Below are 54399 nucleotides of genomic sequence, written 5' to 3' on the forward strand. Positions count from 1 at the left end.
GTCTCCTGGGTTGGATGGAAGGTCACTGGCACGAAACGCCCGTTCGCACTGCGCTTGTCGAAGTGCTTGCGCAGGGCTTCGACAGGCTCAGCCCGAACGGTTTTGGGTCACTCATCGCCGGCCCCTTTGCAGGAAGGCCACCACGATGATCACGAAGCCCTGCACCGCCGCGTTGAGGTACACGCTGATGATGCTGGTGAGGTTGAGGATGTTGCTGATGACCGAGAGCAGGATGGCGCCTACCACCGTGCCGGCGATGCTGCCCGCGCCGCCCTTGAGCGCGGTGCCGCCGACGATCACGGCCGCGATGGCCTCCAGCTCCCACAGCAGGCCGGTGGTCGGCGAGGCCGAGCCCAGCCGGGGCACGTACAGCAGCGTGGCGATGCCCACGCACACGCCCAGCAGCATGTAGGTGAGGATCTTCACGCGGTCCACGTCCACCGCCGCATAGCGCGCCACCTGCTCGTTGGAGCCGATGGCCTGCACATAGCGGCCGTAGGCCGTGCGGTTGAGGATCACGCCGCCCACCGCCGCCACCGCCACGAACACCCACACCGGCACCGGAATGCCCAGCAGGCTGGCGTAGTAGACCGGCGCGTACAGGTCCGACAGCTCGTTGTCGAGCGTGAGCGCCCCGCCGTCGGCGAAGTAGGTGAGGTAGGCGCGGAAGATGCCCAGCGTGCCGAGCGTGACGATGAAGGGCTCGATGCGGCCCTTGGTGATGAGCAGCCCGTGCGCCAGGCCGAACATCGCGCCCAGCACCACCGCCAGCGCGGCCCCGAGCACCACGGCCATCAACGGCGAGCCGGTGGCCGGCCCGGCCCAGTTGATGAACATGATCACGCTGCCCGCGATCAGCGCCGCCATCGAGCCCACCGACAGGTCGATGCCGCCCGAGATGATCACGAAGCACATGCCCACCGCGATGATGCCGATGAAGGCCGTGCGCGTGAGCACGTTCATGGCGTTGTCCACGGTGGCGAAGTCGCTGTTGAGCGCGGCACCGGCGATGCACAGCAGCACCAGGCCGATGACGGGGCCCAGGCCATGCAGGCGCTCGGCCCAGCCCAGCCTGGCGGCGGCGCGATGCTGTGCGCCTTCGGCCGCGGCGGTGGAGGAAGAGGTGTCAGGCGTCGGCATGGGCTGTTCCCGTGGCATGGGCGATGAGCTGTTCTTCGGTGAGGCCGTCGGCCGGCAGCGTGGCGACGATGCGGCCCGCGCGCATGACGGCCACGCGGTGCGCGAGGCCGATGAGTTCCATCAGCTCCGACGAGATGACGATGACGGCCAGACCCTCGCGCGCCAGGCGCTGCACGAGGAAGTAGATGTCGCGCTTGGCGCCCACGTCCACGCCCCGCGTGGGCTCGTCGAGCACCACCACCTTCGGATGCGGCTGCAGCACCTTGGCCAGCGCCAGCTTCTGCTGGTTGCCGCCGGAGAGCGACGAGGCGCGCACATCCAGCGAACCGGTGCGGATGCCGTAGTCCTTGACGGCCGTGTCGAGCGCGGCGCGCTCGGCCTCGGGCCGCAGCCAGGGCCGGGCGTATTGGTCCAGTGCCATCAGCGTGAGGTTCTGCCGCAGCCCGAAGGCCACGTGCAGGCCCTTGCCCTTGCGGTCTTCGCTGAGGTAGGTGAGGCCGTGGCGGGCGGCATCGCGCGGCGAGCGCAGCTGCACCGCGTGGCCCGCCAGCTCGACCTGGCCACGCCTGGGGCGCAGGCCCAGCAGGCCTTCGAAGAGCTCGGTGCGGCCCGCCCCGACCAGGCCGGCGAAGCCGAGGATCTCGCCTGGCCGCACCTCGAAGCTGGCCTGCTGCGCCCAGCCGGGCACGTCGAAGCCCTGCACGCGCAGCGCGGGTGCGCGGCCGGCCGGCACCGGCTCGCGCGGCGGATAGAGGTCGGCGAGCTCGCGGCCGACCATCAGGTTGGCCATCTGGTGCCGCGTGACCTCGGCCGTGGCCGCGCGGGTGACGAAGCGGCCGTCGCGCATCACGACCACCTCGTCGGTCACGCGTGCCACCTCATCGAGCTTGTGCGAGATGTAGACGATGGTCACGCCGTCGGCCCGCAACTGCGCGATGAGACGGAACAGGCGCTCCGTCTCGCCCGGCGTGAGCGTGGCCGTGGGCTCGTCCATGATCAGCAGCCGGGCGCGCCGCGCGATGGCCTTGGCGATCTCGACCAGCTGCTTCTCGGCCACGATGAGGCGCCGCACCTTGGTGGCCGGGTCGATCGGCAGGCCCACCTGGGCCAGCGCGGCGGCGGCCTCGGCCTGTATGGCGCGCTCGTCCAGGAACAGGCCCTTCTTCTTCTCGTGCCCCAGGAAGATGTTGTCGGCCACGCTGAGGTCTTCGGCCAGGTTGAATTCCTGGTGGATCAGCACGATGCCCAGCGCCTCGGCATCGCGCGAGCTGCGCAAGTCCTGTGGCTGGCCGTTGATGCGCAGCACGCCGCCGCTGGGACGCTCGTAGCCGGCCAGGATCTTCATCAGCGTGGACTTGCCGGCGCCGTTCTCGCCCAGCAGGCCGACCACCTTGCCCGGCGGCAGCGAAAAGCTCACGCCATGCAGCACCTGCACCGGGCCGAAGGCCTTGGTGATGGCGTCGAAGTCGACGGCGACGCCGGTCGTGGCGGGGGCGGTGGTCATGGTCGGCATGGCGGGCTCCTGTTCACGGTGCCACGCCACGGGCGCGCAGCGTCTCGTGCATGGCCAGCACGCCGGCACCGGTCACCCCGGCGTCGGTGCCCAGCGGCGTGTACTGGATCTCCAGGTGCCGCGTCGACAGCGCCAGCGAGCGCTGATAGACGCTCTGCCGCACGGCCGCCAGGAACAGCGGCCCGATCTGCGTGATGCCGCCGCCGATGAACACATGCGAAGGATTGAAGAAGTTCACCACCGAGGCCAGCATCTGCCCGATCAGGCTGCCGGCGCGCTGGATGATGGCGTTGGCGGCCACGTCGCCCGCGCGGCTGGCGTGGCCCACGTCGATGGCTTCGATGCGGCCCTGGGTGCGCAGCACCGCTGCGAGCGCCGGTGATTCGCCGCGCTCCGCCGCCGCCTGCGCCATGCGCACGATGGCCGGGCCGGCGGCCATGGCCTCGACGCAGCCGACGTTGCCGCAGTGGCAGCGCGGTCCTTGCTGGTCCACGCAGATATGGCCCACGTCGCCGGCCGAGCCGGCCGCGCCGCGGTAGACCTCGCCATGGCACACGATGCCGCAGCCGATGCCGGTGCCCACCTTGATCACCAGGAAGTTGGACAGCCCGCGCTGCAGCCGCCACAGCTCGCCCAGCGCCATCAGGTTGACGTCGTTGTCGACGAAGACGGGCGCCGCATAGTCCTCGCGCAGGTAGTCGCGGATGGAGAAGCTGTCCCAGCCCGGCATCAGCGGCGGATTGACGAGCTGGCCGGCTTCGAAGTTGACCGGCCCCGGCACGCCCATGCCGATGCCCAGCACGCGCCGCGCGGGAATGCCCTGGGCCTGCAGCAGCTCGCGCAGCCGCTGGCGCACCCGGGCCAGCACCACGCCCGGGCCCTCGCGCACGTCAATGGTCTCGGCATGCCGCGCGAGCACCGTGAGGTCGGGCTGCATCACGGCGACATCCAGGCTGGTGGCGCCGATGTCCACGGCCAGCAGCACGCCCAGCTCGGCGTGCAACTGCAGTTGCTCGGGCCGGCGCCCGCCGGTGGAGGCGCGCGGGCCGGCCTCGGCGAGCAGCCCCTGCTCGATCAGGCCGGCGATCAGTGCATTGGCCCGGCTGCGGGAGAAGCCCAGGCGATCGGCCATGCCGTGACGCGAGCCGCCGGCCGACCAGAAGAGGGTCGACAGCAGATCCAGCTCAGCAGCAGAAAGGCCGTTCCAGGGCGCCATGCGGCGTCGTCTCCGTGTTCTTTGTGGCCACCCTTGAATGGATGGCAAAGTGGGACGGATGCTAGGTGGCCGACTTTGCACAGACAAGACCGAACTTCGGCCCGATTCAGGCGAAAGTTGGCTCGCGGCGTGTTTTGGCAGAACGAGCGGTCATGGCAGATTCGTTCACACCTTCCCGGCAGCGCCAAAGAAAAAAGCCAGTCGGCGAACCGACTGGCTTCTCTGTGAGGGCTAGGTCGCGGCATGGCGCCGCGCGGCCTCACTTCTTCTGGCGGTACTTGCGCAGCGCGGCCAGCTGGGCGGCCATCACGGCCAGCTCCGACTGGGCCATGGCGATGTCGATCTCGCTCTTGGCGTTCTTGAGGGCTTCCTCGGCGGCGCTCTTGGCGGCGGCGGCTTTCTCGTCGTCCAGGTCCTTGCCGCGGATGGCGGTGTCGGAGAGAACGGTCACGCAGTCGGGCTGCACTTCGAGGATGCCACCGGCCACGAACACGAACTCCTCGCCACCGTCGGCCGTCTCGATGCGCACGGCACCGGGACGGATACGCGTGATCAGCGGCGTGTGGCGCGGGAAGATGCCGAGCTCACCGGCTTCGCCGGGCAGCGCGACGAACTTCGCCTCGCCCGAGAAGATGGACTCCTCGGCGCTGACGACGTCGACACGAATGGTGTTTGCCATGGATGGTGCGCCGATCAGCCGAGCTTCTTGGCCTTCTCGAAGGCCTCGTCGATGGTGCCGACCATGTAGAAGGCCTGCTCGGGCAGGTGGTCGCACTCGCCGTTGGCGATCATCTTGAAGCCACGGATGGTTTCCGACAGCGGCACGTACTTGCCGGGCGCGCCGGTGAACACTTCGGCCACGTGGAAGGGCTGCGACAGGAAACGCTGGATCTTCCGGGCGCGGGCCACGGCCAGCTTGTCCTCGGGGGCCAGCTCGTCCATGCCCAGGATGGCGATGATGTCGCGCAGTTCCTTGTAGCGCTGCAGCGTGCCCTGCACGGCGCGGGCCACACCGTAGTGCTCTTCGCCGACCACGTTCGGGTCCAGCTGGCGCGAGGTCGAGTCCAGCGGGTCCACGGCGGGGTAGATGCCGAGCGAGGCGATGTCACGCGACAGCACCACGGTGGAGTCCAAGTGGGCGAAGGTGGTGGCGGGCGACGGGTCGGTCAAGTCATCGGCCGGCACGTACACGGCCTGGATGGAGGTGATCGAGCCGACCTTGGTCGACGTGATGCGCTCCTGCAGGCGGCCCATTTCCTCGGCCAGCGTCGGCTGGTAGCCCACGGCGGAAGGCATGCGGCCCAGCAGTGCGGACACTTCGGTGCCGGCCAAGGTGTAGCGGTAGATGTTGTCCACGAAGAACAGCACGTCGCGGCCTTCGTCGCGGAAGGACTCGGCGATGGTCAGGCCGGTCAGGGCCACGCGCAGACGGTTGCCCGGGGGCTCGTTCATCTGGCCGTAGACCATGGCCACCTTCGACTCGGACAGGTTCTCCTGAACCACGACCTTGGAGTCGGACATCTCGTGATAGAAGTCGTTGCCCTCGCGGGTACGCTCGCCCACACCAGCGAACACCGACAGACCGCTGTGGGCCTTGGCGATGTTGTTGATGAGCTCCATCATGTTCACGGTCTTGCCCACGCCGGCGCCGCCGAACAGGCCCACCTTGCCGCCCTTGGCGAACGGGCAGACCAAGTCGATCACCTTGATGCCCGTTTCGAGCAGTTCGGTGGAGGGCGACAGTTCGTCGTAGGCCGGGGCCTTGCGGTGGATCGAGGCCGTCAGCTCCTGCGAGACCGGGCCGCGCTCGTCGATGGGGTTGCCCAGCACGTCCATGATGCGGCCGAGCGTGGCCTTGCCGACGGGCACCGTGATGGGCGCGCCGGTGTTGACCACGGTGATGCCGCGGCGCAGGCCGTCGGAGCTGCCCAGCGCGATGGTGCGCACCACGCCGTCACCCAGTTGCTGCTGCACTTCCAGGGTCAGTCCGCCGCCTTCGAACTTGAGGGCGTCGTACACCTTGGGCATCTGGTCACGGGGAAACTCCACGTCGACCACGGCGCCGATACATTGAACGATTGTTCCTTGAGCCTGAGCCATGTTGTGCTCCAGTAATTTGTCTTGAATCTGCTGAATGCCGGATCGGGCGGAATCAGTTGCCGGTGGCCGCGGCCGCACCGGACACGATTTCCGACAGTTCCTTGGTGATGCCGGCTTGGCGGGTCTTGTTGTAGACCAGCTTCAGCTCGTTGATCAGGTTGCCCGCGTTGTCCGTGGCGGCCTTCATGGCCACCATGCGCGCCGACTGCTCGGAGGCCATGTTCTCGGCCACGGCCTGGTAGACCAGCGACTCCACGTAGCGCACCAGCAGGTCGTCGATGACGGTCTGCGCGTCGGGCTCGTAGATGTAGTCCCAGGCATGCTGCGGTGCGCTGCCGTCGCCGCCCTTGAGGCTCTCGGCCTTCAGCGGCAGCAGCTGCTCGACCACCGACTCCTGGCGCATCGTGTTCACGAACTTGGTGTAGCTCAGGTACACGGCGGACAGGCGGCCTTCGGCGTAAGCGTCCAGCAGCACCTTGACGGGGCCGATCAGCTTCTCGAGGTGGGGCGTGTCGCCCAGCTGCACGGCCTGCGAGACCACCTTGGCGCCGACGCGCGTCAGGAAGCCCAGGCCCTTGTTGCCGATGGCCACCGCCTCGGTGGACACGCCGGCCGACTGCAGCTCGCGCAGCTTGCTGGTGACGGCACGAAGCACGTTGGTGTTCATGCCGCCGCACAGGCCCTTGTCCGTCGTCACCACGATCATGCCAGCGACCTTGGCGTCGTTGGTCTTCATGAAGGCGTGGGTGTACTCCGGATTGGCCTGGCTGAGGTTGGACGCAATGGCGCGGATCTTTTCGCTGTACGGACGCGCGGAGCGCATCCGTTCCTGCGCCTTGCGCATCTTGGACGCGGCCACCATTTCCATGGCCTTGGTGATCTTCTTGGTGTTCTCCACCGATTTGATCTTGCCGCGGATTTCCTTGCCGGCTGCCATAGCGCTCTATGCCTCTCGGATCAGGCGAAGGACTTCTTGAACGAGGTGATCGCGGCCGTCAGTTCGGCTTCAGCGTCCTTGTCCAGGGCCCGGGTCTGCTCGATCTTGTCGATCAGGGCAGCGTGGCTGGTCTTCAGGAACTGGTGCAGGCCGTGCTCGAAGGGCAGAACCTTCTTGACCTCGATGTCGTCCATGAAGCCCTTGTTGGCGGCGAACAGCGACGCGGCCATCAACGAGACGGGCAGCGGGCTGTACTGGGCCTGCTTGAGCAGTTCGGTCACGCGGGCACCGCGGTCCAGCTGCTTCTTGGTCGAAGCATCCAGGTCCGAGGCGAACTGCGCAAAGGCGGCCAGTTCGCGGTACTGCGCCAGGTCGGTACGGATACCGCCGGACAGGCCCTTGATGACCTTGGTCTGGGCAGCCGAACCCACGCGCGACACCGAGATACCCGCGTTGATGGCGGGACGGATACCGGCGTTGAACAGGTTGGTTTCCAGGAAGATCTGGCCGTCGGTGATCGAGATCACGTTGGTGGGCACGAAGGCGGACACGTCGCCGGCCTGCGTCTCGATGATCGGCAGTGCGGTCAGCGAGCCGGTCTTGCCCTTGACTTCACCCTTGGTGAAGGCTTCGACGTAGTCGGCGCTCACGCGAGCGGCGCGCTCGAGCAGACGGCTGTGCAGGTAGAACACGTCGCCGGGGTAGGCTTCGCGGCCCGGCGGGCGGCGCAGCAGCAGCGACACTTGGCGATAGGCCACGGCCTGCTTGGACAGGTCGTCATAGACGATCAGGGCGTCCTGGCCGCGGTCGCGGAAGTACTCGCCCATCGTGCAGCCCGAGTAGGCCGACACGTACTGCATGGCTGCCGATTCCGACGACGAGGCGGCGACGACGATGGTGTACTCCATCGCACCGGCCTGCTCCAGCGCGCGCACCACGTTCTTGATCGACGAAGCCTTCTGGCCGATCGCAACGTAGACGCAGGTCATGTTCTGACCCTTCTGGTTGATGATCGCGTCGATGGCCACGGCGGTCTTGCCGGTCTGGCGGTCGCCGATGATCAGCTCGCGCTGGCCACGGCCGACGGGCACCATCGCGTCGATGGACTTCAGGCCGGTCTGCATCGGCTGGTCCACGGACTGACGGGCGATCACGCCGGGCGCGACCTTCTCGATCACGTCGGTCAGCTTGGCGTTGATGGGACCCTTGCCGTCGATCGGCTGGCCCAGGGCGTTGACCACGCGGCCGATCAGCTCGGGGCCGACGGGCACTTCCAGGATGCGCCCCGTGCACTTGACGGTGTCGCCTTCGGAGATGTGCTCGTACTCGCCCAGGATCACGGCGCCGACGGAGTCGCGCTCGAGGTTCAGCGCCAGGCCGTAGGTGGGCTGGCCACCGGGCGTGGGCGGAAACTCCAGCATTTCGCCCTGCATCGCGTCGGACAGGCCGTGCACGCGCACGATGCCGTCGGTCACCGAGACCACGGAGCCTTCGTTACGGATGTCGGCGCTGACGCCCAGCCCTTCGATGCGGCTCTTGATCAGTTCGGAAATCTCTGCGGGATTGAGTTGCATGACTCTTTCCTTCTTTCAATCGGGTGTAAGGACGCGCGCCACCAGCCGGGTCAGGCGGTGAGCGCCGCCTTCATTTGTTCGAGACGGGCCTTGACCGAGGTGTCGAGCACTTCGTCGCCGACCACGGCGCGGATGCCGCCGATGAGCGACGGGTCCAGCTCCACGCGGGTGGTCAGCTTGCGGCCGAAGCGGCGCTCCAGTGCGGCCTGGACTTCGCCCAGAGCCGTGCCTTCGATCGGGAAGGCGCTGAAGAGCACGGCATCGGCAGCGCCGCTGGCGGCGTTCTGCAGAGCGCGGAACTGCGTCGCCACTTCCGGCAGAGCGGCCAGACGGCCGTTGTCGATCACGGCGCGCAGGAAGTTCTGGCCCTGCTGCGGCAGGCCGCCCGGCACCATCCCGGCGATCAGGTCGAACACCTGCTGCGAGGACACCTTGGGGCTGGCTGCGAATTGCTGCAGCGGCGCGCTGCCGGCCACCTGGGCCAGCGGCTCCAGCCATTCGGCCGTGGCCTGCGCGTTGCCGGCAGACGCCTTGTACAGCGCTTCGGCGTAAGGACGGGCAATGGTGGCGAGTTCGGCCATCGATTCGTCCTTACAGCTCGGTCTTCAGGCGATTGAGCAGGTCGGCATGCACGTTGGCATCGACTTCCTTGCGCAGGATCTGCTCGGCACCCTTGACGGCCAGCGTGGCGACCTGCTCGCGCAGGACTTCACGGGCACGCACGGACTGCTGCTCGGCCTCGTCGCGCGCGGCGGCCACGATCTTGTTGGCCTCCTCGGTGGCGCGGGCCTTGGCCTCTTCGATGATCTGCTGGGCGCGGCGCTCGGCATCGGCCAGGCGATTGCTGGTCTCGGTGCGCGAAGCCTGCAGCTCCTGCTCGACGCGTTGGTTGGCAGATGCGAGTTCGGCCTTGGCCTTCTCGGCGGCCGCCAGGCCCGCAGCGATCTTTTGAGCCCGTTCATCCAGCGCCTTTGCGATCGGCGGCCACACGAACTTCATCGTGAACAGCACGAGCAGCAAAAAGACGACGGCCTGAACGAACAGGGTTGCGTTGATGCTCACGACAACACCTTTCTACAGACGGTGTGGACGAAAAGGATCAGGCGCCGGCGACGACGAAGGGGTTGGCGAAGGCGAACAGCAGGGCGATGGCCACGCCGATCAGGAAGGCGGCGTCGATCAGGCCGGCCAGAATGAACATCTTCGTCTGCAGGTCGTTCATGAGTTCAGGCTGACGAGCCGAGGACTCGAGGAACTTGCCACCCATGAGGGCGATGCCGATGGACGCGCCGATAGCGCCGAGACCGACGATCAGACCACAAGCCAGAGCGACGAGACCGAGAACGTTTGCCATGATGACTCCTTAGATGAAAGGCAAGAGAGGGGAAAAACGAAACGAGAGGGAAAGCGAGCGTGAGGGCCGCGGGGCCGCTCAGTGGGATTCGTGCGCCTGGCCCAGATAGATGAGCGTCAGCATCATGAAGATGAAGGCCTGCAGCGTGATCACCAGGATGTGGAAGATCGCCCAGATGGTGCCGGCAATGATGTGCCCGATGGGCAGCAGCACGCCCGACAGCGAAGCCGCCATGGCGCCGCCCATCAGGGCGATCAGCATGAACACGAGTTCGCCCGCGTACATGTTGCCGAACAGCCGCATGCCGTGCGAGATGGTCTTGGCCAGGTATTCGATGATCTGCATCAGCAGGTTGATGGGCCACAGCAGCGGGTGGGCACCGAAGGGAGCAGAGATCAGCTCGTGGCCCCAGCCGCCCAGGCCCTTGATCTTGACGCTGTAGATGAGGCACAGCAGCAGCACCGAGGTCGACAGGCCCAGCGTGGTGGACAGGTCGGCGGTGGGCACCACGCGCATGTAGGCATGGTGCGCGTCATGGCCCATGGCTGCGTAGGCCTTCGACCAGATGGCCGGCAGCAGGTCGACCGGCAGCATGTCCATGGCGTTCAGCAGGAAGATCCACACGAACACGGTGAGCGCCAACGGCGCGATGAACTTACGGCTCTTGGCGTTGTGGATGTTGGCCTTGGCCTGGTTGTCGACCATCTCGACCAGCATCTCGACCGCCGCCTGGAAGCGTCCCGGCACGCCGGCCGAGGCCTTGCGCGCGGCGAGCCACATCACGAAGCAACCCAGCGCGCCGATGAGCAGCGCGTAGAGCACGGAGTCGAGGTTGATGACACCGAAATCCACGATCTTCTTCTGGACCACGGGATTCAGGCTCCAGTCCACCTGCCAGTGCTGCAGGTGATGGACGATGTACTCACTCGCGGTCGGGGCGTGTCCTTCGGCGGCCATCTTTCAGGGTCTTTTCTCTAAAACAGTCAAATACGGTTCGATTTGCGGGGCCGCATGACCAGCGCGAGCCAGTACATCTTGAGCGCGACCACCGCACCAGCCAGCAGAGCCAGCCAGTGAATTCCCTCGATCAGCCACGGCGCCGCAGCCAGCAGAGCCACGGTCAGCGCGATCTTGATCAGTTCCCACACCATAAAACCCAGCATGGCCGCCGACTGCGACACGCCACCACGCATGCGACCCATGGCACGGGCAAACAGCGCAGCGGGCACAGCGACCGCCATGGCTCCGTAGAACGCGGACGCCGCCGCCACCGGCCGCTGCGTCCAGCCCCAGGCCACCGCCGCCACGATCAGCCCCGAGGCGATCTGGGCCCCGACCACCCACCAGGGGGAGAGTTCGGGATGGCGCTCGCGAAGCCGCTGGGCCTCTTCGGCCGTGAGCGGGGTGAAGCTGTCTTCGTCAGCTTCCGCGTGCTCGGTGTCGACCGTGGGGATCGGGGCCTTGGTTGTCATTCGAATGGCAGCCGTCGGTCCAAACGGTCAAGTGGGGGAAATCTACAAAGCCACTCATTATAGGTAGCAAAAACACGTAGAGGCCAGCCCAGAGTGGTGCGGCTTCGATAATCGGTCCATGCCTGCTGCCACGCCCCTGCCCGAATCCCTGTGCCATCTCGATGGCGAGTACTTGCCGCTGCGCGACGCCAAGGTGAGCGTCCTGGACCGCGGCTTCATCTTCGGCGACGGCATCTACGAGGTGGTGCCGGTGTACGAGGGTCGCCTGTTCTGCTTCGATGAACACATGGGTCGCCTGGAGCGCTCGCTCGACGAGCTGCGCATCCCCAATCCGCACGACCGCGGCGGCTGGCGCGCCATCACCGAGCGGCTGATCGAATGCTCCGAGCAGTCGCCCTCCCAGTCGCTCTATATCCAGATCACCCGCGGGGTCGCCATCCGCGACCACGCAATGCCGGCCGGGCTGACGCCCACGGTCTTCGTGATGCTCAACCCGCTCAAGCCGGTGGCCGACAAGGCGCGGGCCGAGGGCGTTGCCTGCGTCACGGCCGAGGAATTCCGCTGGCAGAAGGCCCACATCAAGAGCACCAGCCTGCTGGGCGCCGTGCTGGCGCGACAGATCAGCGTGGAGGCCGGCGCGGCCGAGACGCTGATGTTCCGCGGCGAACTGCTGAGCGAGGCCTCGTCCAGCAACGTGTGGGTCATCAAGGACGGCGCCGTCGCCGGCCCGGTGCCCGATCACCGCGTGCTGCGCGGCATCCGCTACGGGCTGCTGCAACGGCTGTGCGATTCGCGCGGCATTCCCTTCGCGCTGCGCGACATCACCCGGGACGAAGTCTTCGCCGCCGACGAACTGCTGATCTCCTCGGCCACGAAGGAGATCGTGCCCGTGACCCGCCTCGACGGCCGCCCGGTTGGAAAGGGCGTGCCCGGCCCCATCTACCAAGCCTTGTATGCGGCCTACCAGGACGCCAAGCAGGAGCCCCAGCCATGACCGACACCCCCGCCACCCCCGGTTCGACCGATCCGCGCAAGGATTCGCTGATCGAATACCCCTCGCGCTTCCCCATCAAGGTGATGGGCGCGAAGGTGGACGGCTTCGTCGGCGCCGTGACGCACATCGCCAAGCAGTTCGACCCCGACTTCGACGCCGGCACCATCGAGCTGCGCGACAGCCGCGCCGGCAACTACCTGGGCGTGACCATCACCATCACCGCCACCAGCCGCGAGCAACTGGACGAGCTGTACCGCACGCTGTCCTCGCACCCGATGGTCAAGGTCGTGCTGTGAGCGCCACCGGCGGCGAGGCTCCGGCTGCGGACACCGTCCGCCCCGGGCCGACCCCACCCGAGTGGCTGGGCCGGGTCGACTACGCCACCACCTTCGCTGCCATGCAGCGCTTCACCGCCGAGCGCACGCCCGAGACGGCCGACCGCCTCTGGCTGTGCGAGCACGACCCAGTCTTCACCCAGGGCCTGGCCGGCCGGCAGGACCACCTCCTGCTGCCGGGCGACATCCCCGTCATCCAGACCGACCGCGGCGGCCAGGTCACCTACCACGGCCCGGGCCAGGTGGTGGCCTATCCGCTGATCGACCTCAAGCGCGCCGGCTACTTCATCAAGGAGTACGTCTACCGCATCGAGGAATCGGTGATCGCCACGCTGGCCCACTTCGGCGTGACGGGCCATCGCGTGCCCACGGCGCCGGGCATCTACGTGCGGCTGGACGATCCCTTCTCCCACGCGGCGCTGGCCGGCCCCATGCCCGGTGGCGACCCCTTTCGCGGGCTGGGCAAGATCGCCGCGCTGGGCCTGAAGGTCAGCCGGCACTGCACCTACCACGGCGTGGCACTGAACGTGGCCATGGACCTGGAACCCTATTCACGCATCAACCCTTGCGGCTACGCAGGGCTGCGCACGGTCGACCTTTCTACAATCGGCGTCCCCGTGGCCTGGGACGATGCCGCCCAGGTACTGAGCCGGAAGCTGCAGGCCTACCTCCTGCCCTGACACCGCCCGGCCCCTCCCAGAAAGCCTCCCAATGAGCTCCTCCGAAGTCGTCCGCGACGCCCAGAGCGCCGACACCTACAACCCGCTGGCCAAGCAGAAGGCCGCCGCCAAGCTCTCGCGCATTCCCGTCAAGGTCGAGCAGACGGGAGAGGTGCTCAAGAAGCCCGAGTGGATCCGCGTCAAGGCCGGCAGCCCGACCACGCGCTTCTACGAGATCAAGCAGATCCTGCGCGAATCCAACCTGCACACGGTCTGCGAAGAGGCCTCCTGCCCCAACATCGGCGAATGCTTCGGCAAGGGCACGGCCACCTTCATGATCATGGGCGACAAGTGCACCCGCCGCTGCCCCTTCTGCGACGTGGGCCACGGCCGCCCCGACCCGCTGGACAAGGACGAGCCGCTCAACCTGGCCCGCACCATCGCCAAGCTGCGCCTGAAGTACGTGGTGATCACCAGCGTGGACCGCGACGACCTGCGCGACGGCGGCAGCGGCCATTTCGTGGAATGCATCCAGAAGACGCGCGAGCTCTCGCCCACGACGCAGATCGAGATCCTGGTGCCCGACTTCCGCGGCCGCGACGACCGCGCGCTGGAGATCCTCAAGGCGGCGCCGCCGGACGTGATGAACCACAACCTGGAGACCATCCCGCGCCTGTACAAGGAAGCGCGACCGGGCTCCGACTACCAGTTCAGCCTGAACCTGCTCAAGAAGTTCAAGGCGCTGCACCCCAATGTTCCGACCAAGAGCGGCATCATGGTCGGCCTGGGCGAGACCGACGAAGAGATCCTGCAGACGATGCGCGACATGCGTGCGCACGACATCGACATGCTGACCATCGGCCAGTACCTCGCGCCCAGCAACAGCCACCTGCCGGTGCGCCGCTACGTGCACCCGGACACCTTCAAGATGTTCGAGGAAGAGGCCTACAAGATGGGCTTCAGCCATGCCGCGGTGGGCGCCATGGTGCGCAGCAGCTACCACGCCGACCAGCAGGCCGGCCATGTGCTGGCGGGCGCCGAAGCCGCGCCTGCGGCCTGATCCGCCTGCGTCGCTCCTTCGAATGAGCCTGGCTGCCGCGCCCGCGCGCACGGCCTTGCCGGCAGCCGAAGCGCACGCATGATCTCCACCACCGCGCTGCGCTACTTCGTCGAGGCGGTGCGCTGCGGCTCCATCCGCGCCGCCTCCGAGATCCTCTTCGTCGCGCCCTCCGCCATCAGCCGCCAGATCGGCCTGCTCGAAGAGACGCTCGGCGCGCCCTTGCTGGAGCGCAGCCGGGGCCGTTCCACGCTCAGGCTCACGGCCGCGGGCGAGCTGCTGATGCGCTATGCCAAGAGCGTCGACAGCGAATCGCGCCGCCTGCGCTCCGAGATCGAGGCCATCCAGGGCCTGCGCCGCGGCCACGTCAACCTCGGCATTCCGGAATCGCTGATCCGCGACTTCATGCCCGGCTTCATGGCCCGCTTCACGCGGCGCTTTCCGGGCTTCACCTTCAACGTGCAGGTCTACAACAGCCCGCAGCTGATCGAGATGCTGGTGGACGACCGGCTGGACCTGTGCCTGACCTTCGGCAACGTCACCCACCAGGACGCGACCATCGCCTACCAGCGCCTGCTGCCGCTGTACGTGTACGTGAGTGCCGACCATCCGCTGCACGGGCGCGAGACGCTGCGCCTGTCGGACTGCGCCGAACACGGCCTGGCCCTGCCCGACGCCACCATGTGGACCAAGCAGCAGTACGACGAGATGCTGGCAAAAGCCAAGATCCGGCCCAGGCTCGTGCTGGAGACCAATTCCTACGAACTGCTGCGCAACGTGTCGGCGGAAGGCATGGCACTGTCCATTCTTACGCCGCCGCTGCAGGACACGCAGCACCTGGCCGGCCGCGGCCGCTACGTGCTGCTGAAGGACCCGCGGGCCAAGCCGCAGCGCTTCTCGCTGTGCGTGCACCGGGGCCGCAACCTGCCGCTGCCGGTGACCACCTTCACCAACGAGCTGACGGCCGAGCTGGAGCAGCTGGAGCCCGAATCCGCCGCCGCGGCCGTGCGGCCCGGCCGCTGACCCGGGCCGGGCGCCGGCATGCGGCGCCGCGCCCTCAGCCGGCCGCTTCCTCGGCCGCCAGCTCCGCTGGCGTCCTGTACTTCTGCACCGAGGCGAAGCGGCTCACCAGGTACTCGCCCGACTTGATGGGCGCATGCCGCGGCGCCTCGCCCGGCTCCACGAAGCCGGGCAGGCAGGCCACCGGCGTGTCGTAGTCCAGGTTGAAGAAGGTCGGGATCGAATAGCGCTCGCGGCCGGTGCGGTTGGCCACGCGGTGCAGGTTGGACACATAGCGGTCGTTGGTCCACACCTTCACCAGGTCGCCCAGGTTCACCACCAGCGTGCCCTCGATATAGGGCGCGGCCACCCATTCGCCGGCCTTGGTGCGCAGCTCCAGGCCGCCGATCGGATCCTGCACCAGCAGGGTCAGCATGCCGTAGTCGGTGTGTGCGGCGGCGCCCAGCTCCAGCTGCGTCGGCGATTCCTGCGGCGGATAGTGGAAGAGCCGCGCCTGCACCATCGGCTTGCGGGCGTATTGCAGGAAGAACTCCTCCGGCTGGCCCAGCGCCAAGGCAAACACGCGCAGCAGGCGCTTGCCCAGCGCGATGGTGTGGTTGAAGTAGGCCATCGCGGCCTCTTCCAGCCAGGGCTTGTCGGCCGGCCAGCGGTTGGGGCCGTGCAGCGGGCGCCCGGCCTGCACGTCGGTATCGGTGAGCGGCAGGTCCAGGCCCAGTTCGTAGCTTTCCTTCAGGTCGGGCTTGTGGCCCGGATGCTGCGTCACGCCGATGGGCATGAAGCCGCGGCGGAAGCGCTCGTCGATCTTGTCCTTGAGCCGCTCCTCCATGGGCAGCGACATGTAGCGGCGCGTGGCGTCGAACACCGCGTCGATGACGGACTGGGGCACGCCGTGGTTCTTCACGTAGAAGAAGCCGGTGTGCGTGCAGGCCTCGCGGAACTGCGCGACCAGCGGCGCGATGGGGCCGCCGGCGATCCATTCGCCCAGGTCGAGGACGGGCATTTCCTGCGCCGAGGCACGGCGGGGCGCGACCACTGCGTGGTCGTTCGATTCGGTCATGGAAGGCTCCTTGGGTTTTTGGGGACAGCGCGCGGCGTGGATGCTGTCTAGCTGCCGCGCGAGAGATCGGTGAAGGCGTCGGCCCAGAAGATCACGCGCCGCGCGATCCAGCGCACGGCGGCATGCAGCACGATGCCGATGAGCGAAAGCACGATGAGGATGGCGAACATGCCCGCCGCGTCCATCGAGAAGTTGCGCTGCAGGATCAGGTAGCCCAGCCCCGCCTGCGCGCCGACGAACTCGCCCACGATGGCGCCGATGACCGACAGCACGATGCCGATGTCCAGCCCCGCGAACACATAGGGCAGCGCATGCGGCAACCGCACCATGCGGAACACATGCCAGCCCGAGGCGGTGAAGGCGCGCATCAGGTCGATCTGCTCGCGCGGCGCCGAGCGCAGGCCGACGATGGTGTTGGCCAGCACCGGGAAGAACACGATGGTGGCGGTGATGATCACCTTGGACGTTGTGCCGAAACCGAACCACAGCACGAACAGCGGCGCCACCGCCACCTTGGGCACGGTCTGGAAGGCCACCACATAGGGATAGAGCACTGCCTCCAGCAGCGCGCTCTGGCCGATCAGCGCGCCGAGCACGAAGCCCGCCAGCGCCCCGGCCGCGAAGCCGGCCAGGATCTCGTAGAGCGTGACCCACAGGTGCGTCGGGATGTCGCCCGAGGCGATACCGTCGTAGAGCGCCTGCACCACGGCCAGCGGGCCGGGGAAGATCAGGTGCGACACGTCGAGGGCCGTCACCGCCAGCTGCCAGGCGACCACCACCGCCACGAACACGGCGACGATGAGCACACGCCGGCGCATCGGCGTGAGGCCGGTGGCGCGCGCAGGCGCGGCCTCGGCCGCGTCGGCCCCGGCGGCGCCGGGCGGCACGGAAGAGGTCAGGGTGTCGGCCATCAGTCCAGCCCTCCGCTGGCATGCAGGTTCGCGCGGATGCCCGACACATAGGTGCCGAAGCGCTCGGTGTTGATCAGGTCCAGGGTGCGCGGCGAGGGCAGGTCCACCTCCACCACCTGCGTCACGCGGCCAGGGCGCGGCGACATGACGATCACCCGGTCGCCCAGGAAGACCGCCTCGGGGATGCTGTGCGTCACCAGCATGATGGTGGCGCCGGTTCGCTCGCGCAGCTTGAGCAGTTCGGTGTTCATGGTCTCGCGCGTCATGGCGTCGAGCGCACCGAAGGGCTCGTCCATGAGCAGCAGCAGCGGGTCGTTGACCAGCGCCCGGGCGATGCCCACGCGCTGCTGCATGCCGCCCGACAGCTCGCTGGGGTACTTGGTCTCGAAGCCGGACAGACCGACCAGCTGCAGATAGTGCCGGGCCCGTTCGCGCGCGGCGGCGCGGTCGCGGCCCTGGATCTCGGCCGGCACCAGCACGTTGTCGAGGATGTTGCGCCAGGGCAGCAGCACCGGCGACTGGAACACCACGCCCACGTCGCGGCTGGGGCCGGCATGCGGACGGCCACCCAGCTCCACCTGGCCGCGGCTGGCGCGCTCCAGGCCGGCCAGGATGCGCAGCAGCGTGCTCTTGCCGCAGCCGCTGGGACCGACCACGGTGACGAACTCGCCACGCCGCACGCTGAAATGCACGTCGTGCAGCGCGACGACGTCGCCGCCGTCCTTGGAGCGGAAGGTCTTGTGCAGGCCGCCGAAGCGGAAGGCCGGCGGCGCCTCGGGCGCCAGGGTCGCGCTCATGCCGAGGCCTCGGGAAGAAGGGAGGCCGCAGCGGCCGCGACGTCGGCATCGGCCAGCGCCACCCAGGCGTCGATGGCGGCCAGCGCCTGGGCGCGCTGCGCCTCGGGCATGAAGGCGGCCTCGAAGCTCTGGCGGGCCAGCTGCGCCAGTTCCGCCTGCGTCAGGCCCAGCGCCTGCTGGCAGGCGAGGTAGTTGTCGTTGACGTAGCCGCCGAAGTAGGACGGGTCGTCGGAATTGACCGTGACGCACAGGCCGGCGTCCATCAGCTTCTTGAGCGGGTGCGCCGCCATGTCCGTCACCACCTGCAGCTTGAGGTTGGACAGCGGGCACACCGTGAGCGGAATGCGGCGGCGCGCCAGCTCCTGCACCAGCGCCGGGTCCTCCAGGCAGGCATTGCCGTGGTCCAGCCGGTCCACCTGCAGCAGCTCGACCGCCTCGCGCACATAGGCGGCCGGGCCCTCCTCGCCGGCATGAGCCGTCACCTTGAAGCCCCGTTCGCGGCAGCGGGCGAAGAAGCGCTCGAACTTCGACGGCGGATGGCCCAGCTCGGCACCACCCAGGCCGAAGCCCAGGACGCGGCCATACCAGGGCTCGGCCTCGGCCAGCAGCGCCATCGCTTCCTCTTCGCTGCGGTGGCGCTGGGCGACCAGGATCAGGCCGCTGGTGATGCCGTCCTCGGCCTCGGCCGCTTCCATGGCCGAGAGCACACCCTGCATCACCACCGCCAGCGGCACGCCGCGCGTGGTGTGGCCCTGCGGCCCCAGGAACATCTCGGCATGCCGCACGCCATCGGCATGGGCGCGGCGCAGGTAGTCGCGCGTCACCTCGTGGAAGTCGGCCACCTGCAGCAGCACGCGGCAGCCGTCGTAGTACAGGTCCAGGAAGTCCTGCAGCCGGGTGAACCGGTAGGCGTCTCGCAGCTCGGCCTCGGTCTGCCAGCGGATGGCCACGCCGTTGCGGCGGGCCAGGGCCAGCATCAGCGCCGGCTCGATGGAGCCTTCGATGTGCATGTGCAGCTCGGCCTTGGGCAGGCCGGCGATGAATTGCGCAGGCGTCATGTCAGCCAGCCTTGCAGGCCTTGGCGGCGTCGATCACGGCCTGGTGGTCGAAGCGGTTGATCGCCTCCACGAAGCCGGGCTTGAGGTAGAGCATCGACTCGACCGGCACCGTGCGCTTGATCAGTCCCTCGCCCTGCATGAAGTCCTGCATGCGGCCGTAGGCGGCCGGGTCCATGGCGCCGATCAGCTTGCCGCCGTTCATGGTGTGGGCGGCCTTCATGGTGTCCAGCTGCGTATTGAGCAGGGCCAGGTCCCACTTGGCGAGCGTGGCCTCGTCGGCGCCGGTGGGCTTGGTGGAGGGGAAGCTCTTCCAGTGAATGCGGCGGGCGCAGTCCGGGTTGGTCCAGGCGAAGAGCGTGGCCTTGGCGGCACCGCGCGAAATGGCTTCCACCATCGCCGGATCGGCGTCGATGGTCTTTTGCATGGTGGCGAAGGTGAAGTCGGGCAGGGCGCGCCAGGCCGGCGCGTACAGCACCCGCAGCGGCGTGCCGGCGTTCTGGAAGCCGGTGAGCGCCGAACCCCAGAACATCAGGGCCTGCACCCGGTCGCTCTTGAGCGCCTCGAGGGCGGGCGCACCGGCGCCGGTGGCGATGATCTGCACGTCCTTGTCGGGGTCGATGCCGTTGGAGCGCAGGTAGCCCTTGAGCAGGGGCACGCCACCGGTGCCCAGGCTGAAGATGCCGATCTTCTTGCCCTTGAGGTCGGTCACGCTCTTGATGGGGCCGTCCTGCGTGACGCCGATGCCCCAGTCGATGACGCCGGTGCCCATGAGGCCGCGCACCGCGACGTTGTTGTCGGTGTTGGCCTGGATCAGGCCGGTGGAGTTGACCTGCGCGAACTCCACGCCGCCGGCCACCATCTGCTGGATGCCCTGCAGCGAGCCGCCCACGGTGACCACCTTGACGTCGTAGCCCTCCTCCTTCCAGTAGCCCAGCGCGATGGGCAGCGTGAGCCAGGGATAGGTGACGTTGACCACCTGCGTGCCCAGGGCGATGGTGACGGGCTTGAGCGGCTTGGCCGGTGCCTGCGCATGGGCCGGCGCCAGCCCCGCGAAAGCGGCCGCCAGGCCCAGGGCCAGGCGGGCAAAACCAATGCGCAGAGCGGTTGTCGTGAGGGAGAGCATGCGGGGTCCTCTGTCTTGATGCGGGAAAAGATAGCACCCGTGAAGTTCACCTTGGCATCAGATTTCAGCAATTCATGTACTGATTTTTTGCACATTGAATGGGCCTGGTCGCGGGGCTTTCGGATGGCGACCCGCGCGCATCCGGGGCCCTCGTTACAGTGCCGGGCTCGCCGGACCCGCCATGCTCGCCATCCTCTCCATCACCGTTCCGATCTACCTCGCCATCGCCGCCGGCTGGCTGGTCACCCGCGGCGGCCTGTTCGCACGCGGCGACATGCGCGTGCTGGGCCTCTTCGTCATCCGGCTGGCGCTGCCGGCCCTGCTGTTCAGCGCGCTGGTGCAGCGGCCCGCGGGCGATGTGCTCAACCTGCGCTACATGCTGCTGTACGCGCTGGGCTCGATGCTCACGCTCTTCGTGGGCCGCTGGTGGGCCGCGCGGCAGGCGCCGGCCGGCAGTCCGGTGCCGGCGCTCATGGCCATGGGCATGAGCTGCCCCAACAGCGGCTTCGTGGGCTACCCCATCCTGTCGATGGTGATCGCGCAGACGGCGGGCCTGGTGCTGGGCCAGAACATGATCGTGGAGAACCTGCTGCTGGTGCCGCTGGCCATGGCGCTGGCCGATGCCGCGGACGGCCGCGGCGACTGGCGCCTGACGCTGCGGCGGGCCGCGCACAGCCTGGCGCGCAATCCCATGATCTGGGCCATGGCCGCGGGTGTGGCCGTGGCGCTGACGGGACTGCGCCTGCCGGCGCCGCTGCTGCGCACCATCGGCCTGTTCGCGCAGGCCAGCACGGCGCTGTCGCTGTTCGTGATCGGCGGCTCGCTGGTGGGCCTGGGCCTCGCGGGCATGCGCCGCCAGGTGCTGCGCATCGCGGCCGGCAAGCTGCTGCTGCATCCGGCCCTGATGCTGGCCGTGCTGCTGGCGGCCGAGGCGCTGGGCATGCCGCCCATGGAGCCGGCCCTGCGGCTGGCGCTGGTGCTGTCGGCGGCTGCGCCCATGCTGAGCATCTATCCGATCCTGGCGCAGCCGCATGGCCAGGATTCGCTGGCGGCCGCCTCGCTGCTGGCCACCACGGCCCTGTCCTTCTTCACCATCAGCGCCCTGCTGGCGGTGCTGCCGCACCTGCTCGGCGTCTGAGCGGCAAGGGCGGCCGCCGCAGGCCGGCGTCGACCCTCAGCCCGCCTGCGACTGCGCTTCGCAGCCGCACCGCCACGTCAACGTGCGCACCTCGCCGGGACGCAGTTCGTTGCCCGCCTCGCCCAGTCTGCCGGGCAGTGCGGTGACGGGTTCTGCACACACGTAGTTGCCCGAGGCGGGACGGTGCATCACCAGGGCCGGGGCCCCTTCGCCGCGCGCCACGATCGTGCGCCCACCGGTGGCGGAAATGCGCACCCGTCCATCCCAGGCCGAGAACACAGCCGTCTCGTCCGGCTGCGCGCCGAACACGGGTGCGCTGGCGTCCAGCTCCGCACGGCCCTGAGCATCCAGCGCATGCCGCGCGCCGGCACCGATGTGCAGGGGCGCCGACGCTCCGGCCATCGGCCAGGGGTGGTAGGGATGCCAGCCCAGGCCCGCCGGCATGGGCCGGTCGCCGTCGTTGCGCAGGCCCAGCGTCACCTGCAGGCCCTGGTCGTCCAGCAGGATGTCCTGCTGCGCCGTCCAGGGCCAGGGCCAGCCCTCCTCGCCGGCCTCGTGCACCTGCCGAAGCCGCGCATGGCGGCCCGACGCCTCGTCCACCTGCCACGGCCGCCGATGGGCGACGCCATGCAGCGCGAAGCCCGCCGGGCCGGGCTGCGGACGGTGACGCACCCCCTCGAACAGGAGGCCGTCGGGCGGCAGCCGGTTGGCAAAAGGCAGCATCGGAAAGGCGCCCGCCTTCGGCCACTGGTGCTCGTCGAAGTCGGTGCCAGTCCATTCGACCAGCAATGCCAGCGCGTCCGGGCCATCGCCCCAGGTCAGCGACGCGACGCGCCCCCCGGCGGCCGGCACGATCACGGCCGTGTACGGACCGCACTGCAGGACCAGCGGATCACCGCGGAACAATCGCCGGCCCATGGCTGCGGGGTTCTCAGTCCAGCCGCGCGCCGGACAGCTGCACCGCCTCGGCCCAGCGTGCCATCTGGTCGGTGACGAAGGCGGCGAACTCCTTCTGCGAGGTGCGCCGCACCTCGAAGCCGAGGGCGCCCAGCTGCTCCTTCACCTCGGGCATGTCCAGCACCGCGTTGATCTCGTCGTGCAGGCGGGCCACCAGCTCGGGCGGCGTCTTCGCCGGCACGTGGATGCCGTTCCAGCCGGCGGTACCGGCGTCGGCCAGCTTCATCTCGACCAGCGTCGGCACCTGCGGCAGGAAGCTCGAACGGCTCGCCGTCGTCACGGCCAGCGCGCGCAGCTTGCCGGCCTTGATGTGCGGCGCCGCCTCCGGGAAGCCGGACATCATGGCGGGCACCTGGGCGCCCAGCAGATCGTTCAGGGCCACGGCGCCGCCCTTGTAGGGGATGTGGTTGATGCTGAGGCCGGCCTTCTTCTTCAGCAGCTCCAGCGCCAGGTGCTGGGCCGAGCCATTGCCGGGCGTGGCCACGGCCAGCGGCTTGGCCGGGTCCTGCGCCAGCTTGATGAAGTCCTGCATGGTCTGCGCCGGCGTGGACGGATGCACCACCAGCACGGTCGGCGTGTTGGCGATCTGCGCCACCGGCGCGAAGTCCTTCACCGTGTCGAAGGGCAGCGTGCGGTACAGGCTGGGATTGACCGAGAAGGGGCCCGAGGACAGCAGCAGCGTGTAGCCGTCCGGCGCGGCCTTGGCCACGTCGGCCGTGCCGATGTTGCCCGAGGCGCCCGCCTTGTTGTCCACGATGACCGGCTGCTTGAGCCGGTCGCCGAGGTGGCGCGCGACCAGGCGCGCCGCGGCATCCGAAGAGCCGCCCGCGGGCCAGGGCACCACCAGGCGGATCGGCTTCTCGGGCCAGGCGGCATGCGCGGGGAGGCTGGACGCGCCCAGCGTCAAAAGGGCCGCCAGCGCGGCAAGGAATCGTCGGGTCTTCATGGCTTGTCTCCGTTGGGTCGTGTTGTCGTTCAGGCGTGCAGGCCCAGCCGCTCGAAATACTCGGCGGGCGCATCGTTCTGCTTCATCAGGCGCACGATCTCCCCGCAGAGGCGGTCATGGATGTGCGCGTCGGTGATCGGGTGCTCCTGGCCCGGGTCGGTGGCCAGGTCGAACATCACCGTCACCGTGTCGTTCTGCGCGGCCGGCCCGTGCAGGCGGTAGTTGGGCGATTTGGGCGTGGCCGGTACGCGCAGCACCGGCGCGCCCTTGGTGAAGGGCAATGGCGGCGCCAGCTGCGCCTCGGCCAGTTCCTCCACCGCGAACATCTCCTTCATGTGCATCGGCATCAGCGTGTACTGGTTGAGGCCAGCGCGGTGCATCTCGGGCGGATAGAGGAAGAGCGTGTGGCGCCCGTCGGTGACGTTGACCGCGCTGCCGAACACGCCGTAGATCGCGGCCGTGCGCACCGTGCATTCGCGCGCCAGCAGCGGCATCAGCGAGACGCCGGTCACCTCCGGCGGCGGCGCCATGCCGTGGATCTCCAGCAGGGTCGGCATGAGGTCGACCGTCTGCGTGAGCCCCTGCCGCCGCGTGCCGGCCTGGCCGCGGAAGTCCGGGTGGTGGACGAACAGCGGGATGTGCGCCACCTCGTCGTAGCAGGGCATCACGTTCTTCGACCACCAGGAGTGCTCGCCCAGCAGGAAGCCGTGGTCGGTGGTCACGACCAGGGCCGTGTCCTCCCACATGTGGTGGGCGTCCATGTAGTCGAGCAGCCGGCCGAGCTCGTGGTCGCACAGCGCCACGATGGCCGCGTAGTTGGCGCGCAGCTCGTCGCATTCCTCGATGGTCTCGCTCACGCGCTTGTAGGGCGGGAAGTCGAAGATCGGCCCCTTGTAGGCGGTGGGATAGTCCTTGCGGAATTCTTCCGGCGCGTGGAAGGGCTCGTGCGGGTCGAAGGTTTCCAGGTGCAGCAGCCAGTCGGCCGCCTCGCGGTTGCCGTCGAGGAACTCGAAGCCGGCGTCGAAGCAGCGCACCGACGGGAAGTCGCCGTACGCGCGGATCGACTCGCGGTTGATCATGTGGGCCGAGTGCTTGTGACGCCGCTCCTGCGTGAACTGCTTGGGGTGGTACATCTCGCGGAAGCGCTCCCAGGGCGGCTGCACCATGGCCTTCCACGGGTCGCGCTCCTGGCCGCGGATGAACTCGTAGGTGTCGTAGCGGTTGTGGTACGTGGCGCCCCCATCGCCCCAGTAGTGGTAGTGGTCCGACACCAGGTGCGAGTACACGCCCTGCTTGTGCATCAGCGCCGCAAAGGAGTTGTCGAAGGGCTCCAGCGGACCCCAGCCCCGGTGCAGGAAGTTCAGCCGGCCCGTGTGCATGTCGCGTCGCGCCGGCATGCAGGGCAGGCTGCCCACGTAGTGGTTGTCGAAGGTGACGCAGCGCTCGGCCAGTCGGCGGAAGTTGGGCGTCTTGATGGCGGTGCCGCCGTAGCACTCCAGGCTGCGGCGGTTGAGCGAATCGAAGAGGAGAAAGATGGTCTTCATGGCGGTTGCACGCCATACTAGGTGCGCCTCGCGCATGCATCCAATCGAATCTGCGTGGCCATTTATTGATTCCTGTGATCCATCCCAACCCCCGCCACCTGCGGGCCTTCGCGGCCCTGGCCGACACCGGCTCCTTCAGCCTGGCCGCCGAGGCGGTGCACCTGGGCCAGCCGGCGCTGAGCCAGGCCATCGCCAAGCTCGAATCCACGGTGGGGGTGCGCCTGATCGAGCGCACCACGCGGGCGGTGCGGCTCACGCCGGCGGGCGAAGAGTTCCTGGTCGAAGCCCGCCGCGTGCTGGAGGCCTACGAGCGCCTGATGCTGCGTGGCAGCGAATGGGCGCACCTGCGGCGCGGCCGCATCGAGCTGCTGACGGTGCCTTCGATGGCGCACCGGCTGCTGCCGGCGCTGGTGCGCGAGTTCACAGCCCAGCACCCGGGCGTGAGCATCGACTTCCATGACCATGCCGACCCGGTGCTGCGCCAGCGCCTGGACCGTGGCGAGGGCGACCTGGCCATCCTGAGTCAGCGCGGACCGGTGGCCACGCCAGCGCTGCTGCCCTTTCTGCGCGACCGCTTCCGCGTGGTGCTGCCGCGCCAGCATCCGCTGGCCGCGCAGACGGTGATCGAGGCCTCGCAGCTCGCGGGCGAGCGCCTGATCCTGCTGCGGCGCGGCGCCCTGTTCCGCTCGTACATGGACGCCGTGATCAGCGGCCTGGCGCTGACGCAGGAGCCGATGGAGGTCGAACAGTCCGCCACGCTCACCGGCCTGGTCGAGGCGGGGCTGGGCGTGTCGCTGCTGCCCTCGCTGTCCTGCCCCAGCCCGGCCCTGCGCTCGGTGGTGAGCCGGCCGCTCGCCCGGCCCGAGGTGTCGCGCATCATCGCCTTCGCGCTGCCGCCCGACCGCGAGCCCATGCCCCCGGTGCAGGCCTTCGTGGCCAGCACCTTCGACTACCTGGCGGCCAACGTCGACAAGCTGCCCGAAGGCTGCGAGCTGCTGCGCGCCAGCACGCAGCGCATCCGCAAGTTCCTGGCCGCGCGGCCGGCCGTGCCCAGCGTGCGCGCGGCCCGCCGGGTCAAGGCGTGACGTCGAGCGTGACCGGCACCGAGGTCGCGCTGCCCGCCTGGTTGAAGACGGTCACGGTGTAGGTGCCGGCATCGGCCGGGCTCACCGGCGGCAGGCGCAGTGCCGCCGTGGTCGATTCGTTGTAGCCGTTGGGCGAGACGATCACCTGGCCGTTGCGCTGCCACTGATAGCCCAGCCCCACGCCCTCGGCCTGCACCACGAAGCCCACCGCGGTGCCCGCCGCCACGCGGATCGACTGCGGCTGGGCCGTGATGCGCGGCGCGGGCGCGGCGGTGGCCGAGGTCGACACCAGCATCTCGGCCTGCGCCAGCACCGCCGGCTGGCCCGCCTTGATGGCGCTGTACTGGCCGTTGGGGAGGGCACCGCGGCTGCCCACCGCCACGCCGTAGCCGCCGTTGGTGGCGCTGCTGCTCAAGGTCAGCGTCACGCGGCCGCCGCCCTTGAAGGGCTCCGGCAGGTTGAGCGGCACCTTCTCCGGCGCCCAGGCCACCGTGCGCGGATCGATCTGCCAGCTGTGGCTGCGGCCATCGGGCAACTGCAGCCGCGCCACCAGCGGTGCATTCACGTTGGGCTCCTGGATGATGGCCGAGGCGGCGGCAGAGGCCGACTTGTCGGGCGTGCGCTGGAACACCGATGGCAGCACCGCCGCCAGCGTCTCGCCCGCCGCGAGGTCCCACGACTGCGACACCGACTTGCCGCTGTCGATGCCCAGGTTGGCCTGCCAGGCCCGCGCCGGTGTGCTGGCCACCGCCTTGGCGAGCGCGAAGCGCTGCGTCGGCGCCGTGCCGAGCGGCTGGATGCGGCCGTCCGCATCGAATTGAAGCGGCACGGTGTACCAGCCCGACAGCGCCAGGTTGTTGTCGCCCGGCTGGTTCACGCCCGCGCCCGGCGCCCCGGTGGGGCTGGAGCGGTAGTGCGTGCCCGGCAGCAGGATGTTCGTGCCGCCGCGCACGTCGGGCAGCACGAAGGGTGCCTTCATCTGCGCATAGCCCGAGTCCGAGGACAGCAGCACCGGCTGCAGCGGCGCGGTGGCGGAATCGTCCGCTGGGCTCAGCCAGGGACCGTGCGGATCGCGGGCGCGCAGGTAGTACAGCCGCGAGGCCAGGCAGTTGCCGCAGGTGTTGGTGCCCGTGAGATACCACCAGCCGTTGCGGTAGGCGAGGCCGATGCCGCCGCCGATGACATTGCCGGCCACGGTGATGTCGGTGTGGTCCAGCGTGCCCGTCTTCTCGTCGTTGAGCAGCATGGTGTTGAGCACGCCGTGCGAGGTCGCCATGTACGACTTGCCGTCCGGCCCGGTGGCCAGGGCGAAGTCGACCGGTCCGGCGTCGCCCGAGGCGATGGTGGGCTCGAAGGGCGTGCCCCAGGGGCCGTAGGGCGTGGCCGATTGCGCCACATAGCGCTTGCCCGTGCGGCCCGACTGCGTGAGGCCGGCCTGCCCGTTGAGGAACCACATGTTGTAGAGCCGCGTCTTGGGCGAATACACCACGCGGGGCTTCTTCACGTAGTAGTGCTCGCCGGTCAGCGGATCCTGGATGTACTGGTGGCCGCCCACGAGCTTCCAGTTCATCAGGTCGGTGGAGGTGTAGACCGTGAGCCCGCAGTAGCGGTACGTGGAATTCGGCTGCGTGGGGATCAGCGGGCCGGTATTGACGCCCGGCGCATAGTTGAAGGCGCCGCAGCTGAAGGACGGGCCATACAGGTAGTACTGGCCGTCGAAGTACTGCAGGTCCACCTCGTCCACGGCCTGGATGGCGTTGCCGTCCACGTCGACGCCGATGGCGATGGGCCCATACGACACCGTCTGCGCCGGCGAGGTCGGCAGACCGTTGTCGCCCGTCAGCGGATCGTCGGCGATGAAGTTGGTGAGCACGGCCTCGGTGACCAGGGCCGGTGCCGCAGGCGCAGGCGACGCGGCGGCGGGCGGGGGGGCACTTGGCGCAGGGGCCACCGGCGCTGGTGCGGGCGCGAAGCCCACCGTCGAGCCGCCGCCACCGCCGCAACTGGCCAGCAGGAGCAGGCCTGCCATCGAGGGGATTCGCGCCATGCGCCACGCCTGGGGCGCGCGCCGGCTTGTCATGTCTGCCTTCATCGGGTTGTCTCCACGTGCTGGTGCATTGCGCATGAACGAGCGCAGCGGCGCGAAGCGTACGGAGGCCCGGGCAGGCTGTGAATTCGATTCTTGCGTGGCACTTATCAGTCGCGTCGATAGGCCGAACAAGATTCCTCCGACTTTGCCCACGACCATTCGTCCACGCCGGCCTGCTGCCGGCGTCCATGGGTCCGGCCGACGGCCGGCCGTGGTTCGAAAGGAACGGAGCAAGCATGAAGAACACCCTCGTCGCCCTGGCCTGCGGCGCCCTTGCCGGGGCCGCCTCGGCGCAATCGTCTGTCACCCTCTTCGGCACCATCGACACGGGCGTGAGCTACCAGTCGGCCACCGCCACCGATCCCACCACCGGCCTGACCACGCGCCAGAGCCGCACCAGCCTGGGCAACTCGGGCTACGGCAACAGCAGCCTGGGCCTGCGGGGCGTCGAGGATCTGGGGGGCGGCCTGGCCGCGAGCTTCTGGCTGGAGGCGCCACTGTCCACCGACGACGGCGGCAGCGGCGGGCTGTCGTTCACGCGTCGCTCGACGGTCAGCCTGTCGGGCGCCTTCGGCGAACTGCGCCTCGGCCGCGACCGCACCGCCAGTTCCCTGAACGACACGATCTTCGACCCCTTCGGGGGCAATGGTTCGGGCGCCAACCTGCTGGGCGCCGTGAGCCTCGCCGACACCGGCCTGGCGACCAACTACCTGCGCGCCAGCAACATGGTGAGCTACTTCCTGCCGGCCACGCTCGGTGGCTTCTACGGCAATGTGCAGTACGCAGCGCACGAGAACGTGGACAGCAGCACCAGCCTCGCCGGCACCAGCGATGCCGGCCGCTACACCGGTGGGCGCTTCGGCTATGCCAACGGCCCGCTGGACATCGCACTGGCCAGCGGCCAGACCGTCGTGACCGACAACGGCAGCCTGACCCGCACCGTGCGTCGCAGCAACCTGGGCGCGAGCTACGACTTCGGGCCGGTCAAGCTCTTCGGCGAACTCTCCAACGTGCGCGACCGCTCCGACACGGCGCTGGCCTCGCTCGGCAACAACTACAACGGCTACCTGATCGGCGCCACCGTGCCGGTGGGCCCGGGCCTGATCCGGGCGTCCTATGGCCAGGTGCGCTACGACGAAGGCGCGCTCGCGCCGCTCTACGGCGATGCGCCGCAGTCGCGCAAGCTGTCGCTGGGCTACGTGCACAACCTGTCCAAGCGCACGGCGCTGTACGCCACCGTGGCCCGCATCAGCAACCGCAACGACGGTGCCTACACCGGCAGCCTCTCGGCGGCGGCCACCACCGGCTATGGCGCGGTGGGCGTGGGCTACAGCGGGCTGCCCAAGTCGTCCACGGGGTACGACTTCGGCATCCGCCACAACTTCTGACCGGGAGGCCGTCGTGAGCGCTGGATCCCGCACCGACACCACCGCCTGGCGCACCGCGCCTGCAAGCCTGCGTGCCGGCACACAGGCGGCCACTGCGACGGCCGACCTGCGCGCCGTGCTGGCCGCCATGGCGGCCGGGCCGCGCCTGGCGCCGGGCGTGTCCGTCGACTGGCAGTTGCCGGCCCAGGCCGTGTGGGTCGCCATGGCGCCGGGCGGCCTGGCACAGGCACTGGGCCGTCTGCTGGCGCTGGCCGCCCAACTGCTGGCGCCCGCGGGCGGCGTGCTGCGTGTCCACGCACGGGCCGAAGGCGCCACCGCCGCCGTGTCGGTGGTGGACGAACCCGCAGACCGGCAGGCGCCCGCGCTGGCCCGGCGCGTGCACGGCTTCTCGCAGGCCGTGCATCCCGAGCGCGACGCCGTGCTGCGGCCGCTGGCCGAATGCGCCCAGGCCATCGATGCCCACCGCGGCCGCCTCTATGCCGCCCCGTCGGCCTGGGGCGCGATGGGAGCCACGATGCGACTGCCCCTTGTGCCATCCGTGAAGGAGCAAGCCTGATGTCCCCCATGAAGCAACCGGGCCGTGGCCACCGCGCCCTGGGCCCGATCACAGCCTTCGTCGGCGTGTTCAGCGGCGTGTGGCTCAGCTGGAGCCCCTGCACCGCCGACCCGCACCCGAGCCACCAGGATTTGTTTACCCTCGGCCCCATCGTCCAGCACGCCCCTCCACCCGGCGAGTTGCCCTGGCCCTTCCGACCATCGGCGCCGCCGACGGCAGCCCAATGCCCCGCCTGACGCTCACCCGCAAACTCTTCCTGGCCCTGGCCACCTTGCTGCTCACGCTGCTGGTGGCCTTCGCCGTTTCGTCGATGCTCTCGCTGCGCAGCGGGCTCGGCCCCTACGTTGCCGAGATCGAGATCCGCCGCCTGAGCTGGCTGACCGAGCGGCTGCAGCAGCACTACGTGGCCACCGGCAACTGGTCGCGGCTGCGCGGCAACGAGGACGCCTGGGTGCGGCTGCAACGGGGCGAAGTCGATCCGGCCTCGCTGGCCCCGCGCGAGCGGGAGCGCAACGGCTTCTGGGGCGGCCGCCCCCGCGGCGGCTGGATGCTGCCCTCCGGCGATGCGCAGGAGCCGCCCTCGCCGCTGGAGCCGGGCGGCCGCTTCGCGCCGCCCTGGTTCTTTCCGCGCGTCGGCGACGGCGGCCCGCCCGACCTGATCTTCAAGCGTCTGGCGGTGGTCGACAACAACGGCAAGCTGGTGGTGGGCGCGCAGGTCGACCCCGCCACCGCAGCCCACCTGCCGATCCGCAGCGGCACGGTCATCATCGGCCAGCTCCTGCTGGCGCCGATGCAGGGCCTGGAGCACGAAGCCGACCGTGCCTTCCTGGCCCGGCATTCGGGCTTCATCGCCCTGGCCGGTGCGGTCGGGCTGGTGGCGGCCCTGCTGATCGCCGGGCTGGTCGGCCGGCGCTGGCTGGCACCCATCGACGACCTCACGCAGGCAGCGCGCGCCGTGGCCCGCGGCCGGCTCGGCACCCGCGTGCGCGTGGAGGGCCAGGATGAGCTCGCGCTGCTGGGCCGCACCTTCAACACCATGGCCGACCGGCTGGACAAGGCCGAGTCGGGCCGCCGGGCCTGGCTGGCAGACGTGGCGCACGAGCTGCGCACGCCGCTGGCCGCCATGCGGGCCGAGATCGAGGCCATCCAGGACGGCGTGCGCAGCTTCGACGATCGCACCGCGCTGCGCCTGCACCGGCAGGTGATGCGCCTGACGCAGCTGGTGGACGACCTGCGCCACAGCATGGACAGCCACGGCACCACGCTGCGCGAGCATGCCCCCACCTATCCGCTCACGCTGCTGCTGGAGGCCCTGGCCGCCACGCGCGACCGCTTCGTGCAGGCCGACCTCACGGTCGAGGCCGACGGCCTGCAGCGCCTGGCCGATGAGCGCGTGCCGCGCGTGCTGGGCGAGGCCCGCAAGCTCAGCCAGGTGTGGATCAACCTGCTGGAGAACACGCTCGCCTACACCGACGCCGGCGGCCGCCTCGTGATCGAGGCCCGCATCGAACGTCAGGCCGGCAACCCGGTGCTGGTGGTGCAGTTGGACGACAGCGTGCCCGGCGTCGCCGAGGACGAGCTGCCGCGCCTGTTCGAGCGCCTGTTCCGCGCCGAGGCCTCGCGCAACCGCGCGCTGGGCGGCTCGGGCCTGGGCCTGGCCATCTGCCGTGCCATCGTCGACGCCCATGGCGGCGACATCGATGCGCAGGCTTCGCCGTTGGGCGGGCTGCGCGTCGTCATCACCCTTCCGCTTTCCGAGACCGAGACGCCATGACCCGAATCCTCATCGTCGAAGACGAGACCGACATCGCCGACGTGCTGCGCGACTACCTGCGCCGCGAGGGCCACCAGACCGACCATGTGGCCGACGGCCGCGCGGCCCTGCGCTACATGCTGGAGACGCCGCCCGACCTCACGCTGCTGGACGTGATGCTGCCCGGCCTGGATGGCCTGTCGGTGCTGCAGCAGGCACGGGCGCACACGCAGCATCCGGTGATCATGCTCACGGCGCGCACGGAGGAGGTGGACCGCCTGCTGGGCCTGGCCCACGGTGCGGACGACTATGTCTGCAAGCCCTTCTCGCCGCGCGAGGTGGTGGCGCGCGTGGCCGCGGTGCTGCGCCGCACGCGTGCCCCGCAGGAAGTCACTGCCGCCGCACACGGCATCGAGCTGGACGAGAGCTGCTGGCATGCGGCCCTGGGCGGGCAGTCGCTCAACCTCACGCGGCGCGAGTTCTCGCTGCTGCGCGTGCTGGCCAGGCAGCCGGGCCGCATCTTCTCGCGCGCCCGGCTGCTGGAACTGGCCTACGAGGACGATGTGGACGTCACCGAACGCGCCATCGACAGCCATGTGAAGAACCTGCGCCGCAAGCTGTCGCAGGCCGCGCCCGAGCACGAATGGATCCGCTCGGTCTACGGCGTCGGCTTCTCCTTCGAACCGCCGCCCGCCGCACCCGCGCGTTGAATCCTGCGCGGGCCGACGATCGCAGCAGCCGCCGGGCGGCCCCGCGCCAGCACCGGACAAGCGACCGGCGGCCGACGGCCCGCCGCGCGCCTGGGGCACACTCCGGGCCCCGATGCGTGCCGCCTTCCTGATCGCCCCCGCCACCCTCACCCGCCACCTGCCCGCCGCCACCTACGAACGCGGCCTGGACACCTACCGGCGCCAGCAGGTGCTCGACTACACCCTCAGCCCCGCCAGCCGCAGCGAATGGCGCATCGAGGGCGAGGTGCAGGGCAGCGAGCGCCAGCCCCACGAATGCAGCGTGCTGCTGGAGCTGGACGCCGAGGGCCGCATCGCCGCCTTCGGCAGCGACTGCAGCTGCGCCGTGGGCAGCCGCTGCCGCCATGCGGTGGCCCTGACGCTCAAGGCCGCCTACAAGAGCGGCACCGTGCAGGGCGCCGAACCGCCGTCGCCACGCCGGCCCGATGCCGCGCCACCGCCGCCCGGCGCCGCGCCGCTGCTCGGCCTGTTCGACGACGTACTGCCGCCGCCCGCCCCGGCACCGGACGGCGACCTGCCGCTGTACCTGCTGCAGGAAAGCCGTCGCAGCCCGCGCGAGCCCGCACGGCCACTGCTCGCCTGGCGCCTGGCCCGGCCGCTCAAGCGCGGCGGCTGGGGTCGGGTGCGTGCACCCGACGCCGACACCATGGTCCGCCTGGGGCAGCCCGGCAGCCCCCTGTCCGCGGCCGATCGCGACTGCCTGGCCCGCATCGGCCGGCTCGGCGGCGCCTTCTACCTGCACAGCGCCAGCGGCCTGTTGCAGGGCGCCGAGGCCGCGCCCGCGCTGGAGGCCGCGGCCCGCACCGGCCGCCTCTTCGCCGCCGATGCGGAAGGCCGGCCGCATGGCGCACCGCTGCGCTGGGGCCCGCCGCGCGACCTCGCGTGGCACTGGTCACCGACCCGCCTGGGCGACGCGCCCGCCTGGGCCCTGCAGGCCGCCCTGGCCGAGCCGGGCGAGGGCCGCTGTCTCTATGCCGCGTTGCCGCCGCTGTACCTGGACCGCGGCGCGCAGGAATGCGGCCCGGTGCACGCCGGCGCGATCACCCCCGAGCAGCTCACCCAACTGCTGACCGCCGGGCCGCTGCCGCAGTTCGTCTTCGACGACCCCGACGCCGACCTGCTGCCCCGCCGCCTGGGCCTGCCCCTGCCTGCCGCCGGCGCCGGTGCCCAGACCTGGCCAACCACCGCGCCCCAGCCCTGCCTGCGCCTGCGTCCGGTGCCGGCCGGCGAACGCGCCGCACGCGGCCTGCTGTGCGCGCTGCTGGACTTCGACTACGGCGGCCCGCGCGGCCATTGGCCCGAGGGCCAGCCGCAGGTGCTGGCTGAGCACGAGGGTCGCCCCGTGCTGCTGCAGCGCGACCTGGGCGCCGAGCTGCACGCCCGCCATCGGCTCCAGGCCCTGGGCCTGACGGCCGATGCGCTGGGCCGCTGGCACCTCGGATTCGCCGCCACCTGGCTGGACTGGGCCGCGGCCGGCTGGGCGCCCCTGGTGCAGGCCGGCTTCCGCGTCGAGCCCGACGCCGTGCTGCGCGGCCTGGGCGAGCCGCCGCAGCGGCTGGAGCTGCGCATCGTCGAGCCCACGGCCGCCGAGGCGGCAGACGGCGGGCAGGCCGCCGCCACGGCCGACGGAGAACACACGGCCTCGCCCTGGTTCGACCTGTCGCTGGGCATCGAGATCGACGGCGAGCGGCACAACGTGCTGCCCTGGCTGCCCGGCCTGCTGGCGCAGGTCGAGCCCGGCCCCGACGGCCCGCAACTGCCCGAATGGCTGTGGCGCGAGCAGGCGGATGGCCGGTGGCTGCGGCTGCCCTCGGCCCCGCTCGCGCCCTGGTTGCAGGCCCTGCTCGACCTGGTCGCCGAACGCCCGCCGCAGGACTGGCAGGCCCCCGAAACCCTGCGCCTGACGCCGGTGGAGGCCCTGCGCATCGGCGCCACGCTGGGCGACGGCGTGGTGTGGGAAGGCGCCGACCGCCTGCGCGAGCTGCTGCGCCAGCTGGGTGGCGACGGCGCCCTGCCGACCGTGGCCCCGCCAGCCGGCCTGCAGGCTTCGCTGCGCCCGTACCAGCAGCAGGGCCTGGACTGGCTGCAGTTCCTGCGCCGCCATCGGCTCGGCGGCATCCTGGCCGACGACATGGGCCTGGGCAAGACGCTGCAAACCCTGGCGCACCTGCTGCGCGAAAAGGAAGACGGCCGGCTGGACCGGCCCTGCCTCGTGCTCGCCCCACTCAGCCTGCTGGGCAACTGGCGGCGCGAGGCCGCGCGCTTCGCGCCCGCGCTGCGCACCGCCGTGTGGCACGGGCCGCAGCGCCATGGCCGCGGCGGCTTCGGCGGCACCGACCTGGTCATCGCGCCCTATTCGCTGCTGCCGCGCGACCGTGTCTTCTGGCAGAAGCAGGCCTGGCATGTGGTGGTGCTGGACGAGGCGCAGCAGATCAAGAACGCCGATTCGCAGGTGGCCCAGGTCGCCGCCAGCCTGGAGGCGCGCCAGCGCGTGGCCCTGTCGGGCACGCCGCTGGAGAACCACCTGGGCGAACTCTGGAGCCTGTTCCACTTCCTCATGCCCGGCTTCCTGGGCAGCCAGGCGCGCTTTCGCGAAGTGTTCCGCACGCCCATCGAGCGGCATGGCGACAGCGCCTGCCTGGCGCAGCTGCGCAAGCGCGTCACGCCCTTCCTGCTGCGGCGGACCAAGCAGAACGTGGCCAAGGAGCTGCCCGACAAGATCGAGACCCTGAGCGCCGTCACGCTCGAAGGCCCGCAGGCCGACCTGTACGAAACCATCCGCCTGGCCACCGAGCGCCAGGTGCGCGAGTCGCTGGCCGAGCGCGGGCTGGCGCGATCGCAGATCCAGGTGCTCGATGCGCTGCTCAAGCTGCGGCAGGTGTGCTGCGACCCGCGCCTGGTCAAGTCGCTGCCGGCCGCGCAGCAGGTGCGCCAGTCGGCCAAGCTCGAATGGCTGATGGACGTGCTGCCCGAGATGCTGGAGGAAGGCCGGCGCGTGCTGCTGTTCTCGCAGTTCACCAGCATGCTGGCGCTGATCGAGTCGGCCCTGCGCGAGCGCGGCCTGCGCTGGACCACGCTCACCGGCCAGACCACCGACCGCGAGGCGGCCATCGCCCGCTTCACCCGCGGCGACGTGCCGCTCTTCCTCATCAGCCTGAAGGCCGGCGGCGCGGGCCTGAACCTGCCCGAGGCCGACACCGTCATCCACTACGACCCGTGGTGGAACCCCGCCGTCGAGGCCCAGGCCACGGCCCGTGCGCACCGCATCGGCCAGCAGCGGCAGGTGATGGTCTACAAGCTGGTGGCCGAAGGCACCATCGAGGAACGCATCCTGGCCATGCAGGCCCGCAAGGCGGCGCTGTCGCAGGGCCTGCTCGAAGGCGGCGCCAGCGGCGACCGGCTGCTGTTCACCGAGGACGACGTGGCCTTGCTGCTGCGGCCATTGGGTAGCTGAAGCGCAGTCTGGCGGGCAAGCAGGCGACAGCCCGCACAAAGCTGCGCCGCTATGCTGACTGGCAGAACGGCCGCAGCCGGCCGCGCACTCAGGAGACGCTTCATGACCGCCCAGCAATTCGTGGCCGAGCACGCCTTCGGCACCGTGTCCGACCTCATCCGCGCGCATGCCCGCGAGCGGCCCGGCCGGCCGGCCCTGGCCGATGCGCACGGTCAGCTCGACTACGCCGCGCTCGATGCCCGCATGGACCGCATCACTGCCGCCCTCCAGCGCGACGGGCTGGGCGTGGGCGATGCCATCGCCGTCTGCGCCAATGCCTCGGTGGACTACGCCTGCGTCTTCCTCGGCGCCCTGCGCGCGGGCGTGGCGGTGGCGCCGCTCGCCCCCGGCAGCGCGCCCGACAGCCTGGCGCGCATGGTGCGCGATGCCGATGCCCGACTGGTGTTCGTCGACGCCGTCGGCGACGCGGCCATGGGGGGTGCGGGCGAGCCCGCCGCGCCGCGCATCGCGCTGCAGGGCGAGGTGGCCGGTGCCCGGCCGCTGGCAGACTGGCTCGCCCCCGAAGGCGCCACGCCACGGCCGGCCGAGGTGCAGCCCGCCACGCCCTTCAACATCATCTATTCCTCGGGCACCACCGGCGAGCCCAAGGGCATCGTGCAGGGCCACGGCATGCGCTGGGCCCACATCCAGCGCGGTGCGGTCTATGGCTACGGGCCGGAGTCGGTCACGCTGCTGTCCACGCCGCTCTACTCCAACACCACGCTGGTGGTGTTCTTTCCGACGCTGGCCTTCGGCGGCTGCGTGTGGCTGATGCCGAAGTTCGACGCCGGCCAGTACCTGCAGCTCGCCGAGCGCGAAGGCGTGACGCACACCATGCTGGTGCCGGTGCAGTACCAGCGGCTGATGGCGCACCCCGACTTCGATCGCCACGACCTGTCGCGCTTCCAGGCCAAGTTCTGCACCAGTGCGCCCTTTCGCGCCGAGCTCAAGGCCGACGTGCTGGCACGCTGGCCCGGCGGGCTGATCGAGTTCTACGGCATGACCGAGGGCGGCGGCACCTGCATCCTGGAGGCGCATGCGCACCCCGACAAGCTGCACACCGTCGGCTGCGCGGCGCCGGGCAGCGACATCCGCCTGATCGACGACGACGGCCGCGAGGTGCCCGCGGGCGAGGCCGGCGAGGTGGTGGGCCATTCGGCGGGCATGATGGTCGGCTACCACAAGCAGCCCGCCAAGACGCGCGAGGCCGAATGGTTCGCGCCGGACGGCAAGCGCTTCATCCGCACTGGCGACGTGGGTCGCTTCGACGCGGACGGCTTCCTCACGCTGTTCGATCGCAAGAAGGACATGGTCATCAGCGGCGGCTTCAACCTCTACCCCAGCGACCTGGAGGCCGTACTGCGCCGCCACCCGGCGGTGGCCGATTGCTCGGTGATCGGCATTCCCTCGGAGCAATGGGGCGAGACGCCGGTGGCCTATGTGGTGCACCGGCCCGGCGACACCACCGCGCCCGAGACCATCCGCGAATGGGCCAACGAGCAGCTGGGCAAGACCCAGCGCCTGGCCGGCCTGCGCTTCATCGACGAGCTGCCCCGCAGCGCCATCGGCAAGGTGCTCAAGCGGGAACTGCGGGAGCGCTGGGCCGCCGAGCGCGGCTGAGTCGCGCGCTCGCGGCCTGGACAATCGGGCCATGACTGCCGCCATCGTCCCCGCACCCGCCGCCCTTTCGCTGCGCGACTACGGCCCGTCGCGCGGCAGCCATGCGCACGACCACTTCCAGGTGCTGGTGGCGCTGCAGGGTGTGCTGGCGCTGGAGGTGGAAGGCCGGGGACGGCGCCTGGCGGCCGGCCAGGGCTTCGTCGTGGCGCCCGGCGACCGGCATGACTTCGAGGCCGAGGCGAACGCCAGCCGCTGCCTCGTGCTGGACACGCGCGACGCGGCCTGGACACGGCATGCAGGCCAAGCGGCGCAGGGGCCGCAGGCCGCGGCCCTGGCCCACTACCTGGGTCTGTGCCTGGCACAGCGCGAGGCACCCGCGCTGGCGCTGGCCCAGGCGCCACTGCTGCTGTGTGAAGCCTGGAAAGGGCACGCGGCACCGCACCAAAGCGCGCCCCGCGGCCGCCCCATCGATTGGGCAACCTTGTCGGCCTGGGCGGCCGCCCACTGGCATCGGCCCCTCGCCGTCGAAGAGCTGGCCGCGCGCGCCTGCCTCAGCCCCAGCCAGTTCGCCCAGCGCTGCCGCGACGAGCGCGGCCTGAGCCCGCTGGCCTGGTTGCGCGCCCTGCGCCTGGCGGAAGCGCGCCGCCTGCGCGCGCAGGGTCTGGCCGTGGCCGAGACGGCGCGCCGCACGGGCTACCGCTCGCCGTCCGCATTGACGGCGGCGCTGCGGCGCGAGACCGGCTCCGCTCCCTGACGGCCCGCGCCAGACGCCGCGCACCTTCTTAAGGCTGGCTCAATGCGGCGGAGGGACCATCGCCCCCGTCCACACCGATGTCGTCCGGTCTGCAACCGCGATCCGCATCGGACCTCCAGGCCGCAAGGCCAGCTTCCACGATGCATTGCCCATGCCCGCCGCCGCCATCGCCCGCGCCCGCTACGCCCCTTCCGCCATCGCCCTGCACTGGGGCATGGCCCTGCTCATCGTCGCCGTCTACGGCTGCATGCTGGCCTCCGACAACTTCCCACGCGGCAGCGAGCCGCGCACCCTGCTGCGCGGACTCCACTACAGCCTGGGGCTGCTCGTGCTGCCGCTGGCGTGCCTGCGCCTCGCGCTGGTGGCGCGGCAGCCCCGCACGGCCATCGTGCCAGTGCCGGCCGTCTGGCAGGAGCGCCTCGCCCACTGGATGAAGGTTGCGCTCTACGCGCTGATGCTGGCGATGCCGCTGCTGGGCTGGCTCTCGCTGGCGGCCAAGGGCACGGCGGTGGCCTTCTTCGGCCTGCCGCTGCCCTCGCCGCTGCCACCGGCGCCCAATTTCGCGCACCTGATCAAGGAGGTGCACGAGGCAGGCGCCACCGTGGGCTACGGGCTGGTCGGTGCCCACACGGCCGCGGCGCTGGTGCACCACCATGTGCTGCGCGACAACACCCTGCGCCGCATGCTGCCGGGGCGTGCCTGACAAGGTGAGATCGCCGGTGCAGCTTTCGCTCCCGTGCGGCCCACCGCCCGAGGCGGCTGCCAGATCGCAGCCGCGCGACGAGGGACCGGCGGCGCGCGACGATGCGCCCGCCTAAGCTCGGCGGATGCGCCTTTTCTCCGCCTCCACCCTGCATGCCCTGGCCGCCATCGCGCTGTGGGCCTCACTGGCCTCGCTGGGCACCGCGCTCGCGCATGTGCCGCCCTTCCTGCTCACCGGCGCCGCCTTGATCATCGGCAGCCTGCCGAGCTGGCCGCTGGTGCTGCGCGACCGGCGGGCCTGGGCGGTGCCGCCGCGCACGCTGGCGCTGGGCGTCTACGGGCTCTTCGGCTTCCACTTCCTGCTGTTCATCGCACTGCGCCATGCGCCGCCGGTGGAGGCCAACCTGGTCAACTACCTCTGGCCGCTGGGCATGGTGGTGCTGGCGCCGGTGCTGCTGCCGGGCACGTCGCTCAGGCCCTTGCATGTGGTGGCGGCGCTGCTGGGCTTTGCCGGCGCGGCGGTGGCGATCCTGGGCGCCCGCGGCACCGCGGGCACTAACGGCTTCGCCTGGGGCTTCGTGCCGGCGCTGGGCTCGGCCTTCATCTGGGCGAGCTACTCGCTGTGGACGAAGCGCGTGCCGGCCTTTCCCACCTCGGCCATCGGCGCCTTCGGGCTGGTCTCGGGGCTGCTGGCCCTGGCCTGCCATGTGCTGCTGGAGCCGGCGGTCAGCCTGTCGGCGCGCGACTGGTCGCTGGTGGCGCTGTGCGGGCTGGGTCCGCTGGGCGCAGCCTTCTTCTTCTGGGACCGGGCGCTCAAGACGGGTGACGCCCGGCAGATCGGCATCCTGAGCTACCTGACGCCGCTGCTCTCGACCACGCTGTTGCTGCTGGTCACCGGCCGGCCGCTGACAAGCGGCATCGCGCTGGCGGCGGCGATGATCGTGTCGGCGGCGGTGATGGGCGCCCGCGCGCGCTGAACCCGAGCGCGCCGGGCAGGCGCAATCCGTGAAGAATGTCGCGCCGGACGCCAGCATGTCGGCCCGGGTGCGTGCCAGGTCCCCGTGTGGCGGCTTGCTGGCACCGAATTCGCTATGGGTCCTGGACGTCAGGCACGTGGCCTGCCCTGCCTGCCTTGACGAGAACAATCCAAGCATCCGCCCGCTGTCACACCCGCACATTCCAGAAGAGAGGACATCGTTCATGGCCAAGATCCAACCCGGCGTGGGCCCACGCTTTCCCCAGGTGGTGGTGCTGGTCGGCGCCACCGGCGACCTGGCACGGCGCAAGCTGCTGCCGGGGCTTTTCCACCTGTGCAGCGCCGGCTTCATCCCCGCCTGGCGCATCGTCGGCTGCTCGCTGGACGACATGGACGCCGAGGGCTTCCGCCGCTTCGCGCGTGCCGCGCTGGACGAGTTCGGCAGCCGCAAGGTCGAAGAGGCCGCCTGGGAGGCCTTCGCCGCCACGCTGGACTACGTGCCGCTGTCGGCAGGGGCACCGGCGCTGGCCGAGGCCGTGGCCCGGGCCGAGGCCGAACTGGGCACCGAGTCCCGCCGCCTCCATTACCTCAGCGTGCCGCCCAAGGCCGCGCTGCCGGTGGTGCGCACGCTGGGCGAGGCCGGTCTGGTCGAGCGCGCGCGCATCGTCATGGAAAAGCCCTTCGGCACCGACCTGGCCAGCGCGCGCGACCTGAATGCCAGGCTGCACGAGGTGTTCGAGGAAGAGCAGATCTTCCGCATCGACCATTTCCTGGGCAAGGAGGCGGCGCAGAACATCCTGGCCTTCCGTTTCGCCAACGGCCTGTTCGAGCCGATCTGGAACCGCACCTTCATCAACCACGTGCAGATCGACGTGCCCGAGACGCTGGGCCTGGGCAAGCGCAGCGCCTTCTACGAGCAGACCGGCGCGTACAAGGACATGGTGGTCACGCACCTGTTCCAGATCCTGGGCTTCGTCGCCATGGAGCCGCCCACCTCGCTGGAGCCCGCGCCCATCAGCGAGGAGAAGAACAAGGTCTTCCGCAGCATGCTGCCGATCCCGCCGCAGGACGTGGTGCGCGGCCAGTACGCGGGCTACCGGCAGGAGGAAGGTGTGGACCCGGACTCCGACACCGAGACCTTCGTCGCCCTCAAGTGCCACATCGACAACTGGCGCTGGGCCGGCGTGCCCTTCTACCTGCGCACTGGCAAGCGGCTGGCCGAGGGGCAGCGGGTGATCTCCATCGCCTTCCGCGAGCCGCCCAAGAGCATGTTCCCGGCCGGCAGCGGCGTGGGCTCGCAGGGGCCCGACCACCTGACTTTCGACCTGGCCGACGCGTCGAAGATGTCGCTGTCGTTCTACGGCAAGCGCCCCGGCCCGGGCATGCGGCTGGACAAGCTGAGCCTGCAGTTCGCCATGAACGACACCGGCTACGTGCATGAGGTGCTGGAAGCGTATGAGCGGCTGATCCTGGACGCCATGCGCGGCGACCGCACGCTGTTCACCACCGCCGAGGGCATCGAGCGGCTGTGGGAGGTGTCGCAGCCGCTGCTGGAGGCACCGCCGCCGGTGCGGCTCTACCAGCCCGGCTCATGGGGCCCGAAGCCGGTGCACCAGCTGATCGCGCCGCATGCGTGGCGCCTCCCTTTCGAGCGGGCGTGGCGGCCGACGAGCCAGGGTCAGGGCTGAGTCCCTGATCAGCCGCCACGCCGTAGGCGCTTTCAGCTCATCCCAACCAGAGCACGAAGGCCGAGGCCACGAGGCAATAGGCGCCGAACAGGTACCAGCGCCCCGACTCCAGCCAGGACGACAGCCAGCGCAGCGCCGCCAGGCCTGCGAGGAAGCTGAGCACCATGCCGAATGCGCTGGGCGCCAGCACGCGCCCGAGGTCCTGCACGGCCATCGCATGGCCGGTGCCCGAGGCGGTGAGCAGCCGGTGCGCCTCCTTCACGATGACCGCCGGCGTCAGCACGACGGCCAGGGCGAAGCTGAATTCCTCGGCCTTGCGCCGCTCGATGCCGACCGCCATGGCGGTGGAGATGGTGGCGCCCGAGCGGGAGAAGCCGCGGAAGGGCAGGCACAGCCCCTGCACGGCGCCGATGAGCATCGCCGAAGGGCCGCCGACACGCAGGCTGGTCCGCTCGGGGATGAAGGAGGCCGTGATGATCAGCACGCCCGCCGCAGCCAGTGCCGCGGCCATGAGGCGCGAGTTGCCGAACAGGTGTTCGATCTCGAACTGCGGATCGGAGGCCAGCACCCAGTGCTTGATGGCGAACTGCAGCCCGAGGCCGACGACGCCCGTGCAGATCGTGGCCAGCACCACGCCCGTCGCGTTCTGGCTGAATGCGCTCCAGGAGCTGAAGTACGCCTTCTTCCAGCTGCGCCAGAAGTAGACGATCACCGCGAACATCGTGCCGGTGTGGAGCATGACCAGCAGCAGCGTCATCTCGGGCGTGGTCGGATCGAGTCCCATGAGCTTCTCCGCGGTGATGACGTGGGCGGAGCTGGAAACGGGGAGCAGTTCGGCGGCACCCTGGATGAGGGCCAGGATGGCGACTTGGAGGGCGGTCATGGGGAAAGCAGCAGGTTGTTCCGAGATGCGAGGCGCATTGCCGCCGACCTAGGCATCGTCAAAGCGATGGGCGGGCGTCACGGCGGGATGAAGCGCCCGATTCTCGGAACACAAGCTGACGGCCACGAGACCGACTCGGCACCCGACTCAATCCGCAGTCTTCGTGGCCATCGGTTCGTGGGTGGCATCGGCGCCCAGACGGCCCGCGGCGGAACGCATCGGGCCGGCGGCCGGCACCAGCGAGCCCGCGCGGCCCAGGCCGAAGGCGGGCATGTTGACGTAGACGTTCTCGTACGCGCCGGGCCGCACCACATAGCTCTCATGCCAGATGCCGACACTGCCGTCGGTGCCCACCGCGCGGTTGAACTGCTGCCAGGCCGGCAGGTGGGCCGAGTCGCGGGCCTTGGCATAGGCCAGCAGCGCGTCCATGCTGCGCCAGTACTGCACCATCACCAGCGTGCGAGAGAACCACATCTCGTGGCTGAGCAGGCCCAATTCGGGTTGCGCATAGAGCTCGCGCAGCATGCGCGGCATGGCCCGGGCGACAGGTAGCCATTTGTGCACTGCCCACGGGCGGTTGAAACGGGCTCCGATGAGGAAGACGGCGAACTCGCCGTCCAGGCGGGCCGTCATGCGTTCGCGGTGGATCATGACGGCATGATGCACCCGGAGGCCGGAGGGCAGGCCGTCAGGCCACCTTCAGCACCAGCTTGCCGAAGTTGCCGCCCGAGAAGAGCTTGGCCAGCGCCTCCGGAAAGTTCTCGAGCCCGTCGACCACGTCCTCGCGGCTCTTCATGCGGCCGTCCTTCAAATAGCCCGCCAGTTCCGCGATGGCCTGGGGGTAGCGGTCGGCATAGTCGAACACCACCATGCCTTCCATGCGGGCGCGGTTGACCAGCAGGCTGAGGTAGTTGCGCGGGCCGGCGGTGGGGGCGCTGTTGGCGTTGTTGTACTGGCTGATGGCGCCGCAGATGACGATGCGGGCCTTGGGTGCCAGCTTGGCGAGCACGGTGTCGAGGATGTCGCCGCCGACGTTGTCGAAGTACACGTCCACCCCGCGCGGCGCATGCTGCTTGAGGCCTTCGCGCACCGCCTGCGGGCCGGCCTTGTAGTCGATGCAGGCGTCGAAGCCCAGCTCCTTGACCACCCAGTCGCACTTGGCCGGGCCGCCGGCGATGCCGACGGTGCGGCAGCCCTTGATCTTGGCGAGCTGGCCGACCGTCTGGCCCACCGCACCAGCGGCACCCGAGACGACGACGGTGTCGCCCGCCTTGGCCAGGCCCACGTCGAGCAGGCCGAAGTAGGCCGTCATGCCGGGCATGCCCAGCACATTGAGCCACTGGCCGGGCGTGCCGGCGGCGAGGTCGATGCGGCGGACGTCGCCGCGCTGGATCTGCGCATGGCCGAAGGCGGCGAAGTCCTGGATGCCCAGCAGGCCGGACACCGCGTCGCCCTCGGCGAAGCCGGGGTTGCGCGAGGCCACGATGCGGCCGATGCCGCCAGCGCGCATCACCTCGCCGATGCCCACGGGCGGGATGTAGCTGCGCCCCTCGTTCATCCAGCCGCGCATGGCAGGGTCGAGCGACAGCAGTTCGGTGCGCACCAGCACGCCGCCTTCTTCCACCGCGGGAATGGGAGCGTCGGCGACGAAGTCGAAGTCCTCGCGCGTGGCGGCGCCCTGCGGGCGGCGGGCCAGGCGGAACTGGCGGTTGGCGGGGGTGGCGGGGGTGGCGGTCATTCGGGTGTCTCCTGGTGCGATGTCGTCGGGTCCGATCGGACGGTCGCGGGCATGCTAGCCAGGGGCCGTGCGGCGGCTGGTTGCGCAGGCGACAGGCGGATGCGGTCTCAGCGCAGCAGCGCCGTCACCACCAGGCCCGGGTTCTCCAGCCGCAGGTCCAGCCGTCCGCCGTGGGCCTGCGCCACCAGCCGGCACAGGTACATGCCCAGGCCCACGCCCCCACCACCGGCACCGCGCGCGCGTGCACTGTCGGGGCGGTAGAAGGGCTCGGCCAGGCGTTCGAGCTGGTCCGCCGGCACGCCGGGACCGAAGTCGCGCACCTCGATGCAGACGCCGTCGGGCGCGTCCGGCGCCGTGGGCGCGCGATGCAGCGACAGCCGTGGCGGCTGCGGTCCGGCACCATGGTGCAGCGCATTGGCCAGCAGGTTGCGCAGCAGCAGCCGCACACGGGCCCGGTCCAGCACCAGGGCCGGCAGGTCGGGGGCGACCTCCACCGACACCGCCTCGGCCATGGGCAGGCCACGTGCAGCCAGCTCCTGGATCACCTCGCGCGCCAGGGCCGGCAGGTCCACCGGCTCGCGCTGCAGGGCGGCGTGCGGACTGGACAGCCGCTCGCCTTCGAGCAGGTCGCTGATCAGGTCGCGCATCTCGTTCAAGTCGCGCAGCAGGGCGGCGCGCTCGGCGGCGCCTTCGGGTGTCTCGGGCAGCAGCTCGGCATTGAGCCGGGCGCGGGTCAGCGGCGAGCGCAGCTCGTGGCTGACGGCCAGCAGCAGTGCGCGCTTGGCGTCGAGCATGCGCTTGATGTCGTCGGCCACGGTGTTGATGTGCTGTGCCAGCTCACCCAGCTCGTCGCGGCGTCGCAGGGGAATGGGCCGGGAAAAGTCGCCGCGGCCGAAGCGCTGCGCCCCGGCGCGGATGTCCTCCAGCGGCCGCAGCAGCTTGTGGACCACGCCATAGGCCAGCAGGATGAGGCCGACGACCAGCGCCACCATCACCCAGTCGAAGCCGTCGTTGGCCTGCTGCATCAGCCGCGGGCTCCAGCCGAAGGTGACGCGGTGGCCATCGGCGGTGCGGCGCACGTACCAGGGGTCTTCGCCAGGGCCGGTGGGCACGCGCGGGGTGAACCAGTCGCGGCGGCGATGGCGCTCGTCTTCGGGATCGGAGGCCCAGTTGACCACCGGCCCGCTGATGCGCAGCGAGATGGGCAGCCGCGCGGCCAGCTCGCGCGCCTTCTCCACGCTGGGCGGGCTGCCGATCTCGTCGACCACGCGGCCCATGTAGTCGCTGAGCAGCGGCTGTGCGACCGCGCGCCAGCCCGTGCTGCCGAAGGCAGCGCGAAATCCGCCGATGAAGACGGCCGTCATGGCCAGCGCCAGCACCACGAAGAGCGTGACCAGCCGCAGGCGCAGCGAATGGCTCCAGCGCTGGCGCCAGCGGCGGCGGCGCTGGAAGCGGCGCGGCACGAGGCCGTCGCAGGCGGGATCGGCCGGGGCGGGACGGGTGGAAGTCATGGGGCCGCACCGGGCGGCGCGTCGGCGGGGGCTTGCGCGCCGCTCTGCCTTGCGACACGCTCGGGGCGAACGGGGAGGTGGCTCAGGGTCGAACCCGCCTCCTCGCCCACGCGGCCGACGGCCAGGGTGTAGCCCGCGTTGCGCAGCGTCTTGATGCAGTCCAGCGGCTCCAGCTTGCGGCGCAGGCGGCTGACGACGATGTCCACAGCGCGGGTGAAGAGGTCGGCCTCGTGGCCGCGCAGCCGGTTGAGGATGTCGTCCCGGCTGAAGACCTTGCCGGGCTCGGAGGCGAGCAGGGCCAGCAGTTCGAACTCGGTGCCCGTCAGCTCCAGCCGCTCGCCGTGGCGGATGACCTCTCGGCGGTCGAGATCGATGGCCAGGCCGTCGAAGTCATGGCGCTGCGCGGACGCCGGTGCCGCGGCGGCGCGCACGCGCTGGCGGCGCAGGATGGTCTGCACGCGCGCCACCAGCTCGCGCGGCTCGAAGGGCTTGGGCAGGTAGTCGTCCGCGCCCAGCTCCAGGCCGACCACACGGTCCATCACGTCGCCGCGGGCGGTGAGCATGACGATGGGGATGTCGCTGTCGGCGCGGATCTGCCGGCACAGGGCGAAGCCGTCCATCTCGGGCAGCATGACGTCGAGGATGGCGGCGTCGTAGTCGTGGCTGCGCAGCCTGGCGAGGCCCTCGCTGGGGCGCAGCGCGCAGTCGAGCGTGCAGCCGAAGCGGGCGAAGTAGCTCGCCAGCGGCGGCCCCAGGTGCACGTCGTCGTCGATCAGCAGGATGCGGGGCGCGTCGGTGGACATGTCGGGATTGTGCCGAGGGGGCGTGGCGCGCAGCGCCACGGCGTGCGCTGCGCTGGCGGCCATCACCATGGGTCGCGCGGCCCCAGGCGGCCCAGGTGCGAGTGGCCGAAGCCGCGCCCGTACTTGAGGCCGTAGCCGAGCAGGCGGTCGAGACCGATGTGCGCCAGCCAGATCGCCGCCAGCGACCAGAGCAGCGTGGCCTGGGCGGGCGTGGCGAAGCCTGCGCCGGCCAGCAGCACCGGGCTGATCACGCTGTGGGCCGCGTTGTAGGCCCGCGCGCCGATGGCCGGGCCGGCCAGGTAGCCCAGCATCGCCAGGTCGGGCAGCAGCAGGAGCGCGGCGAAGCGGCCCCACTGGCCCGGCGCCATCTGGGCATAAGCCAACACGGCGAACAGCAGCAGCGCGGCGCCCTCGGCACGAAGCAGCAGGCGCACGCCGCCGTGGACGGCGCCGGCGGCGTCCGCGCCATGCACGCCATGCCGGCCTGCTGCGGACCGGACGCGGTCGGCCTGCACAGGCGCCGCCTCGACACCGGCGCCGGCCGCCATGGTGGTCCAGCCTGCCCGCCTGGCCCGCAGGTCCTCAGCCATGGCGCGACCAGCGACCGCCGCGGCGCTCGATGAAGTCGCGCACCTGCTGCTGCTGCGCCGGCCGCAGGTGGTCGTAGAAGTCCGCCAGCGCGGCGATCACCTCGGGGCTGCCGCTGCGCACCGCCGCGGTCTTCTCCTCGACCAGACGCGTCGCGGCGGCCTGGTCGAAGGTGGGGCCGGCGAACAGGGCGCGCCACGGTGCACGCGCATCGGTGGTGTCGCCGCGCATGGCCTGGCGTTGGCCCTGCAGCCTGGCCGCGAGGGTGTCGAGGCGCTGGCGCTGGTCGGCGTCCAGCTCCAGCTTGCGGCCGATGCGCTCGACCATGTGGGCGCGCATGGCGCCGCTGTCGGGCCCGGCCTCGTGCCAGCCGTGTCGGCCAGCGCAGGCGGTGAGCGAACCCAGCAGCAGCGTGCCGCCGAAAAGGGCCAGCAGGCCACGGGCGATGCGAGGACGGAACTTCATGATGACGGCTCCTGGAGTGGCTCGGACAGGTACGGCGGGGCGTTCAGAGACGCGAGCCGGCGGCCGACTGGGCGCGCACGTCGACCGGGTTGGGCAGCGTGGAGATCACCGTGCTGTTCACGCGCGAGCCGGAGCTCACGTTCTGGTCGGGCGCCGCGGCGGTGCGGACGGCTTCGGCCACCACGCGGGCACGCGGCTGCGACACGGCCACCGTCTCGGGGCCGCGCGAGCCGCGGGTCACGTTCTGGTCGGGGGCGGCGGCCGTGGCGCGGGCCTCGGCGCGCACGGCGTCGCGGGTCATCGCGGAGACGGGGGCAGTGACGCCTTCGTAGGTTTCGGCGTGGGCGGCCGTGCCCAGCAGGGCGAAGGCGGAGACGGCGAGAAAGGCAGCGCGGACGGTGTTCATGAGAGGTCTTTCGAAGAGGTTGTTGAAAGAGCCTTCATGGTGCCGGGCGGTCCGCGCCCGGTCTTTTCACGGCCGTCGCGCCGTGTTTCGTTTTCTTTCAGCGGCCGAGCAGTTCGCCCGGGTCGTCGCTGTCGACCACCTGCCGCGCCCAGTCGGCCAGCTTGCCGGCGTCGGCGCGCAGCACCTCCTGCTTGACGGTCAGGATCTGCGAGGGATGCATCGAGAAGCTGCGCAACCCCAGGCCGAGCAGCAGCCGGGTGAACTGCACGTCGCCCGCCATCTCGCCGCACACGCTCACCCCCTTGCCCAGCCTGCGCGCCTCGGCGATGGTCTGCGCCACGAGGCGCAGCACGGCGGGATGGCTGGCGTCGTAAAGATGCGCCACGCTTTCGTCGGCCCGGTCGATGGCCAGCGTGTACTGGATCAGGTCGTTGGTGCCGATGGACAGGAAGTCGAAGTGCTTCAGGAAGATCGACAGCGAAAGCGCCGCCGCGGGCACCTCGATCATGGCGCCCAGGCGCACCGGGCCGGCCGTGTCGCCGCGGGCCTTCAGCTCGGCGCGGGCCTTGTCGATGAAGACCAGCGTCTGCCGGATCTCGCTCGCGTGGGCCAGCATGGGGATCAGCAGGTTCACGGGGCCATGCGCAGCGGCCCGCAGGATCGCGCGCAGCTGCGCGAGGAACATTGCCGGCTCGGACAGGCTCCAGCGGATGGCCCGCAGGCCCAGCGCCGGATTGAGGTACTCCTGCCGCGGCGCCTTGCCATCGAGCGGCTTGTCGGCGCCGATGTCGATGGTGCGGATGGTGACCGGCATGCCCTGCATGCCTTCGACCGCGCGACGGTAGGCTTCGTACTGCTCTTGCTCGTCCGGCAGGCGGGTGAGGTGGCGCGCCTCGCGGCCCATGAAAAGGAATTCGCTGCGGAAGAGGCCCACGCCCTGCGCGCCGGCCTTGACCGCGGCGGCCGCGTCCTCGGGCATCTCGATGTTGGCCAGCAGTTCGATGCGCTCGCCGTCGAGCGTGACGGCCGGCCGGTGGCGCAGGCGCCACAGGCGCTCGCGCTCGAGCTCGCCCTGGCGCTGCTTGAATCCGTACTCGGCCAGGATGATGGGCGACGGATCGACGATCACCACGCCGGCATCGCCATCGATGATGACCCAGTCGTCCTGTCGCACCAGCTGGCTGGCCACGCGCGCGCCCACCACCGCCGGGATGTCCATGCTGCGCGCCACGATGGCGGTGTGCGAGGTGCGCCCACCCACGTCGGTGACGAAGCCGGCGAACACGCTCTTCTTGAACTGCACCATGTCGGCGGGCGACAGGTCGTGCGCGATCAGCACCAGCGGCGCGTCGAAGCCATCGGCCTCGTCGTCGCCGGCAATGGGCGTCTTGCGCGGCGGCGGCGACGGAACCAGCTCGGCAGCCGTCCCCTTCATCTGCCGCAGGATGCGTTCGACCACCTGTTCCAGGTCGGCCTTGCGCTCGCGCAGGTACTCGTCCTCCATCTCGTCGAACTGGCGGGCCACGACCTCGAGCTGGCTGGTCAGCGCCCACTCGGCGTTGTAGAGCCGGTCGACGATCCAGTGCCGCACGCCTTCGGACAGGGCCTCGTCCTGCAGCAGCATCAGGTGCACCTCGAGCAGGCCGGCCAGCTCGTGGGGGGCCTCGTCGCGCTTGAGCTGGGACACGCTGGCGCGCAGGCGCTCCAGCTCCTCTGCAACCGCATCCCGTGCGGCCCGCACGCGGCCGAGTTCGGACTCCACTTCCTGCGGCTGGATGAAGTAGTGCGCCACATCCAGCCGGCTCGACACCACCAGCACCGCCCGCCCGATGGCAATGCCCCGGGCGACGTTGAGACCGTGGATGGAGATCGTCATGGCCGCACGCCGGGCCGCCCCAAGTGCGGCCAGCCCCCCCGGGGGGTGGCGTTACACGGCGCGCAGCGGCGTGATGAGCCTGGGGGCTTCACGTTCACTCGCCCTCGCCGAACTTGTCGTTCATCAGGGCGACGATGGCGTCCATGGCCTCCTGCTCCTGGGCGCCATCCGTCTCCAACTCGACCGTGGCCCCCAATCCCGCGGCCAGCATCATCACGCCCATGATGCTCTTGGCATTGACACGCCGCTCGCCGCGCGCAATCCACACCTCGCAGGGAAAGCTGCCCGCCAGCTTGGTCAGCTTGGCGGAGGCACGTGCATGAAGGCCCAGCTTATTGCTGATGGTCACGGATGTCTTGATCACTGTATTTACGTCTCACCTGATTGAGGGGGGCGGCCACAGCCACCTGCATGACGCCGGCCGTGCCGCCGGCGATGGCGCGCTGCACTTGCGCGTCCAGCGGCTCGTGACGATAGGTCACCGCGCGCAGAAGCATCGGCAGATTGACGCCCGCCACCAGCCGCGAGCGGGCGCCGTCCACCAGCTGCTGCGCCACATTGCAGGGCGTGGCGCCGAACACGTCGGCCAGCACCAGCACCTGGGAGCGCGCCCCGCCGCGATGGAACTGCTGTTCCAGCAGGATGCGTGCCGCGCCCAACGACTCCTCGGGCGACACATTGGGCTGGACGTCGAGCGCGGCCAGCACGCCCTCGCAATCGGGAAAGACGTGCAGGGCGCACTGCCGCAAGGCGTGAGCCAGGGGCGCGTGGGCGACGAGGAGGATGCTGTTCATGCAGGCGGCGGGCGGCGGGGGCATCGATTATGGGCCGAGGCCCGCCGTCCACGGCCGGGGATGTCCAGCACCGTATAGCGCGCTTGCCGGTTCACGGGAGTCAACGCAGGCGCAGGCCTTCCCAGAATGTTTCGAGCGCCTGCGCGTCCGAAGGACGCCCGAGCACGGTGGCCTGGTAGAGCGTGTAGCGTCCGGCACCGTCGGCCCGCGCGAACCAGCGCATGCTGGCCTGCTGGACGCCGGTGGAGCTGCCCGTGTCGCCGTCGGCCACGAGATCAACGCTCGCAGGCACCTGGGCGGCGCCAGGCACCCGTCCCGGCGTCTCCTGCACTTGGCCGCGGGCTCGCCAAGGCGCCCGGGCCGATGCACGCCAGGCCTCCATGCGTTGCTGGGCCTCGGCCGGCGAGCTTCCGCCGTCCATCCGCGCGACGGCGAAAGTGGCGTCTCCAGCGGCGCAACCGGCCATCTCCAGGCTCACGGTCCGGCCTGCCAGGTCGACGTCGCGCTGGGCGCGGTCGGGCTTGCAGGGAAGCAGCGCCAGCAGACCATCGCCCAGCGGCACGTCGCGCCAGTTGAACACCGGACTGCAGGCGGCCAGCGCTGCCAGCACCGCCACGCCTGCGGAACTAGAATTCCGACGCCTCATCGAAGGATGCCTCCATGAAAACAGCTCTTCCTGCTCATTGCCGCGCGAGGTCTCTGCCTCGCACGGGGGCCGCTTCGATGCGGGGAGCGGCCCGGTCATGAAAAAAGCACTGTATGCGCTTGCGCTGGCAGCCGTTGCGGCCGTGGGCACCGCGGTCTATCTGCAGGCCGGCACGAGCCCGGCCCCCAGCTCCAAGTTCGTGCTGCTGGACGGCAGCACCCGATCGACCGCCGACTTCAAGGGCAAGGTGACGCTGGTCAACTTCTGGGCCACGAGCTGCACCACCTGCGTGGCCGAGATGCCCCGTGTGATCGCCACCTACGAGAAGTACAAGGGCCAGGGCTACGACACCGTCGCCGTCGCCATGGACTACGACCCGCCCAGCTACGTGGTGAACTTTGCGCAGACGCGCAATCTGCCTTTCAAGGTCGCCATCGACAACACCGGGGCCATCGCCCAGGCCTGGGGCGACGTCAAGCTCACGCCCACCACCTACCTCGTCAACAAGCGCGGCGAGATCGTCAAGCGCTATGTGGGTGAACCCGACTTCGCCGAGCTGCATCAGCTGATCGAGAAGCTGCTGGCGCAGGCCTGAACCAGGGCTGCGCGCTCCAAGACAAAGGCGTCCCGCGGGACGCCTTTTTGCTGCCTGCGCGAGGTCGCCTCAGACGACGACGGCAGATGACGGGGCGGGCCCAGGTCGGGCCGCCACGCTCACTCGCGGAAGGAATCGTGGCAGGCCTTGCACGAGGCGCCTGCCGGGCCGATGGCGGCCTTGATCGCGTCCAGGTTGCCCGTCTTTGCGGCGACGGCCAGCTTGGCCACTTCGCCTTCGGCCTTGCTGGCGGCGGCCTTGAACTTGTCCTGCTCCTTCCAGATGGCAGGGCTGGCCTTGCCGCCTTCGGTTCCTGGACCGAAGCCGACCCAGGGCATCTTGATCAGCTCGGCGGCGCGCGTGGCGCTGGCTTCGGCCACCTTGGCATCGAAGTCGGCACGACCGCCGGCCATGTCGGCGACGCGCTTGAAGTTCTGCTGCATTTCCTTCAGCGTGGCTTGGCGGTACTTGATGGCATCCTGCGGCGTGGCGAAGGTGGGCTGCGCCGCAACGGCGGACGCAAACACGGCCAGGACGGCCGCGGAAAGGAGGGATCGGATCATCGGAGGTCCTTGTTGAATGTTGGCCACCGCGGCCGAGGGCCCCGGCGGTGCGCGCGAGTTTAGGGCCGGGTCCGCGCTGCACCGACCAATGGCCGTTGGACGGACGGCCTATCCGGTCGACCAAGCGCTTTTGTTAATCTGATGCCCCTGCGGACGACCCGGTCCGATGCCCTCCTTGCTCCACGTCCATGGCTCCCCACGCTGCATCTCCCGCCTCCACCACCCGCGTTCGCGTGTGGGACCTGCCCACGCGCCTGTTCCATTGGGCGCTGGCTGTCTGCGTGATCGCGTTGGTGGTGACCGCCAAGGCGGGCGCCATGGACTGGCATTTCCGCCTTGGCTACACCACGCTCGCGCTGCTGCTGTTTCGCCTGGTGTGGGGTTTCGTGGGCGGCTATTGGTCACGGTTCGGGTCCTTCCTTCGCGGACCGGTCGCGGTGATGGCCTATGTTCGGGGCCGTGCCGGCGCGCACGAGCGCATCGGCCACAACCCGCTGGGCTCGCTGTCGGTGCTGGCCATGCTGCTGGTGCTGCTGCTGCAGGTGTTCACCGGGTTGATGAGCGATGACGCGATCAGCTTCACCGGCCCCCTCGCATCGCGGGTGCCCGGTGCCTGGTCCAGTTGGGCGACCGACTGGCACAAGAACGCAGGACAGTGGCTGGTGATCGCCCTGGTCGTCCTGCATGTTCTGGCCCTCGCGTTCTATGCGGTGGTGAAGCGCGAGCGCCTGGTGCCCGCCATGGTCACCGGAGACAAGGCGCTGGCGACGCCGCAGGCCGTGCCGCAGAGCCGCGACGACGTCGGTCGCCGCCTCCTGGGGCTCGTGCTCTTCGCACTGTGTGCCGGGCTGTCCGTCTGGGTCTCCCGGCTGCAGGGCTGAGGATGCCGATGACGCCAGCCGATCTCCACCTGAGTGACGCACACGACGCTGATCAGTTGCAGGCCGCACGGGTGCTGTTCCGCGAATACGCCGCCTCGCTGAACGTCGACCTGGGATTTCAGGATTTCGAGGCGGAACTCGCCACACTCCCTGGCGATTACGTCGCGCCGCGTGGTGCCCTGCTGCTGGCGTGGGCGCCCCCCGCATCGGGCAAGGACACCCTGCACAGCCTGGCGGGTTGCTGCGCCTTGCGTCCGTTGGACGCCGCAGACTATCCCAACGCGGCCGAAATGAAACGCCTGTATGTGCGTCCGGCCTTCCGCGGCCTCGGGCTTGGGCGACGGCTCGTCGAGGCCACGCTGGATGCCGCGCGTCGAGCGGGCTACTCCTGCGTCCTGCTCGACACGCTGGACGACATGGAGTCGGCCCGGGCGCTCTACGTCGACCTGGGCTTCGCGGACATCCCGCCCTACTATCACAACCCCGTCGCCGGGGCGCACTACCTCAAGGTCGATCTCTGAGCGCGGGCCTTGCCCCCACCCAGGCTGACGCCTGCACGGGGGCCGACACCATGCGCCGGTTGCGCCACGTCGACGCCGGTGCGACCACGGTACGTGGCACGGCAAAAAAGAAAGGGCCGGACGAACCGTCCGACCCTTTCAAGGCAAAGCGGGGCTGCGCCGCGCTCAGCCCTTGGCCTGGCCCAGCAACGTGCCCGCATCGCTCACCTCGAACTTGCCCGGCGCTTCGACGTTGAGCGCGGCGACCTTGCCGTCCTTGACCAGCATCGAATAGCGGTTGCTGCGCAGGCCCATGCCACGTGCGGTGAGGTCCAGCGTCAGGCCCGTGGCCTTGGCGAATTCGGCGCTGCCGTCGGCCAGCATGCGCACCTTGC

56 protein-coding genes (1 of these 56 cut by a window edge) are annotated in these 54399 nt (G+C 70.1%); 21 read left to right on the forward strand and 35 right to left on the reverse strand.

Annotation, left to right across the window (positions count from 1 at the left end):
• Positions 1–111: 111 nt before the first annotated feature.
• The 12 genes from BXA03_RS21325 to BXA03_RS21380 all read right to left on the reverse strand — a co-directional run bounded on the left by BXA03_RS21325 (position 112) and on the right by BXA03_RS21380 (position 11306).
• The gene (locus BXA03_RS21325) at positions 112–1140 is read right to left on the reverse strand and encodes an ABC transporter permease (protein ID WP_076511200.1); all 1029 of its coding nucleotides are present in this window, start codon (positions 1138–1140) and stop codon (positions 112–114) included.
• Complete coding sequence (locus BXA03_RS21330; protein ID WP_076511257.1) at positions 1127–2644, reverse strand: sugar ABC transporter ATP-binding protein; 1518 nt, start codon at positions 2642–2644, stop codon at positions 1127–1129. Before BXA03_RS21330 ends, BXA03_RS21325 begins: the two co-directional genes overlap by 14 nt.
• 22 nt (positions 2645–2666) lie before the next feature.
• Positions 2667–3836, reverse strand: coding sequence for an ROK family protein (locus BXA03_RS21335; protein ID WP_076511258.1), 1170 nt, complete (start codon positions 3834–3836; stop codon positions 2667–2669).
• A 292-nt stretch (positions 3837–4128) separates the two neighbouring features.
• Positions 4129–4548 carry a F0F1 ATP synthase subunit epsilon gene (locus tag BXA03_RS21340; RefSeq protein ID WP_076511201.1) on the reverse strand — a complete coding sequence of 140 codons (420 nt, stop codon included), beginning with the start codon at positions 4546–4548 and terminating at the stop codon, positions 4129–4131.
• A gap of 14 nt (positions 4549–4562) precedes the next feature.
• Positions 4563–5969 carry a F0F1 ATP synthase subunit beta gene (gene atpD, locus BXA03_RS21345; RefSeq protein WP_043117619.1) on the reverse strand — a complete coding sequence of 469 codons (1407 nt, stop codon included), beginning with the start codon at positions 5967–5969 and terminating at the stop codon, positions 4563–4565.
• A gap of 52 nt (positions 5970–6021) precedes the next feature.
• Complete coding sequence (atpG, locus tag BXA03_RS21350) at positions 6022–6906, reverse strand: F0F1 ATP synthase subunit gamma (protein ID WP_076511202.1); 885 nt, start codon at positions 6904–6906, stop codon at positions 6022–6024.
• Positions 6907–6926: 20 nt separating this feature from the next.
• Positions 6927–8480, reverse strand: coding sequence for a F0F1 ATP synthase subunit alpha (gene atpA, locus BXA03_RS21355; protein ID WP_017762130.1), 1554 nt, complete (start codon positions 8478–8480; stop codon positions 6927–6929).
• A gap of 50 nt (positions 8481–8530) precedes the next feature.
• Positions 8531–9061: a F0F1 ATP synthase subunit delta gene (locus tag BXA03_RS21360; RefSeq protein WP_076511203.1), complete on the reverse strand. Its 531-nt coding sequence runs from the start codon at positions 9059–9061 to the stop codon at positions 8531–8533.
• Positions 9062–9071: 10 nt separating this feature from the next.
• Positions 9072–9542: a F0F1 ATP synthase subunit B gene (locus BXA03_RS21365; RefSeq protein ID WP_017762128.1), complete on the reverse strand. Its 471-nt coding sequence runs from the start codon at positions 9540–9542 to the stop codon at positions 9072–9074.
• 37 nt (positions 9543–9579) lie between these two features.
• Entirely contained in the window at positions 9580–9834 is a 255-nt protein-coding gene (atpE, locus tag BXA03_RS21370) for a F0F1 ATP synthase subunit C (RefSeq protein ID WP_038200332.1), read from the reverse strand.
• A 78-nt stretch (positions 9835–9912) separates the two neighbouring features.
• Positions 9913–10791 (reverse strand): F0F1 ATP synthase subunit A, encoded by an 879-nt coding sequence (gene atpB / locus BXA03_RS21375; RefSeq protein WP_076511204.1) that lies wholly within the window; start codon positions 10789–10791, stop codon positions 9913–9915.
• 26 nt (positions 10792–10817) lie between these two features.
• Positions 10818–11306, reverse strand: coding sequence for an ATP synthase subunit I (locus tag BXA03_RS21380; RefSeq protein ID WP_076511205.1), 489 nt, complete (start codon positions 11304–11306; stop codon positions 10818–10820).
• 118 nt (positions 11307–11424) lie between these two features.
• Between BXA03_RS21380 and BXA03_RS21385 the strand changes: the two genes are divergently transcribed.
• The 5 genes from BXA03_RS21385 (at position 11425) to BXA03_RS21405 (ending at position 15374) form a co-directional block, all read left to right on the forward strand.
• Positions 11425–12300, forward strand: coding sequence for a D-amino acid aminotransferase (locus BXA03_RS21385; RefSeq protein WP_076511206.1), 876 nt, complete (start codon positions 11425–11427; stop codon positions 12298–12300).
• Positions 12297–12596 carry a YbeD family protein gene (locus tag BXA03_RS21390; protein ID WP_017762123.1) on the forward strand — a complete coding sequence of 100 codons (300 nt, stop codon included), beginning with the start codon at positions 12297–12299 and terminating at the stop codon, positions 12594–12596. Before BXA03_RS21385 ends, BXA03_RS21390 begins: the two co-directional genes overlap by 4 nt.
• A 65-nt stretch (positions 12597–12661) precedes the next feature.
• A complete protein-coding gene (lipB, locus tag BXA03_RS21395; protein WP_076511259.1) occupies positions 12662–13315 on the forward strand; it encodes a lipoyl(octanoyl) transferase LipB in 654 nt (217 codons plus the stop codon).
• Between the two features lie 31 nt (positions 13316–13346).
• Positions 13347–14354 carry a lipoyl synthase gene (lipA, locus tag BXA03_RS21400; RefSeq protein WP_076511207.1) on the forward strand — a complete coding sequence of 336 codons (1008 nt, stop codon included), beginning with the start codon at positions 13347–13349 and terminating at the stop codon, positions 14352–14354.
• Between the two features lie 78 nt (positions 14355–14432).
• Entirely contained in the window at positions 14433–15374 is a 942-nt protein-coding gene (locus BXA03_RS21405) for a LysR family transcriptional regulator (protein ID WP_076511208.1), read from the forward strand.
• 34 nt (positions 15375–15408) lie between these two features.
• Here the strand turns inward: BXA03_RS21405 and BXA03_RS21410 are convergent, their stop codons facing one another.
• Genes BXA03_RS21410 through BXA03_RS21430 form a run of 5 tightly spaced genes read right to left on the reverse strand, consistent with a single transcriptional unit; the run spans position 15409 to position 20317 of the window.
• The gene (locus tag BXA03_RS21410; RefSeq protein ID WP_083716231.1) at positions 15409–16428 is read right to left on the reverse strand and encodes an isopenicillin N synthase family dioxygenase; all 1020 of its coding nucleotides are present in this window, start codon (positions 16426–16428) and stop codon (positions 15409–15411) included.
• A 47-nt stretch (positions 16429–16475) separates the two neighbouring features.
• The gene (locus BXA03_RS21415; RefSeq protein ID WP_234983788.1) at positions 16476–17339 is read right to left on the reverse strand and encodes an ABC transporter permease; all 864 of its coding nucleotides are present in this window, start codon (positions 17337–17339) and stop codon (positions 16476–16478) included.
• On the reverse strand, positions 17339–18136 hold the full coding sequence (locus BXA03_RS21420; protein WP_017757473.1) for an ABC transporter ATP-binding protein: 798 nt from the start codon (positions 18134–18136) through the stop codon (positions 17339–17341). Before BXA03_RS21420 ends, BXA03_RS21415 begins: the two co-directional genes overlap by 1 nt.
• Positions 18133–19194 (reverse strand): adenosine deaminase, encoded by a 1062-nt coding sequence (locus BXA03_RS21425; RefSeq protein WP_076511209.1) that lies wholly within the window; start codon positions 19192–19194, stop codon positions 18133–18135. The genes BXA03_RS21420 and BXA03_RS21425 overlap by 4 nt, the downstream gene beginning before the upstream one ends.
• A 1-nt stretch (position 19195) precedes the next feature.
• Positions 19196–20317, reverse strand: coding sequence for an ABC transporter substrate-binding protein (locus BXA03_RS21430; RefSeq protein ID WP_083716232.1), 1122 nt, complete (start codon positions 20315–20317; stop codon positions 19196–19198).
• Between the two features lie 181 nt (positions 20318–20498).
• Here BXA03_RS21430 and BXA03_RS21435 point away from each other — a divergent pair, with 181 nt between their 5' ends.
• Positions 20499–21455, forward strand: coding sequence for an AEC family transporter (locus BXA03_RS21435; RefSeq protein ID WP_076511210.1), 957 nt, complete (start codon positions 20499–20501; stop codon positions 21453–21455).
• Positions 21456–21491: 36 nt separating this feature from the next.
• Here the strand turns inward: BXA03_RS21435 and BXA03_RS21440 are convergent, their stop codons facing one another.
• From BXA03_RS21440 to BXA03_RS21450, 3 genes are read right to left on the reverse strand one after another with little or no spacing between them, the layout of a single operon-like run.
• On the reverse strand, positions 21492–22373 hold the full coding sequence (locus BXA03_RS21440) for an aldose epimerase family protein (protein WP_083716233.1): 882 nt from the start codon (positions 22371–22373) through the stop codon (positions 21492–21494).
• Positions 22374–22386: 13 nt separating this feature from the next.
• Positions 22387–23358 carry a tripartite tricarboxylate transporter substrate binding protein gene (locus BXA03_RS21445; RefSeq protein WP_076511212.1) on the reverse strand — a complete coding sequence of 324 codons (972 nt, stop codon included), beginning with the start codon at positions 23356–23358 and terminating at the stop codon, positions 22387–22389.
• Between the two features lie 29 nt (positions 23359–23387).
• Positions 23388–24902: a sulfatase gene (locus tag BXA03_RS21450; RefSeq protein WP_076511213.1), complete on the reverse strand. Its 1515-nt coding sequence runs from the start codon at positions 24900–24902 to the stop codon at positions 23388–23390.
• Between the two features lie 74 nt (positions 24903–24976).
• Between BXA03_RS21450 and BXA03_RS21455 the strand changes: the two genes are divergently transcribed.
• Positions 24977–25987 carry a LysR family transcriptional regulator gene (locus BXA03_RS21455; protein ID WP_076511214.1) on the forward strand — a complete coding sequence of 337 codons (1011 nt, stop codon included), beginning with the start codon at positions 24977–24979 and terminating at the stop codon, positions 25985–25987.
• Here BXA03_RS21455 and BXA03_RS21460 read toward each other — a convergent pair.
• Positions 25977–28016, reverse strand: a complete 2040-nt coding sequence (locus BXA03_RS21460) for a family 43 glycosylhydrolase (protein WP_076511215.1) — start codon at positions 28014–28016, stop codon at positions 25977–25979. The two genes, BXA03_RS21455 and BXA03_RS21460, sit on opposite strands and share 11 nt — an antisense overlap.
• Positions 28017–28312: 296 nt before the next feature.
• Here BXA03_RS21460 and BXA03_RS21465 point away from each other — a divergent pair, with 296 nt between their 5' ends.
• The 11 genes from BXA03_RS21465 to zwf all read left to right on the forward strand — a co-directional run bounded on the left by BXA03_RS21465 (position 28313) and on the right by zwf (position 41755).
• The gene (locus BXA03_RS21465; protein ID WP_076511216.1) at positions 28313–29464 is read left to right on the forward strand and encodes a porin; all 1152 of its coding nucleotides are present in this window, start codon (positions 28313–28315) and stop codon (positions 29462–29464) included.
• A 13-nt stretch (positions 29465–29477) separates the two neighbouring features.
• Positions 29478–30020 carry an ATP-binding protein gene (locus tag BXA03_RS21470; protein ID WP_076511217.1) on the forward strand — a complete coding sequence of 181 codons (543 nt, stop codon included), beginning with the start codon at positions 29478–29480 and terminating at the stop codon, positions 30018–30020.
• Positions 30020–30256, forward strand: coding sequence for a hypothetical protein (locus BXA03_RS21475; RefSeq protein WP_076511218.1), 237 nt, complete (start codon positions 30020–30022; stop codon positions 30254–30256). The genes BXA03_RS21470 and BXA03_RS21475 overlap by 1 nt, the downstream gene beginning before the upstream one ends.
• A complete protein-coding gene (locus BXA03_RS21480; protein ID WP_076511219.1) occupies positions 30244–31794 on the forward strand; it encodes an ATP-binding protein in 1551 nt (516 codons plus the stop codon). Before BXA03_RS21475 ends, BXA03_RS21480 begins: the two co-directional genes overlap by 13 nt.
• Positions 31791–32483 carry a response regulator gene (locus BXA03_RS21485; protein ID WP_076511220.1) on the forward strand — a complete coding sequence of 231 codons (693 nt, stop codon included), beginning with the start codon at positions 31791–31793 and terminating at the stop codon, positions 32481–32483. Before BXA03_RS21480 ends, BXA03_RS21485 begins: the two co-directional genes overlap by 4 nt.
• A 112-nt stretch (positions 32484–32595) precedes the next feature.
• A complete protein-coding gene (locus BXA03_RS21490) occupies positions 32596–35976 on the forward strand; it encodes a DEAD/DEAH box helicase (RefSeq protein WP_083716235.1) in 3381 nt (1126 codons plus the stop codon).
• A 102-nt stretch (positions 35977–36078) separates the two neighbouring features.
• A complete protein-coding gene (locus tag BXA03_RS21495) occupies positions 36079–37635 on the forward strand; it encodes a class I adenylate-forming enzyme family protein (protein ID WP_076511221.1) in 1557 nt (518 codons plus the stop codon).
• A gap of 31 nt (positions 37636–37666) precedes the next feature.
• A complete protein-coding gene (locus tag BXA03_RS21500; RefSeq protein ID WP_076511222.1) occupies positions 37667–38389 on the forward strand; it encodes a helix-turn-helix domain-containing protein in 723 nt (240 codons plus the stop codon).
• A gap of 151 nt (positions 38390–38540) precedes the next feature.
• Positions 38541–39092: a cytochrome b gene (locus tag BXA03_RS21505; protein ID WP_076511223.1), complete on the forward strand. Its 552-nt coding sequence runs from the start codon at positions 38541–38543 to the stop codon at positions 39090–39092.
• 124 nt (positions 39093–39216) lie between these two features.
• A complete protein-coding gene (locus tag BXA03_RS21510) occupies positions 39217–40068 on the forward strand; it encodes a DMT family transporter (RefSeq protein WP_076511224.1) in 852 nt (283 codons plus the stop codon).
• Between the two features lie 223 nt (positions 40069–40291).
• Complete coding sequence (gene zwf, locus BXA03_RS21515) at positions 40292–41755, forward strand: glucose-6-phosphate dehydrogenase (RefSeq protein WP_076511225.1); 1464 nt, start codon at positions 40292–40294, stop codon at positions 41753–41755.
• Between the two features lie 37 nt (positions 41756–41792).
• Here the strand turns inward: zwf and BXA03_RS21520 are convergent, their stop codons facing one another.
• From BXA03_RS21520 to BXA03_RS21575, 12 genes are all read right to left on the reverse strand, one after another.
• Complete coding sequence (locus tag BXA03_RS21520) at positions 41793–42638, reverse strand: undecaprenyl-diphosphate phosphatase (protein ID WP_076511226.1); 846 nt, start codon at positions 42636–42638, stop codon at positions 41793–41795.
• A gap of 147 nt (positions 42639–42785) precedes the next feature.
• Positions 42786–43289, reverse strand: coding sequence for a DUF4188 domain-containing protein (locus BXA03_RS21525; protein WP_076511264.1), 504 nt, complete (start codon positions 43287–43289; stop codon positions 42786–42788).
• 37 nt (positions 43290–43326) lie between these two features.
• Positions 43327–44376, reverse strand: coding sequence for an NADP-dependent oxidoreductase (locus tag BXA03_RS21530; RefSeq protein WP_076511227.1), 1050 nt, complete (start codon positions 44374–44376; stop codon positions 43327–43329).
• Positions 44377–44483: 107 nt separating this feature from the next.
• Positions 44484–45887 (reverse strand): sensor histidine kinase, encoded by a 1404-nt coding sequence (locus tag BXA03_RS21535; RefSeq protein ID WP_083716236.1) that lies wholly within the window; start codon positions 45885–45887, stop codon positions 44484–44486.
• The gene (locus BXA03_RS21540; protein WP_234983789.1) at positions 45884–46690 is read right to left on the reverse strand and encodes a response regulator transcription factor; all 807 of its coding nucleotides are present in this window, start codon (positions 46688–46690) and stop codon (positions 45884–45886) included. The genes BXA03_RS21535 and BXA03_RS21540 overlap by 4 nt, the downstream gene beginning before the upstream one ends.
• A 62-nt stretch (positions 46691–46752) precedes the next feature.
• Positions 46753–47280 (reverse strand): DUF4260 family protein, encoded by a 528-nt coding sequence (locus BXA03_RS21545; protein ID WP_234983790.1) that lies wholly within the window; start codon positions 47278–47280, stop codon positions 46753–46755.
• Positions 47273–47743, reverse strand: coding sequence for a Spy/CpxP family protein refolding chaperone (locus tag BXA03_RS21550; protein ID WP_076511228.1), 471 nt, complete (start codon positions 47741–47743; stop codon positions 47273–47275). The genes BXA03_RS21545 and BXA03_RS21550 overlap by 8 nt, the downstream gene beginning before the upstream one ends.
• A gap of 43 nt (positions 47744–47786) precedes the next feature.
• The gene (locus BXA03_RS21555) at positions 47787–48149 is read right to left on the reverse strand and encodes a DUF4148 domain-containing protein (protein ID WP_076511229.1); all 363 of its coding nucleotides are present in this window, start codon (positions 48147–48149) and stop codon (positions 47787–47789) included.
• 97 nt (positions 48150–48246) lie between these two features.
• Positions 48247–50025, reverse strand: a complete 1779-nt coding sequence (ptsP, locus tag BXA03_RS21560; RefSeq protein ID WP_076511230.1) for a phosphoenolpyruvate--protein phosphotransferase — start codon at positions 50023–50025, stop codon at positions 48247–48249.
• Positions 50026–50119: 94 nt separating this feature from the next.
• Positions 50120–50389 carry an HPr family phosphocarrier protein gene (locus tag BXA03_RS21565; protein WP_076511231.1) on the reverse strand — a complete coding sequence of 90 codons (270 nt, stop codon included), beginning with the start codon at positions 50387–50389 and terminating at the stop codon, positions 50120–50122.
• Entirely contained in the window at positions 50358–50819 is a 462-nt protein-coding gene (locus BXA03_RS21570) for a PTS sugar transporter subunit IIA (RefSeq protein ID WP_076511267.1), read from the reverse strand. Before BXA03_RS21570 ends, BXA03_RS21565 begins: the two co-directional genes overlap by 32 nt.
• A 100-nt stretch (positions 50820–50919) precedes the next feature.
• On the reverse strand, positions 50920–51465 hold the full coding sequence (locus tag BXA03_RS21575) for a hypothetical protein (protein WP_076511232.1): 546 nt from the start codon (positions 51463–51465) through the stop codon (positions 50920–50922).
• A gap of 97 nt (positions 51466–51562) precedes the next feature.
• Between BXA03_RS21575 and BXA03_RS21580 the strand changes: the two genes are divergently transcribed.
• Positions 51563–52060, forward strand: coding sequence for a TlpA disulfide reductase family protein (locus tag BXA03_RS21580; RefSeq protein WP_076511233.1), 498 nt, complete (start codon positions 51563–51565; stop codon positions 52058–52060).
• 119 nt (positions 52061–52179) lie between these two features.
• Here the strand turns inward: BXA03_RS21580 and BXA03_RS21585 are convergent, their stop codons facing one another.
• Positions 52180–52623, reverse strand: a complete 444-nt coding sequence (locus BXA03_RS21585) for a c-type cytochrome (protein ID WP_076511234.1) — start codon at positions 52621–52623, stop codon at positions 52180–52182.
• A gap of 188 nt (positions 52624–52811) precedes the next feature.
• Between BXA03_RS21585 and BXA03_RS21590 the strand changes: the two genes are divergently transcribed.
• Complete coding sequence (locus BXA03_RS21590) at positions 52812–53504, forward strand: cytochrome b/b6 domain-containing protein (RefSeq protein ID WP_076511235.1); 693 nt, start codon at positions 52812–52814, stop codon at positions 53502–53504.
• An 8-nt stretch (positions 53505–53512) separates the two neighbouring features.
• The gene (locus tag BXA03_RS21595; protein ID WP_076511268.1) at positions 53513–54025 is read left to right on the forward strand and encodes a GNAT family N-acetyltransferase; all 513 of its coding nucleotides are present in this window, start codon (positions 53513–53515) and stop codon (positions 54023–54025) included.
• 165 nt (positions 54026–54190) lie between these two features.
• Here the strand turns inward: BXA03_RS21595 and BXA03_RS21600 are convergent, their stop codons facing one another.
• Positions 54191–54399 carry the end of a peroxiredoxin gene (locus BXA03_RS21600; RefSeq protein WP_076511236.1) on the reverse strand. 298 nt of this gene lie beyond the right edge of the window, so the window shows 209 of its 507 coding nt (coding positions 299–507); the start codon falls outside the window, past its right edge; its stop codon occupies positions 54191–54193.

The sequence above is a fragment of the Pseudacidovorax sp. RU35E genome (assembly GCF_900156165.1).
In the GTDB taxonomy this organism is placed as follows: Bacteria; Pseudomonadota; Gammaproteobacteria; order Burkholderiales; family Burkholderiaceae_C; genus Xenophilus.

Bases quoted from the DNA above. Each gene is read 5' to 3' on its own strand.
- BXA03_RS21435 (WP_076511210.1), top strand. From the start codon at position 20,499: ATGCTCGCCATCCTCTCCATCACCGTTCCGATCTACCTCGCCATCGCC.
- BXA03_RS21580 (WP_076511233.1), top strand. From the start codon at position 51,563: ATGAAAAAAGCACTGTATGCGCTTGCGCTGGCAGCCGTTGCGGCCGTG.
- BXA03_RS21585 (WP_076511234.1), bottom strand. From the start codon at position 52,623: ATGATCCGATCCCTCCTTTCCGCGGCCGTCCTGGCCGTGTTTGCGTCC.
- BXA03_RS21460 (WP_076511215.1), bottom strand. From the start codon at position 28,016: ATGGCAGGCCTGCTCCTGCTGGCCAGTTGCGGCGGTGGCGGCGGCTCG.
- BXA03_RS21380 (WP_076511205.1), bottom strand. From the start codon at position 11,306: ATGACAACCAAGGCCCCGATCCCCACGGTCGACACCGAGCACGCGGAA.
- BXA03_RS21595 (WP_076511268.1), top strand. From the start codon at position 53,513: ATGACGCCAGCCGATCTCCACCTGAGTGACGCACACGACGCTGATCAG.
- atpG (WP_076511202.1), bottom strand. From the start codon at position 6,906: ATGGCAGCCGGCAAGGAAATCCGCGGCAAGATCAAATCGGTGGAGAAC.
- BXA03_RS21555 (WP_076511229.1), bottom strand. From the start codon at position 48,149: ATGAACACCGTCCGCGCTGCCTTTCTCGCCGTCTCCGCCTTCGCCCTG.
- atpB (WP_076511204.1), bottom strand. From the start codon at position 10,791: ATGGCCGCCGAAGGACACGCCCCGACCGCGAGTGAGTACATCGTCCAT.
- BXA03_RS21575 (WP_076511232.1), bottom strand. From the start codon at position 51,465: ATGAGGCGTCGGAATTCTAGTTCCGCAGGCGTGGCGGTGCTGGCAGCG.
- BXA03_RS21535 (WP_083716236.1), bottom strand. From the start codon at position 45,887: ATGACTTCCACCCGTCCCGCCCCGGCCGATCCCGCCTGCGACGGCCTC.
- BXA03_RS21480 (WP_076511219.1), top strand. From the start codon at position 30,244: ATGCCCCGCCTGACGCTCACCCGCAAACTCTTCCTGGCCCTGGCCACC.
- BXA03_RS21520 (WP_076511226.1), bottom strand. From the start codon at position 42,638: ATGACCGCCCTCCAAGTCGCCATCCTGGCCCTCATCCAGGGTGCCGCC.
- BXA03_RS21440 (WP_083716233.1), bottom strand. From the start codon at position 22,373: ATGGGCCGGCGATTGTTCCGCGGTGATCCGCTGGTCCTGCAGTGCGGT.
- ptsP (WP_076511230.1), bottom strand. From the start codon at position 50,025: ATGACGATCTCCATCCACGGTCTCAACGTCGCCCGGGGCATTGCCATC.
- BXA03_RS21325 (WP_076511200.1), bottom strand. From the start codon at position 1,140: ATGCCGACGCCTGACACCTCTTCCTCCACCGCCGCGGCCGAAGGCGCA.
- BXA03_RS21550 (WP_076511228.1), bottom strand. From the start codon at position 47,743: ATGAAGTTCCGTCCTCGCATCGCCCGTGGCCTGCTGGCCCTTTTCGGC.
- lipA (WP_076511207.1), top strand. From the start codon at position 13,347: ATGAGCTCCTCCGAAGTCGTCCGCGACGCCCAGAGCGCCGACACCTAC.
- zwf (WP_076511225.1), top strand. From the start codon at position 40,292: ATGGCCAAGATCCAACCCGGCGTGGGCCCACGCTTTCCCCAGGTGGTG.
- BXA03_RS21420 (WP_017757473.1), bottom strand. From the start codon at position 18,136: ATGAGCGCGACCCTGGCGCCCGAGGCGCCGCCGGCCTTCCGCTTCGGC.
- BXA03_RS21570 (WP_076511267.1), bottom strand. From the start codon at position 50,819: ATGAACAGCATCCTCCTCGTCGCCCACGCGCCCCTGGCTCACGCCTTG.
- BXA03_RS21485 (WP_076511220.1), top strand. From the start codon at position 31,791: ATGACCCGAATCCTCATCGTCGAAGACGAGACCGACATCGCCGACGTG.
- BXA03_RS21405 (WP_076511208.1), top strand. From the start codon at position 14,433: ATGATCTCCACCACCGCGCTGCGCTACTTCGTCGAGGCGGTGCGCTGC.
- BXA03_RS21530 (WP_076511227.1), bottom strand. From the start codon at position 44,376: ATGACCGCCACCCCCGCCACCCCCGCCAACCGCCAGTTCCGCCTGGCC.
- BXA03_RS21490 (WP_083716235.1), top strand. From the start codon at position 32,596: ATGCGTGCCGCCTTCCTGATCGCCCCCGCCACCCTCACCCGCCACCTG.
- BXA03_RS21525 (WP_076511264.1), bottom strand. From the start codon at position 43,289: ATGATCCACCGCGAACGCATGACGGCCCGCCTGGACGGCGAGTTCGCC.
- atpA (WP_017762130.1), bottom strand. From the start codon at position 8,480: ATGCAACTCAATCCCGCAGAGATTTCCGAACTGATCAAGAGCCGCATC.
- BXA03_RS21360 (WP_076511203.1), bottom strand. From the start codon at position 9,061: ATGGCCGAACTCGCCACCATTGCCCGTCCTTACGCCGAAGCGCTGTAC.
- BXA03_RS21340 (WP_076511201.1), bottom strand. From the start codon at position 4,548: ATGGCAAACACCATTCGTGTCGACGTCGTCAGCGCCGAGGAGTCCATC.
- BXA03_RS21430 (WP_083716232.1), bottom strand. From the start codon at position 20,317: ATGCTCTCCCTCACGACAACCGCTCTGCGCATTGGTTTTGCCCGCCTG.
- BXA03_RS21465 (WP_076511216.1), top strand. From the start codon at position 28,313: ATGAAGAACACCCTCGTCGCCCTGGCCTGCGGCGCCCTTGCCGGGGCC.
- BXA03_RS21450 (WP_076511213.1), bottom strand. From the start codon at position 24,902: ATGAAGACCATCTTTCTCCTCTTCGATTCGCTCAACCGCCGCAGCCTG.
- BXA03_RS21390 (WP_017762123.1), top strand. From the start codon at position 12,297: ATGACCGACACCCCCGCCACCCCCGGTTCGACCGATCCGCGCAAGGAT.
- atpE (WP_038200332.1), bottom strand. From the start codon at position 9,834: ATGGCAAACGTTCTCGGTCTCGTCGCTCTGGCTTGTGGTCTGATCGTC.
- BXA03_RS21425 (WP_076511209.1), bottom strand. From the start codon at position 19,194: ATGACGCCTGCGCAATTCATCGCCGGCCTGCCCAAGGCCGAGCTGCAC.
- BXA03_RS21385 (WP_076511206.1), top strand. From the start codon at position 11,425: ATGCCTGCTGCCACGCCCCTGCCCGAATCCCTGTGCCATCTCGATGGC.
- BXA03_RS21445 (WP_076511212.1), bottom strand. From the start codon at position 23,358: ATGAAGACCCGACGATTCCTTGCCGCGCTGGCGGCCCTTTTGACGCTG.
- BXA03_RS21410 (WP_083716231.1), bottom strand. From the start codon at position 16,428: ATGACCGAATCGAACGACCACGCAGTGGTCGCGCCCCGCCGTGCCTCG.
- BXA03_RS21500 (WP_076511222.1), top strand. From the start codon at position 37,667: ATGACTGCCGCCATCGTCCCCGCACCCGCCGCCCTTTCGCTGCGCGAC.
- BXA03_RS21505 (WP_076511223.1), top strand. From the start codon at position 38,541: ATGCCCGCCGCCGCCATCGCCCGCGCCCGCTACGCCCCTTCCGCCATC.
- BXA03_RS21475 (WP_076511218.1), top strand. From the start codon at position 30,020: ATGTCCCCCATGAAGCAACCGGGCCGTGGCCACCGCGCCCTGGGCCCG.
- BXA03_RS21590 (WP_076511235.1), top strand. From the start codon at position 52,812: ATGGCTCCCCACGCTGCATCTCCCGCCTCCACCACCCGCGTTCGCGTG.
- BXA03_RS21415 (WP_234983788.1), bottom strand. From the start codon at position 17,339: ATGGCCGACACCCTGACCTCTTCCGTGCCGCCCGGCGCCGCCGGGGCC.
- BXA03_RS21545 (WP_234983790.1), bottom strand. From the start codon at position 47,280: ATGGCTGAGGACCTGCGGGCCAGGCGGGCAGGCTGGACCACCATGGCG.
- BXA03_RS21495 (WP_076511221.1), top strand. From the start codon at position 36,079: ATGACCGCCCAGCAATTCGTGGCCGAGCACGCCTTCGGCACCGTGTCC.
- atpD (WP_043117619.1), bottom strand. From the start codon at position 5,969: ATGGCTCAGGCTCAAGGAACAATCGTTCAATGTATCGGCGCCGTGGTC.
- BXA03_RS21540 (WP_234983789.1), bottom strand. From the start codon at position 46,690: ATGTCCACCGACGCGCCCCGCATCCTGCTGATCGACGACGACGTGCAC.
- BXA03_RS21510 (WP_076511224.1), top strand. From the start codon at position 39,217: ATGCGCCTTTTCTCCGCCTCCACCCTGCATGCCCTGGCCGCCATCGCG.
- BXA03_RS21330 (WP_076511257.1), bottom strand. From the start codon at position 2,644: ATGACCACCGCCCCCGCCACGACCGGCGTCGCCGTCGACTTCGACGCC.